Raw genomic sequence first — 57671 nt, 5'->3', positions numbered from 1 at the left:
CCTGCCCAAAGATGCACAGGCACTAATTGTCGCTTGTCTGAAACAGGACGAGAGCGACAGCCAAACCGACTATTTTGCATCCTCTACCGTCAGAACCGTGATATTAGGCTTTTCCAAGCATCAGAGGGACATCTTTTCGGAAATGCGCAAATATGCATCTAATTTTGAAGAAACAGCCTACCTGTTTGAATATAACGAAAATTACGAACACAGGGAAAAGTATTCAATGGGGAAGGGCTATTATTTAGGTGAAAGTTATTACCATGGTTGGATAATCAAGAAAGTACCTATCTATAACAGGGAAAGCACAATCAAAGAATTTGCCTATACGGCAGGTAATCCCGATAATATCCACATCAAAACAACAGGAAGAAAAAATACTACCGTATCAGGAGGACAGGCAGGAGAAATGCAAGCTGTACAAAGAGCCGATAACCTCCGATTCGAGATTGTAGACTATTCCGAGAAAGCTATCGCTTTGTTTGGAGACACCAAAGAAATCAAAGATTTACTTAAAGCAATGGGAGGAAAATTCAATCCTAGATTAACCCACAACAACGAAAAACAAGCAGGGTGGATATTTTCCCAAACTAAGAGAAAAGAATTAGAAAGAGTATTAAATCTAAACAAATAACTACCATGAAATCAACAGCTTATTTCACACGCACGATACTAACATATTTGGAGCAACAGGCGGAGAAAGATTCGTTGTTCGCCCAATCCTTTGCCAAAGAGAGTAAGAACATTGATGAATGTTGCCTGTATATATTAAACCAAGTTCAGAAAAGCGGTTGCAATGGTTTTCACGATGATGAGATATTTGAAATGGCAACCGATTATTATACAAAGGATAATATAGAAGCAAGTAAACCGATTAACGCCCGAATCACAGTGAACCATATCGTTAAACTGACAGCCGAAGAAATAGAAGAAGCACGAAAAGACGCCATTCAAAAGGCTCAGAACGATGCTTATAACAAAATGATGCAACCTAAAGCAAAACGGGTGAATATGAAACAATCAACAGAAAATCAGCAACTAACATTATTTTGAATCATGAAACCAAAAAATAAATTTCAGAAACAAGTAGTAGAGGCAAGTAAAACCCTGCCTAAACTCACTGAAAAACAGATTGAATGGGGATATAGAAACTGCATTGAGCATATAGGGCAACGCACAAGCAAGGGTATTGTTACTTGTACCGACTGCGGACACAAATGGCAGGGGGATGGCGAATTGATTAGTACCCTTTTGGGATGTGAATGTCCGAACTGCAAAGCCAAACTGATTGTAAAGACCACCCGAAAGAGGATATTTGAAGGATGCGAGTACCTTTGCACTATTACCACCCATGAGGGCTATCAGGTCTTACGCTATATTATGATAAAATCAGTAGCCAAAGTCGGTAAAACGGTAAAATACACTCACTCGGAAGTCATGCAACGATGGATTGCACCTAATGGCAAATACTGTACATTCGCCAAACTCCGCCAGACAATGGGGACGATGTACTATGATTCATGGATATTCGGTACTCCTTTGGAACTTCGCACGGAAATTGATGTTTACAACAGGATTCTGCCTTATTATTACTATCCCGAACAACAGCTAATCCCCGAACTGAAACGCACGGGCATAAAGAAATACATAATCAATCAAAGACCGTTCGATGTATTCCACGCTTTACTATCTGACAGCAGAATGGAAACATTGCTCAAAGTAGGGCAAACAGAATTGTTCAGCCTGTTCTTAAAAGACAGAAGCCGTAAGATTGATGATTATTGGGCATCTGTACGCATCTGTATCAGGAATGGGTACAAGGTCAAAGACGCTTCCCTGTGGTGTGACTATATCGGTTTTTTACGCTATTTGGGTAAAGACCTGCATAACGCTAAATATGTATGCCCATCCGACTTGCATAAAGAACATAACCGCTATATGTTGAAGAAAGCAAAAGCGGATGCACAAAAAGAAATGGAGAAACTCCGGGAGAAAGAAGCCGATTTTGCACAGGCAAAAGGCAGATTTTTCGGGCTGATGTTTTCGGATGGCGATATAACAATCCGTGTATTGGAGAGCATCGAGGCAATTGTATTAGAGGGGAAATTGATGCACCACTGCGTAGGCGGTTACTACTCAAAGGAAGATTCATTAATCCTTTCAGCTACCATTGAGGGCAAGAAAATAGAAACCATTGAAATATCCATTTCAAGATTAGAGGTTATCCAATCGAGAGGGGTATGTAATAAGAATACCGAGTATCACGACAGGATAGTACAGCTTGTTCAGAACAATATCCCATTGATAGAAGAACGGTTAGCAGCATAAAGAATTATAAACAAACTAAACATCAAAAATTATGAGCACAAACTCAATCAATGATAACAATGGCTCTTGCGTATGTGAACAGGGAAAAGAGAACTATATAACATTCCGTCCTGCCCACCGTCCAAGGCAAATCTTCTATCAGTACGATTTCAGGTATGCGGGTGATGGCGAATTATTTTCCTGCGTAGCACCCTCGTTGGAAGAATGCCGTAAACGCAGGGATGAATGGCTAAGGAAGAAAAGCGAGAGATACAAGCTGTTCATAGGGATAAAAAAGATAGGCGAGTTCGACACTATATCCCAAGCCAAGCAATACGCCCAAACCAGCGGATATACAGGAGTATTTAACCTTTTAGGAAAGGATTACAGGGATAGTTGGTATGTGTTCGCTAATGACAAGTAAACGAATAATAAATAATAGATGTACGGGCAGGTGAAAATTCTGCCCGCTTCTTTTTTCATGAGCCTAAGCGGAATAAAAGAAGCAAAAAACCGATGGTAAATTTTTCGATTTACCCTATTTTTGTATAAATGCAAGATAAATGAATAATAAGGTAAAATTAGAAAAGTGGAAAATCGCCCAGAAACGGCACAGGCTATCGGATGCACAGGTGCTGATGGCTCGTGAACTCGGTTTCAATCCCGATAAATTAGGAAAGCTGGATAACCACAAACAGGAGTCATGGAAGACACCATTACCACAATATATCGAAAATTTATACTATAAACGCTTTGGAAAGGAAACACCGGATGTTGTTAAATCTATCGACCAACTGCTCAAAGAGGAACAAATAAAAAAAGAGAAACACAATAAAGAAAAGCAGCAAAAACGAAAAGCTAAACCTCAGGAGGATGAGTTTCCTGCAAAGGATAAACATGATAATACAGAAAAACAGCCTCTTACTCTTTCTGCTAAACTTAAATTGTATAATGCTAAACCTAAAATCAGGATTAAATTAGAAGGTGGAGATACTCCTGAAACGATACTACAAAAAGAAGCACATATTTTTGATGAAGCCTTCGAATTATATGAAAAAGAAAATGCTACTTTTTCAGAATTAGGTTTTGCCCTGAAAAAAATACACCCCAGATACACCCCTCGTCGTTATGGATGTAAAACGTTAAGGGAAATCTATGAAAAATTAGATAAATACGAGATTATCCAGACAGAAGGAGAAAATATTTATGTTGTTGCCAAAAAATAAAATATTGCTTCCGTTAACACACAGAGGTCCGGGCTTTTACCCAGACCTCTACATACATAACGCTCTCTCACTCCACTTCCTCATCCCATAATTCAATATCGGATTTGGCACAGCGGATACTTACGATTATACAAATCCATGAAACAACCTGATAGGCCGTCATACAATAATAAACTATATTCATAGCTATTTTTCTTCCGATGAGTTCGCATTAAAGTTCAGCGTCAGGGGATATTCCCGGGCGAACGAATCGAAAAAGACAATCTCTATCACCGCCCTTTCCTGTGAATATGAGGTGTAATAGAGCCTGAATGTTTCTTTTTCCAATTCGTACGTGTCATTGGGCAGGAAAGGCGTACCCCTATCCATCCGCAGGGAGCCGCGCCCCTCAGTTTGGAAATAACGCAGGAAGTATTTCGTATTTTCATACTCTCCCGAACGTTCCAATTGACACCTGATCTCCGCTGTTTCACCGGTTTTCAGTTTTTTGGGTACAGGCAGGTGAGTCACTTTGAATTCATAGTCCTGCTTAATATCAATATCATCGCTACAGGCACAGGCTATTGCAGCAAGCAATAGCATATATATAATGTATGATGCACATTTTTTCATTGTAATTCTTATTTATATTTTTCTTTTATTGCCTAAAACCCTCCTTTGGAGGGTTTGGCAGGTCTTCGCTAATTGATTATAACCTTGACGCCGACAGCCACCTGCGTATGGAATTTACTAATTTCCGAGCCGAACAATACCCTTTCCCGTGCATTGACAAGCAAAGCCAGCCTATCGTTCAGGAATGTTTCTATTTCCACAGCTATCGCCCCGCCATACAGGAAATTGTCCTTATTGGTAACAGTTGCCCCGTCATCCAGTCGTTTCTTTCCCCAGTTTATTGTTTCATACCCTGCCGCCAGCGATGCTCCGACAGAAAAGAATACGGTTTTGGATGGATCGGACTGCATTTGTTTGTAGTAACCACCTTCGGCTATGAATTGCGCCAGGGGAATATCTTTGCTGTCATAGCCGTATTGTTTCTGCATATAGTCTGCCCCGATCACCCAGCGGTTGCCGCTGTGATTGTAAGAGGATAAGGCTAACCCGAAGCTGAAACTCTTATCCGGGTTGAAGCCGTCCACCGTGCCCGCTGTAAACTGAACTCCTTTCTGTTCCGGCAGGTAACGCTGCCCATGAGCCTGCCCTACAATCAGCAGGCTCAATGAAAAGGCCAATGTTATAATCAATACTATTCTATACATAATTTTTATTTATTAGTTCATTAAAGCAGTTAGCTTATTTATCGCTTTGCGGCATTGGCTAATTTGCTTATTTTATCTTTAGTTCATTAATCTGTTCGGCTCGAATCAGGTCTTCATTCTCAATAGTAAAGGACTGATTACGACCGCCGTTCTTTTCAAACAGTTCTATAACGAGCTTCTTATCATTGGGAATCGTTATTTTGTCGATGGTCAATACAGTGCGCTCCGTCCGCTTACCTGAGACAGTCGATATAAAATTATATGCCCGCAGCGGATAAATCACTGTTTCCTGAATCGCTGTTTGTTTGCCTACTTTCTTGTCGATGATTTTCATACGCACAAAATCCACATCGAAAGGTACATTGGAAGAATTTTTAATAGATGTATGCAGATACAGGAGGTTGTTATTCGAATAAATCCCCTTCAACAGGTATTGTATGCCGAAGCGTCTCGAGCCTATATGCTTTACAATTCGTTTGTCAGTTTTGTATATCGCCCTGTTTATCAGGTAAACGATGCGGGGCGATTCGCTACCCAGTTCCTTCAGGTAAATATCGAGTGAGTTATTCGGACGATTTGTTGCTTGACCGTCGTGTAAAAAATCTTTCATCTCGATATTGAGCTTTTCAGGCTCATCGGCATATTTTACATTATAGGTGTAGTAGCTGCCTTCTTCGGTAATGACAGCCAGATTGGTTTCTGTTTCAAAACTACGGACAGCCGCTTTTACCCGCAAGATATTTTCCGAAGCCCCTGCTTTTCCGGCTATGATGTTATTCGAACCCAGGTCCACATAACGAATGGCAGCGGGAAAGATAATATGCACGGTCTTATCGAAAGTCACCTCTAACCCGTATGGCGGAATCATGCGGTCAAAGGTTATTTTTCTTGTCAACCCTTCATAATAGTCACCGGAAGCAAGTTTTGGTGATTGCCCCCGCTCTTCAGGCATTTCCTTTGTTGCTGGTTGCCCCGTTACGACAATAGTATCCCCTATTTGGGCATTTATATTACCGATGGTTGTCACTGCCAGTATAAATACTACAATATATTTTTTCATCTTTCTTTTATTTATTTGATTCATAAATATTTTCGTCAACTGTATTTCATCTGCTAATATGCAAATCTTTACATTTTCTCATTAAATTGGCACATCATCCCATTAACTAATTAGTCTTCGGCATCAACATGACCCGGTATCCCGATTTGAGGGTTACCTTTACCTGTCGTATCTTTTTCTGCATATACGCCGATACCCCTTGTATGGCACTTTTGCTCAAATCGGAGGTCAGTTGCGCCCCTGTACTCTGTGTCATGGTAAAACTTGTCCCCACACTGTTTCCCATATTGGCTAGAATCTCTTTGGCTGCGTTCATTTCCAATGAACCGGGAATGTAAATACCTCGCTGCCCATCGGTGTCGAATGTCGCCATTTCCACCGGGATGATCGTACCCTGATATTCGATAGAAGCTATCTGGATTTCCAGCCGTTCACCCTGTATTTTGGCGACACCCGTCAGAACCGTATTTTCCGGAATAAGCGTCGTCCCCGCCAGTAATGGCTCGGTCAGGCGCATCCGCGTAGTCTGCCCGTCCACTACCGTCTGGTCGTCATGGATTACGGCGGAGATGGTATTTTTTTCCGATACACCGGTCTCTCCGCCCATCGTATTGAATCCCATATTGCGGGGCTGGTCGAACATCATGTACAGTTCATTATCGCCATACGACTGGCTCAATGCCGATACCGTCCGGTTGTCTATCCTGCGCACGGGGCTTACTTTGACCTTTCCATTACCGGAGGAATTGTTTTTGCCGTAATTGTCGATCTTACTTTTCAGTGAACCGTTGTTTTGCTGTTCCTGGCCGGCCGGCATATACTTAGCCGCCATTTCGTAGGACTTCTCCATCAAGGTAAGCTGTTCGTTCATAAGCGATTGCTTATCATCTTTTTCCTGCATCCTGGCTTCCAGTTCTTCCAGCTTCTTCTTCATCTCTTCCTTTTCGGGATCATCTTTGGGCTTTTCATAGAAATTACCTAATGTCTTATTGATGTCCCTGTATGCCGAAACCGAATTGTTTATCGGAGCTTCCTTTTTTTCTTCCGTTCCGGTTTCCGGAGCAGGATTACCCAACATAGACAGATTCGCCCTGTTTGTACCGGATTCATTCTCTAACTCAATAATATATCCCTGTAGGGATTGCATCCGCTCGTTTTCTTTCCCCCGCATCTGCTCTTTTTCGTAGGCATCTTTCTTGTCACCGATTATCTCGTCACTCCCCGGATCAGGTATGTCGGCGTTAAAGCCGTTGCCTTCCTGCTGCTTCGCCTTATTCGCGCCGGAAGGGGCAAATATCAGCCACATGGAACCGGCGCAGATAACCGCCATCAACAGGAACACGGCATATTTTTTAAGTTGCTGCCTGCGCTCTGCACTTATTTTTGATTGTTCGCTCATATTCGTTGAATTTTTTGTTGTTATTATTCATTATACTATCGGCAGAATCCTTCGGTATCTCTTGCCCGGGCAGGGAAAAGCCTCCCTTGTCGATAGGGGAATCCATAAAATCATAGTCCTTATTCTTATTGTATTCTAATCCCGGCTGTCTGATGTGTTCAAGCTTCAATTGTTTCTTCTTTTCACTTTCCCTTCCCCAGTTGTATATGGTGGAAAAAGTAAAGTAGAGATTGCCGATTGTCAGTATCAATAGCATAATCAGGATAACCATTATCCGCTTGTCAGGAGTAAGTTCCCCGCATAAGTCCTTCAACCAGTCTTCCAGCCGCCGGTAGGCGATGTCTTTTAATTTTTCTTTCATAAGCCTTCGTTTTTTTAGCGTGCAAGAACACGTATATCCTTGTTTTCCTTTACCTCGAATCCCTCAATAATAAACCCGTGTGGGTTATTGTCGGAGCGGACGGAGTTCTGCAATTTGCAGGATGAGATAAGGGACCGTTCGGTAATATTACTCTCGCGTATAATCATCTGGCGGGCATAGGTAACAACCTGATAGGGATAGGTATTCAGGTTGCAGACAACGCTGTCTATCTGAATGGTCTGGTTGATGTTCCCTGAGATGATACGGTTGTAAAACCCTTTCTCTGACAGGTCTTTATAATAATTAAATGCCGACCTGTCGGACAGGAGTAATGCCCGGTTGATATTGCTTTCAATGGCGTTCTTATCGGGAGACAGAGTAAAGAACAGCTCATGGAAACGCCTGACATGTTCACGGACTTCCACCGGACGGTTTTGCGATAAGTCCTGCGAGAGAGCCAGCATCAGGGATTTTCCGTTGTCCAGTACATATATCTTCTGGCGTTGGGCCTCCGCGAAATCGTATGCACTGTATACAGAGTAACCCGTCACCAGAGTACACATACACAGAAAGACAATGCCGAAGATGCGGAGCTGCTTAAAGCTGGTTTCTATATTTTTTAAACTTTTAAATTCCATTTTTTTAATGTGATAATTTAATAATATGCCGATATGCCAGTGGTAACCACTGAGCCTTGTAGTCATTTCTTCATTGGCAAATTAGCATATCAGACCATTGGCTCATTGAAATTATCTGTCTTGTAAGCTAATAATTGGGAGCGGTAGCTCACCGCCCTTTCAACCTTCCTGCAATATTCCCTGCGGCGGCACCCGCAGCACCTCCTGTGGCTGCTCCTGTCTTAGAGACCGTCTGGTTGACGTTCTTGCCGTAGTTACCCATACCTCCTGCCGATATTATCCATCCGGCAACGGTCGGGATGGTAAAGAAGCCTACAATACCGATAATAAGGAACAGGACGTATACGATATCCATGCTGTCTATCGAAAAGTTGGGATCGGTCTGCATACGTTCGATATCCGCCTGTAACATCAGGGATTGAAGCCGCGCCAGGATACTGCTGAATAAATCCGATACTGGTAGCCACAGATAGACCGATATATAACGCGTTATCCATTGTGTAAGCGTGGAGGCGAATCCGTCCCATACCGATATGGCGAAAGCTATCGGTCCGAGGATAGCCAGAACTATCAGGAAGAAGGTGCGTATCACGTCAATGACCAATGCAGCCGCTTTAAAGAGTATCTCCAACAATTCCCTGAATGCTTCGCGTATCCATTTTTTTGTTTCATACATTCCTTTTTCAATATATAGCCCTACTTTTGTCCCTACATCGGTAATGCCGAGTTCTTCTAACTTAGCGTCCCAGACTTCGTTATCCACCAGATAGGTTGTTTCGGGATTCTTACGCATAATCTCGTATTCCAACTGGTCTTTCTGCTGGGCGTACTTGTTCATATCGAAAGTTTCGGATTGCAGCATCCCGTGCGTTCCCTGTACTACCGGACTCATTATACTGTTGATGGTTCCCAACACAATTGTCGGGAAGAACATAATACACAGCCCGATGGCAAAGGGACGCAGCAGAGGGAACACATCTATCGGTTCCGCCCGCGAGAGCGATTGCCATACCCGATATGCCACATAAAAGAGTGCGCCTAATCCGGCTATTCCTTTGGCTACCCCGGTCATATCACTGCACAAAGGCATCATCTGGTCATAGAGTGTCCGCAGTGTTTCGTGAAATTGATCAAAATCCATATTCTTCTAATTTAAGAATTTGCTAATCGATTTACCAATAGCGTTCATCCGGATTGCCATATAAAGCCGTCACCCGCGCGGTTTCGCCCTTCTTCTTTGCCCGCAGGTAGGAAATGCCGATATTCTTATTGGTATAGTATCTGACTAAATTGCGGTAGTTCACCATTTCATTGTGACAGTGATTGACCACATCCATCCGGTCTTTATCCGACAGGGACAGGGTAGTGATATTGACTACGCCTTTAAGTTCATTCAGTACATCGTTGCTTTGTTCCAATAGCTTGGCGTAACCCGTAGCGATAGCATTGAGTTCATCGACTGAATAGTTGGGATCGGACATCATTTTCTGGAAGTTGACAACATATATATCCGATATATCACCTACCATCAGGATGGTTTGCTGCACTTTTTTTGCGTCACGCACCAGATTGTTGACAGATTTGAGCGCATCGTAGTAGGCCTTGCCCTGTTCGTAAATTTTAACGGTTTCCTTAAAATTCGAAACCATATTTTGGGCGGTGGTAGTGGTCTGCACTACATTGCGTGTTGTATTGACAATGCCCTGCGCCAGGTTGGAAGGGTCTATAACCGTCCATTGTGCCTGCACATTCGTTGTCAAGAGGATAAGAAGTCCCCACATCATAAAAATCTTTATTTTCATGTTGATAAATTTTTGTGTAAATAAATTGAGTTGGTTATCCGTTTGTTACCGGATTAAACTATTTGTTTAGAGGGTAAAACCGCGCTTCGAGTGTGCGGTCACCGTTCGCCATGAAGGAATAGTGCAGGTAACCGCTGACTTTTTTATCATCTTCATACCATCCCGAAAAGTTGTAACCCTTGTCCATTTCGGCTTTCACCGTTACATAATCCCCGCAATGGCGCGTCCCTCCTCCCGAGACCGTGCCGCCGGAAGTATGGCTTAAGGTTATCGTACAGGGAAGGCTGAACCGGAAATTATGTGTAACGCCCGATTTGAAACCGAAATAATCATCGGCATAATGCAGGTATTCTTTTCCTCCTGCGTAGATACGCAGCAACAGCGAATCCTGCTGCACCTCCTGCTCCGGTATCAGCGCCCGGTACCAGCTGGTTCCGTCATATCCGGAAATAAGGGACATCCTGACGTCATACTTGAGTGTATCGCTTATATAAGCTTTCGAATACATCATATCGACAGTGCAATTCAGGTATTTGCGTGAAAGGATGATACTGTCGGCAGTCCTGTCTATACCGTGGTTCAGTTCAACCTCGACCATGGCCATCATATGGCGGAAACGTAAGGGGATAATATCCCCGGTGATACCTTCTTCATTGACGGCGACGATCAGGTCGCTGCCCAGGTGATGCCAGGATTCACCGAGGCTCTCATGAGGGCTGTGTTCCCACCCGTCTTGAAACGGGCAGACCGAGAAATCGAGTCTCAGCCAGCTGTGGTCCATCGAAGGATTGTAAGGGTAATAGGCATAGAATGCCAGCTTTTGGTTCAGGACAAACAGCCTGTCTTCTTCCCTTTCGGGGTTAAAGTTCTGCCCGTCATACATGAAACACTTATTTACGGCATACAGATCCGTCGGCCGCTGGTTACCGTCTAGATTGCGCATATCTACCGCGAACACCCCGATCCGGTCGCCCGGCAGAAATGCCCAATCCCTTATATGTCCCATGCTTTTAAGCTGCGAGGTATCTTCCGGGCGGAAGCTGACTGCACGGCCTTGTGTTTTGCCAATATGGCTGTATTCTTCCGTTTCCTCGCTGCACGAAGTAAAGACCAGAAGGAAGAATACTAAGGGTGTAATTATTCTATATGTTTTCATCATTCCCACATATTATGGGGAAGGAACGCTTGCCATACCTCCCCGTTTATTTGTTTACAAAGGATATGTTTCGTTAATTCCCGGAAGCCATGGTTCGATCACTACATCCCTGACATGCAGTTCTTTTCCGGTTATCTGCATATGGTAGGTATTCCGGGTTCCGCTTTTCCAACTCGTGCCTTCGGGTACTATCCATGTATAGGGTTCGCCCTCAATTTTGAAGTGTACCGCTACACTTCCTGCCGTAGTGACAGCTGTCGGCATGACCATCATATTGATACCTTCCTGACTCCCTGCGTAATGCGTGCCGTCATTCTGCCAGCGTATACCTTCGCGTGAGGACTCATCGTAGCTGATCTCTCCCGTGGAGATATCCAGCGTCCCGCGGCTATGCAGTCCAATGACGCCGGGCATCGGATTGACGATTTCGATATAGTCAACATAATCCGCTCCCGGACCGCTTATATGGAACTGCACCAGTGAAAGGGCATGCTTCATGGCTAATTTCACTTCGGGATTATACTTATTGACCTCCGCCCATCCGGTAGCATGTGTCCCGTATAGGTAATCCGTTTGGCTGGTATGCTCAACGGGAATCTGACGGGGATAGTGATTTTCCTGATTAAATGGGTAATAAGCGAATACCCGCACCGGGATGTTATCAAGCATGACACCGGGCTGCTGGTACCAGTACCCGTACTTGTAGATGGAACATACATTGCGCCCCGTTCCGTAGCGTTCAAAAACATGGTCTATATTCCCGTCCTGTGAGATAAACAACCCCAACTGGGAATCATCGGTAAACGAGCTGATCGTTCCGCTTTTGGTATTGCGAAGGGCCGGGCTTATGTCTGTTTTTATAGTCAGGGCGGCTAATTCTCCATTAGTGGGACCGTTTACTGTATCTGCATCATCATTGCAGGAACAATACACAAGGCAGGATACCAGCAGAAGTGATAATTGACATAATCTGGATAATTTCATAATATGCGTTTTTAGTTTTTTTGTTTGATATTACGGGGAGGCTTTTTACACCTCTCCCGTTACTTTTTTTGAAAATGAAACAATTGCTTACCTGAGCAATAAAGAAACCTGCGGTTTTAGAATATTTCCACACCGCTTACCGGGCCGTCGATCCAGTCTGTGATAATCACATCTGCGATCTGTAGTTCGGTACCGTTGAGTGTCACCTCATAAATATACTTTGTGCTTTGCTTCCAGGTCGTATTGGCTGGGACATTATAGGTATATACCCTGCCATCGATGGTAAAATGGAATTGTACACTGCCGTTTGCAGAGGTATTGGCTACAGGCAGTATCATCACATTCAAATAATCATTATTACCGGGAGTCACATCCGGTATGGTATACAGCCCGTCGGTATCCTCAATGGCGGCGGGGCTTATCTCTGTAGCCAGGGTATATATATCCCCGTTGGTGATGCTCAGTGTGCCGGCGCTTCGCAGGTCGTTGCGTCCCGTTTCATTTCCTACCGCTAGGCGTGTTACTTTCCCTTGTCCGTCGTAGTTGTGTTTGCTAAGCCTGAATTGTAATAACGTAAGGGCATGGTTCATACGCAGGCGTACCCGTGGGTTGTTATGGTTAACGGCCTGTTGCTCTTCGGCATTGGTGCCGAACATATAGTCCGTTTGGGAGGTATGTTCGATTTGGGCTGTGTTCACACCGTTACCAAGGGAAGGCATATAGGGATACAGGGCATAGACGGAAGCATTCTCACTTGTCAACCTTACGGGGCGTTCCATGCTCCATAAAGCTGTATTCCCATCAAAAGAGGCTTTGATATTGTCGTAAGGGCCGCCGGGATAGGGTGTCCCCAGCGTACCGGCACATACGAATAAGCTGAGCGTCGATCCGTCGGCAAAGGCAGTCATCGGGCCGGAGCGCAGGGATTTTTGCTGCGTATTGATCTCTGTTGTAATACTCAACAGAGATGCATTTTCGTTTACTGTTGCTGATTCATCATGATCGTTACATGATGCAAATACAAGCATGGCGGTCATCGTCATAAATAATAACTTTTTCATTTTTTTTAAATTTTAAATAAATACTTGGCTCTGGTTAAGCCGTTTATTAATACTGTTTTTTTTACTTATTTTCAAATTGGCATATTGACTCATTGGTATATTGATTAATTAAATATCTATATGCCCTCCCTCACCTGTACACCAGTCGGCAATCGAAAGGGAAATACCCACGTTACTGAGGTAAACCTCAATAGTCAGGTAAATAGCCGGAGCGGTGAAGTTTTCAAATACGCCCGTCAGGTCGAGGTTTTGGTAGTAATCCCTATCCCCTGCGAGCGACAGATGTATATCTATATTTTTGGATACTTCCGGACACATGCCCAACACACACATAGCGGTAGAGTATTTGTCGGCTGTCACCTCTTTGCTCTTAAATGGCAGGGATGCCTGGCTTTGCATCGCCTGCATATCCCCGAAAGAGTATCTTGTCGCTACTCCGCTTAACTCTCCGGTCAGGTTCTCGATGGCTGTGTCCACATTCCGGCGAATAATCACAAAGTCGATAAACACCTGTTGAAAACAGGGTCTCGGGACAAGTACACATTCTGTCCTTTCAAAAGCCGGAATAGCAATTTCCTTTTTAGCGGCATACAGGGCGGGGACATTGGTAGTATATACCTTGCTATCATGTGTATAGGTAACCAGCGTAGCATAGGCGGAGCAGGGACAATCCATTTCATAAAAAGTAATACCTTGCGGATGGTTATATGTCAACACCGCATGATTTGCAGCCGCCAGTCCGGTCAGCAGGGTATCGCCAGAAAGTGGGTAGGAAGCTAACACACTGTTATCGGGATAAAACACCGTTTGCATGATGTCCGGTTTTTCCGCCCTGGTATTAAGGTGCTGCCAGTCGAAAATCACTTTCACATCGCCCGTATAGAAACAGCCCTCCTCAAAGTCGATCAGGTGGCAGGAGCTTATCAAACACAGGCATAAAGCCGTGGTGAATATTGCTTTTACTATTTGTTTCATCGTAGTTGAGTTTTTATTCATCATCATTATTCAATCCGTAGGCTTTAATCAGCTTATTTATCTCCGGGTCGAGCGTACCGCGCCAGCGTTTGGCAGGGTCAAGTTCCACCGAGCGCAGGTAACGCCTGACGGCTTCCTCTTCCTCTTCCAGGCGTGAGGCCAGTACCGCCAGAAGGTATTCCCTATCCCCCGATTCGGCTTCTCCTTTGAGGATAGTGTATGCCGGACGGTCATAGCCTAAGCTCATCAGGCAGATGGCGGTATTCCAATCATTGTATTCGTTCAGTATTTGCAGGGCATCGTTGTACTTGCGTTGTACCAACAGTTTTATCCCACGCTCATAAAGGGTATCGGGTTCCATCGTGTGGATGGTGTCTTTTATCATGCCCTTGCGGTGTACATGGAAGGTAAAATCTACTGCACGCAGATAGGGATATAGCTTATCCTTTATCAACCTGTAATCCTCCGGATACCTTTGCCGCATATCGCTCTCCTTACGGTCGGGATCGGATATTTCGGCGATGATAGCCAGTATCATTTGTTTATTTACACTTTCCAGCGAATCGGATACCAGCCTCGACAATCCATCCCAGTCCTCGCCTTTGGGACGCGCCAGCAGCATCTTTTCTAATCCCTCTATGCCCGAAAGATTGGCTTGCAGGTATTTACGGATGGATTCGGCGCGGTTCTTCGATAATTGCATATTGGAACGGAAGGAGCCTTCCGGCGAACAGCCCGCCACAAGGGAGATACTGTCCATGACGAACTCGCCTGTTTCGGCCAGGGCGTCGGTCATTCCCTGTACACGGTCTATTTCTGATTGGTTGTTGCCCAGTTCGATATCCAGATCGGATTTACCTACCTTGAAGGTAATATACGCCCGCATCGAAGAAGTGGCTCTGCGTTCGACAATCTTGCGCATATAGCGGGGACGGGTGTCTAAGAATTGCACCATCGAGGAAACGATATATTCCAGCGTGTCTGATACAGGAAGTACAAAATCGTTACCGTCGAGAGCTAAGGCGTAGCCGTCCAAAAAGAGTTCCATGCGGCGGCTGTCCTCATCGACGGCTACCTCCTGATGATAGTAGTATTCAAAATGGCCTTTGTTGTACAATACCGTATCGAGGTGTGCAGACGGGTTCTTCGGAAATTGCACCAGTTTGTTGAACATTAAATCCTTCTCGTCGATCAGCTTTTGGTTCTTAGCTATCAACTTGTCCTTTAAGAAATTCCGTTTTATGCTGGCCGAATCTTCTGCCGAAAGCGGACGGTAGCTGTTCTCAAATTCATAGCGGTACTTATCCTTGCGGTATTTGCGGATAATGGTCTTTTCGGTAGCTTCGCGATATAAATGCAGTTGTGGGATTAGTCCGGTCAGGAATCCGTAAGAGGCTGCATGGGAAGGTTTATGTTCTATATCCGAAGGGTGCAATGCCGCCAGATGGCCATCCTTTTCCTGCGTACGTTGCAAGCCCAGGCGTTCGCGCAACCATGAACGGCTGTTATACATCTTGGTATTGAAGATAGTGTAACGTTTGTTCAGTCGGCTGATATACCGGCGGTACTTTACATAGTCCATAGAATCCTTATAGACGCGCATCCGTTCGTCCCTGTCATAATCGGACAGGGACTTATTAAAAGCTCCTGTGCGGACAAACCGTTCATCGAACAGGCTGTCAGGCACAATACCGGAAAGGTAATTCTGATACCTGCGGTAGCCGTCCTGCTGCACACGGTCGAAATCATCGCCGTTGAGTACCAGATCGCCAAAATCGGTGATATTTCCTTTTTTTAGCAGGTGCGGTGTCAGGTTTAACTGGCGCCCGGGTTCTATTAGCCCTTCGGGAACGGTAACGATAAAGTCCACATCCACTTTTCCGAAACGTTCGGGAACGTTCTTGAGCTTTGCCGTAACCGTTATTTCATCCAGTTCAACGGATAACTGACGCTCTCCTTTTTCGTTCAGGTCTGTCTGCACATAGGTGGTCTTATTACCTTTATGGTCTTTCATCTCCACTACCGAAGGCAGTCCTTTCTTTTTCTTCTCTTTCTGCGTTTCGGCCGGGACTACAGGCAGATGGATATTCGCCCGCAGGATTCCTTCCGGCTTCTTGCTGCGGCAACCCATCAAAAGGATGGTGGCAACCACAAGCAGGGAAATACTGTAAATCGTTATTGTTTTCATATCATTTTTAATTAATCCGGCGAGCTTAGAATAAATAGACTACTGATACTCCGACCTTATTCGGTACAGCATGCCAGCCACTCTCGTCCTCTATCTTACGGGTACATTTCTCACATGGGTATTTCTCGTAATCCGTCCATACCAGCCCGATCCCCAGTTCTGCTTCGAGGTTCCAGCGCGGAGAGAGCATCAGCGCATAACCTGCACTGATACCTACGCCGTAAGCCTGTCCTTTGTAACGGTTGTCCTTCCATGTGAAATGATACTTAGTGCCGATAAGGTTAGCTCCGGCAAAGCCTCCGATATACGATTCCAATGCCCAGCGACGTACTCCCGGCAACAGGGTGAAATTCTGTATCTTCTTGTTGCCGCCGAATACGAAAGGGTTGTAATACACCGGAAGATGGATCGAATGCCAACGGTCGAGCGTCATGCTCAGCTCTGCATTCAGGGTAGCGGTTCCCAATACGGGGATATTCGTACCGGCAGAATAGAACTGTGCCTGCATCTTCCCGGAACAACACAGGCAAAAGGCGGTCATTAGAGCATAGGCAAATATGTTCTTTTTCATCGTGATAAATTGTTGATTATTTTATAGGATTGTTTCGGGTATCTGTCAGTTGTTTGATAGCCTGTTCCAGATCGCCTCCAAGTTTTTCCGCCAGGCAGAAGACCTCCATCTTTTCGGTTTCCTCGGTCGTATATGTCAGGTATTCCGGTTTCGATACTTCCGTAGCATATACCGCCGACTGCGCCCCTCCCAGCCCGATCCATACTTCTTTATAAATACGGCTTGGATTATTAGCCATATTGATGGAGAGTATCTGCGCCTTTTCCTTATCGGTGAGTCCCAGCAAATTCTGTATCGAATCAAATTTGTTCATGTATTTTCGCTGGTCGAGCAGGATTTTACAATCGGAGTTATTGATAATGGCATCTTTAACCACAGGAGACGAGATAATATCGTCTACTTCCTGCGTGACGACAATGGCTTCCCCGAAATATTTCCTAACGGTTTTATAGAGGTATTTCAGGTAATCCGCCATGTTCGGAGAAGAAAGAGCCTTCCATGCCTCTTCGCAGATAAATTGTTTTCGGACACCCTTTAACCGTCTCATTTTGTTAATAAAAGCCTCCATGATTATGATGGTAACGATAGGGAATAACTCGCGATTCTCCTTTATCTGGTCGATTTCGAAGACTACAAAGCGTTTGTTCAACAGGTCCAGTTCCCGCTCCGAGTTCAACAGGAAGTCGAAGCGTCCGCCCCGGTAGTATTGGCGCAGGGTAGTCAACAGGTTGTCGATATTAAAATCTTCCTTATTGACTTTTATCTCCCGGCTTTCAAGTTCCGGTTTGTACTCATTCCGCATATACTCATAGAAAGTGTTAAAGCCGGGGCGTATACGCTTATCGCTTTGAATCCGCTTGATATATTCATCGACAGCACTGCCCAGCTCTCCCGATTCGGTCTTCGTGATTTTATCGTCTTCGCTTTTCCAGAGGGTAAGGAGCAGTGTTTTGAGGCTGTCCTTTTTCTCCACATCGAAAATCCCGTCTTCAGTATAAAACGGATTAAATGAAATCGGCTTTTCCTCAGTGTATGTAAAATAAATTCCATCTTCCCCTTTCGTCTTGTTGCGTATCATCTCGCATAAACCCTGGTAAGAATTTCCCGTATCAACAAGGACAATGTGCGTCCCCTGCTCCCAGTATTGGCGCACGAGGTGGTTCATAAAGAAAGACTTACCACTGCCCGATGGTCCTAACACGAACTTATTGCGATTAGTAATAATTCCTTTCTTCATCGGTAAGTCCGATATATCCACATGAAGGGGCTTTCCCGTTACCCGGTCCACCATCTTGATACCGAACGGTGAAGGAGAACTTTTGTAGTTGGTTTCCCCGACAAAGAAACACAATGCCTGTTCAATAAAAGTGTAGAATGATTCTTCCGCCGGAAAATCTCCCTGATTACCAGGAATACCCGCCCAGTATAAGGTTGGGGCATCGACCGTATTATGTCGGGGCTTACATCCCATCAGTGCCAATTGACTACCGACATCGTTCTTTACCCGCGCCAATTCCTCTCTATCCTCACTCCATGCCATAACGTTGACATGGCAGCGGACGGAGGTCAGGGAGAAGCTGTGGGCATCATTCAGGTAATCTTCGATCCAGGCTTTATTAATCTGGTTGCTTCTGCTGTACCTCGACAGCGAGTGCATATTCTTCGCCTGTTTCTCAAAAGTCCTAAGATTCTCTGCATGGTCATCAATAAAAATATACTGATTGACGATGTGGTTACAGGATAGCAGTACGCCTATCGGGGAGGCAAAAGACAAACGGCAGTCGCTCCGGTCCGTTGATAAGCGTTCATAACGGATGTCGGTCTGTACTTTGCCCGGCAGGTCTTCAGTATCGGACAGGATATGCAGACACAGGTATTTATCGCCGATTTTCATTTCGCCGGCACTGAGTGCCATATCCTGCAAACAAGTGGTATCCTCCTGCGACAAGGCAAAATATTTTTCTAATATTCCTGCCTGCTCTTTTGTCCCGACAATCTCATCGGTCGTTAACCGCGTCAGTTTGATGAAGCCCGAATCATTGATGATACGCTCGAACTGTCCGGCGGACTCCAGAAATTTCAATGCCGTTTCTTTATCCTGCATCTCTTTGGGAATGATAAAGCCGCGGGTCAGGGCATTGAAGTTGCTTTGCTGCTTGGCCCGCTCTTTCGTGGTCTTGGTCAGGAACAGGTAGCAGCTATGGTTCAGGAACGGGCGTTCGTTAAAATGCCGTTCAAAACTCCGGCTCAGAAAGCTGATATCTTCTTTTTCTACCTGCGGTTGGTAATTTTCTTCCACAAACCAGTCCTGCTTACAGACGATGGAGTAGTTCGGCAATACTTTGATGGCTTTGCCCCATACAGAGTGCATCGCTTCGTACTCGGCCGAGGTGACGGTAAAGAGTTCGGGAAGCTCCACTTTATAGGCAATGGTAATATCCGCATCTTTGCTCAGGATACAATCGTATTCGATCGCCAACAGGGGAAACTTACTTTCGAGCGTGGCTGCTTTTAGTGTATTTCTCATGCCCGGCCCCCTTTCCGTTTTATCCGGGCAATCAGTTGGATGATGCGCCTGCGGTTGATAATAAAATCGGGATGGTTTTTGGAAGCCTGTAACTTCATCAGTCCATGTTCTCCGTACTTCTCATTCAGGTGAAAGGTTGCCCGGACCAATGTCACGGCACTGACAACACCAAATCCGATACAGGCCATCTGGTCGATACCTATCATGTACATAATGACGAAGATGATAAATACCGAAAGTAGTCCTCCTGCAAAAATGAACAGGTATTGAGACTTGAGTCCCTTGAATTCCGCCGGGCGGCCAATGCCTTTGTTGATTGAATATTCCATTTTACTCGTTATTAAATGATTAATAAGAGGGTCTGCGACCCTTACAGGAAGAAGGAGCGTAAAATTGTCGCCGCTACAATCAAAAAGATACAGGCTCCGAACCAACTGGCGGCCGTTTTGCTTGTATCGGGATCCCCACTCGAAAACTTCGAATATACTTTTACGCCCCCGATCAGCCCGACAACGGCTCCGATGGCGTAAATAAGTTTGGTGGCGGGATCGAAATAACTTGTCACCATATTCGTTGCTTCGGTTATGCCTTGAAGCCCGTTTCCTTGAGCAAAGAGGTTTGTGGCGGCAGCCATAAGTGCCAATGTGAAAAAAAGAAGTTTCTTTTTCATTCGCTTTTGTGTTGTGCCGTGAGGACTGGATGGTCCCTCACGGCGGGTTAGACATAGATAATTTTATTTTAATGGATAATTAGCTGTTGCAGACCTTCTGTATACGGAAGTCTACAATAATTTGTTTTTCGAAAACAATAACTCGTTTATTTCTAATCTTTACATAGATATATTATTTTAAAACATTAATCACCTTTATCAAAAAATACTGTCGATATCGAAATTCTTAAACCCTTCCGTATCGAGTTCCTTCCGCTGCTTTTTACTTAACCGGGCTTCCCTTTCCCCTGCCAATGCTTTATCCTGCATATCTATCAGGTAGGAAATGCGGGCGGAAAGCGCGGTACCCGATTCCATTATCTGCCCGAAAAAGGCGGTGCCGAGGTTTTGTGAAAGGATTCTGCCCGCCTGTCGTTCTTCATGCTCCGTGGAATCCGTTTTTCCAATTGTAACCTTTACCTGGAGCAACTCATCGAAAACGACTCCGCTGGCAAGGGTAGCACCCGGTCCTGCCATCTCCTCCATCGCTTCCTCTTCTTCTTCTTCTTCGGGATCAAGCTCATCATTGCGGTCCCCTGTTTTTTCCAGCGGGACATCAATGTCCATTTCGGCATCTTCTTCGCCTGATTCGGAAGCAAATATATGTTCTTTTTCATTCGCTTTTTCTGTTTCAGGATTCGTGGCAGTGTTTGGCGTTGATTGGCGCAGGTTAAATTTACTTTCGCCTATAACCGAAGGCTTTTCGTCTGTTTTTTGAGGCGGTTTTTCTTCTGTTCCGGTTTCATCGCTTTGGAGCCCTTTGTATAATTTGGTAACGGTACGGCTATATATTTTTCTTAATGCCGGATATAGCATAAGACCGAGTAATATCGAGGCCGTTACAACGATGATCTGTATCATAGGGACAGCGGTTTATGGACACTATTATTGTAAAACTCTTCAATCTCATCTTTATATACTTCGAAATGATGTTGCAGTATGGCATTGACATAACCGCCAATCGTTATTTTAGGACTGGGATTTACCGTAGCCAACCGGCCAATCAACTCGACGTAATCTTCTTGTGTATAGACACATTTACGGCGTAGCATTTGTATGGAAGCCGGGATAATAAAATGATTGCGGAAATCTGCCTTGTTGTTTTTGGGCTCATCACTAGTATTTTCCATATATCCGTTATTTGATAAGATCGTCCCTTTTGCGACGATACAGGTTATTAATTTCTTCTTTATTTTCTTCCAGATGCTTTCTTAATACAGTGTCGATAAATGCCCCCACAGTCATACTTTTAACGGCTATCCTGCTGACTATCGCCAAAATCGTTTCATGTATTTCCTGGCTGATATATACACACTGTCTGTTCTTCAGCTCCCTGGGTTGCAGGTATAGGGATCTGTAACCGTCCGGTTTTCTTCCTTTCCTGTTGTTTTGGGCGTTTGCAGACACCTCTTCCGGCTCATCATCATCGGCTTTATGTCGTTCTTCTATATCCTCTGCTTCCTGTCGGGCGGAAACAATTTTAGACTCAACCGCCCGGTTTTTAGGCGTTTCTTTCACCTCTTTGGACGACATGTCGGCCAGGGACTCCAACAGCTCTTTTTCGTCTATGCCCTCCACCCGGCGGATGATATTATTGTTCTTCCCTGCCATAAGGTTTGAGTTTGGTTATCTGTTCTATTTCGTCGGCAATCAAATCGAGGTTACTGCCCCGCATCAGTCGCTTATCGGCGGGGAAGATCGTGGAGCGGAATACAGGCTTTACCTCTTCGGTCAGTTCGTGGCGGTAACGCTTGGTCTCGGGCAATACGTTCTTCATGACCTGCAATCCCAGTTCGGCGATGATAGTATCGTAGGCATGGTAGAGGTTGGTGCGCTCCCGGGCATCCACCATGTTCCAAAGCAGGTAAAGGCCTTCTATGTTGCCCTTTCCGGTAGTGATGATCTTTTCGTTTATCAAAGCGGCATATTCCAGCGTGCTTTGAAGTACCATCCTGTCGGCACTGACCGGAGCGATGATATAGTCCAGGGTGGAGATAGTATGCAGGATACCTTCGCTGTTAAGCGTACCGGGCAGATCCAGAAAGATTATATCCAAGTTTTCGGGTGAATCCTTTATCAGTTGTTCGGCCGTGTCGATTGCTTGGGAAGCCGTGGATTTAACAATGGGGTAAATCTTTTTCCCGGTTCTCTTCAATTGGTTATAGGCCATCAGCTTGTAATGGTCGATAGTGGTTACGATCTGCCTGTCCCGTTCGCGCATATTGTATATGCTGAACTGGGCATAGTCGCAATCGACGACACCAACATGGTAGCCTTTGGCATAATGGAAATAACTTGCCATAAGCACCGTCAGAGTGCTTTTTCCGATTCCGCCCTTCTGGGTGGAAAAGGCGACTAATAATGTTTTCTTTTCTTTCATTTGAATAAAATATTAAATTATAAATAACAGTAAGTGTCTGGGGAAGCATTTTCACAAGTATCTATGGATATAGCGCCCCGTTTCTTTTAATCCCTGATTTTTCAATATATTATCGGATTATGGCTATACCGGTCCGGATAGTTTTTCCTACAATCCTTCATATATTCTTCTACCCGGTTCATTAAGCCGGTAATGTGTAGCGGTTTTATTTCTTTACCGTTCGATACCTGCAACTCTCCGCTGATATATGTATTTGAAGATAAATGGATATAAGCCATCGTTCTGTTAATCTGTCGGTTAATCGGATCAATACATTATCAACATTTTATAAATACAACATAGTGTATTGTGATGTCATGACTTCACTAAGTCTTTACTGCATCGACATATGGTTTATCCTGCTTGTCGCATCTCCGTATGGCCGTATTTCTTCTTACCGGAATCACCGGATATATAGTATTGCAGGCTTGCACTTGAATACTGTTACGGCAAATTAAAACAGAATATTTCATAAACAGCTTATAATCAAAACCTCTGGCAGTGTTTGGCGTCGATTGGCGCAGGTTATTTTTGTAAGAGTATATAAAATCGGAAATATTCCTTTGGTAACATATCTTTCCAATAACGCTAAAAACAGATATGCGGAAATGGATTTTACCACTATATAAATCGTTACCGATATGAACGATTCCCAAATAAGTGAAAGGAAAATAGCTACAATTTTATTTAAAATCATAGCGACAAATCGTTGTTATACCCGAAGTAATAACAAAAAACATCTCTGTGTACCAATCTGAATTGACCCTTTGGATATTTTCAGCTGATTTTTAGAAGAGACACTAAGATTTCAAAACGCTCTCCCTCCAGTATTTTCGTTTTCAGGCTGTTTGGCAGTATTTGGCGTTCATTGTCCACCCCCTGATCTTTCGCACATATACATATAGGCTCTACCTTTGTCTCCGGTATATAATCCGTATTTCTTGTGCCGGGCAATGTATCGTTTTCGAAAGATAAAGGGATAGCCCCGCCGGCTGTCTTTTTTACATGGAACGATACCCTTGACGGCAATCCGCTTTAAGCGGATTTTTATTAGCGTCAGCTAATGGCAAGGTGTGTTTTGAGTACACTCAAAACGTTTTAAGTGCCTTAAAACCACCTTGCCCCACTCACCTGAATTCGGGGGGGCATCTTAGGCTCCGAAGTCGCTAAGATGTGGGTTTTTTCAGGTAATGTTGGAATGATGCTACATGCGTGTAGCCTGTAAATAAAATTGAATAACAATGTATATATGACCGGAAATAACAACAATAACAAAAGGAGCAGGGGCGGGCGTACCCCCCTTGCCGATCCTGCAAAGAACAGGCATGTATTTTACCTGAACGATGCCGATGAGATACGCTTATCCGCTCTTTACCACCAATCGGGCGCAAAGAATATGGCGCAGTTCATTACCTCCTGCATATTTTCCAACCCGGTAAAAGTGGTGAAGATCGACAAAGGAGCGCACGATTATTACATGCGCCTGACCACTTTTTTTGACCAGTTTCGCGCCATCGGCCACAATTACAACCAACTTATTAAGATGTTACACTCCTATTTTTCGGAGAAAAAAGCCCTGGCTTTCCTCTATAAACTGGAACAGGCGACCATAGAGCTGGCCCAATTAAACAAGAAAATTATTGAACTGACGCACGATTTTGAGAGTAAATATTTACAGAATGGTAGCTAAGATCAGCGCGGGAAAATCCCTTTTCGGTGCCATATCCTATAATCAGCAGAAGGTAGACGAGGGCACGGCAAGCGTCCTTTTAAGTCAGAATATTATACGTCCGGTAGATGGTTCGTACAATATTCCCTTGTGTATGCGTTCGTTTGAACCATACCTTGCAGCCAATAATAAAACGTTGAATCCGGTTATTCATATCTCCCTGAACCCGCATCCTGATGACAAACTTTCAGATGAACAACTAAAGGATATTGCACGGGAGTATATGGAAAAGTTGGGTTACGGTAAACAGCCCTACCTTATATATAAGCATGAGGACATTGACAGGATGCATCTGCACATCGTTTCAGTGCGGGTAGATGAGAACGGCAAAAAAATCGACGATTCCTATGAAAAGAGGCGTTCAAAAAATATTACCCGGGCCTTGGAAAAGAAATACAACCTGATGCCAGCCGAGAAACAAAAACAATCGGAAAGCCTGCCCGTAAAACCTGTGGATATAAATGCAGGCAATGTAAAAAAGCAGATAGCCAATACTGTCAAAGCATTGGTAAAAGATTACCGTTTTCAAAGCGTGAATGAATTCCGTGCATTGCTGTCCCTGTATAATATTACCGTCGAAGAGGTAAAAGGCGAAGTAAGGGGCAAGCCTTATAACGGGTTGGTATATTCGGCATTGGATAAAGAAGGCGAAAAGGTGGGCAATCCGTTTAAGGCTTCGCTTATAGGTAAAACTGTGGGTTACAATGCGCTGTATAAGCGAATCTCCACAGCCAAAGAAACGACGAAGGAAAGGGGCGTATATAACCGGAGCCGGGATATTATAGTTTCTGCTTTGAAAAATAATCCGGACAGGATGAAGTTTGAAAAGGAATTGTTGAAAAACGGAATGTCGGTATTGTTCCGCGTGAACAATGAAGGGCGCATCTATGGCGTGACCTTTATCGACCACAAGGAGAAGGCGGTATTTAACGGTTCACGGCTGGGGAAGGAATTTTCTGCCAATATTTTTCATGAACTCTTTAATGGGAATAATAGGAAACAAGAGGAAAGCAATGGCTTTGATATTAATAAGGGTAACGCGGACGTATCCGGTTATACTTCTCAGCAGCAAGAACAAGGTTCAACGGCGGAATCTATCGCCGGGATATTCTCTATGGAACAGCACGGCGATAATTACGAAGAGATCGCTTTTGTGAACCGTATGAAACGAAAGAAGAAAAAGCGCAAAGGACGCAATTTATAAAAATTATAAATCAAAGAATACCAACCAAGGGGTTTTTAGAATCAGTATTTTTGAAGCTGCCGAGGGTGAGATTCCGGGAGTTTACTGATAGTAAATGACCGGAACCGAATCCCGAAGGCAATGATAAAAATACGGTTATAAAAAGTTCGTAAAAAAAGAAATTATGCAACAGGAAGACGACTTAAGGGGACTGGCCAAGATCATGGAATTCATGCGGGCCGTAAGTATATTATTTGTAGTCATACATATTTATTGGTTCTGTTACCAGTATATACGTGAAGCAGGCATTAATATCGATGTAATAGATAAGATATTGCTTAATTTCCAGAAGACGGCAGGATTATTCTCCAATATGCTCTGGACAAAACTGTTTGCTGTAGTATTCCTTGCTCTGTCCTGTCTGGGGACAAAAGGGGTAAAAGAAGAAAAGATCACATGGAGTAAAATATATATGTTCTTGGTTATAGGATTTATCTTTTTCTTCCTGAACTGGTGGATACTGGCTCTGCCTTTACCCTTGGCAGCTAATACAGCGATTTATATCTTTACCATGACCATCGGTTACATTCTTTTACTGATGGCGGGGCTATGGATGAGCCGCTTGTTGAAGAGCAACCTGATGGACGATGTCTTCAATAATGAGAACGAGTCATTTATGCAGGAAACACGCCTGATGGAGAATGAATATTCCGTCAACCTGCCCAGCCTGTTCTACTATAAGAAGAAATGGAACAAGGGCTGGATAAATGTTGTAAACCCCTTCAGGGCAACTATCGTATTGGGAACGCCCGGCAGTGGGAAGTCGTATGCAGTGGTCAACTCATTTATCAAACAGCAGATAGCCAAGGGATTCGCCTTATACCTGTATGATTATAAATTCGACGACCTCTCGGTCATTGCCTATAATACCTTACTTAAAAACCTGAATAAATACAAAATGCCCCCTAAATTTTATGTGATTAATTTCGACAATCCGGCTAAAAGCCATAGGTGCAACCCGATAGCCCCCGGATTTATGAGCGACATCTCGGACGCATATGAAGCCTCGTATACGATAATGCTGAATTTGAATCGCACCTGGATTCAAAAACAGGGAGACTTCTTTGTAGAATCGCCCATTATCCTGCTGGCTGCTATTATCTGGTATTTGAAAATATACGACCAAGGCAGATATTGCACCTTCCCCCATGCCATCGAGTTCCTGAATAAGCCCTATAAGGATATTTTCCCGATACTGACCTCTTATCCCCAATTGGAAAACTATCTGTCCCCCTTTATGGATGCCTGGCGTTCAGGAGCCCAAGACCAGCTCCAGGGACAGATTGCAAGCGCTAAAATACCGCTGTCGAGAATGATTTCCCCGCAATTATATTGGGTCATGACGGGCGATGATTTTACACTCGATATAAACAATCCTGATGAACCCAAGATATTATGTGTAGGCAATAACCCTGACCGCCAGAACATCTATTCGGCGGCGCTGGGATTATACAACTCCCGTATCGTGAAGCTGATAAATAAAAAGGGAATGCTCAAATCCTCGGTTGTTATAGACGAGCTTCCTACTATCTATTTCCGGGGATTAGACAACCTGATAGCCACCGCCCGAAGCAATAAAGTAGCCGTTTGTCTGGGATTTCAGGACTTCTCGCAATTGAACCGGGACTACGGGGATAAGGAGAGCCGGGTGGTACAAAATACGGTCGGCAATATATTTTCGGGGCAGGTAGTAGGCGAATCGGCAAAGACCCTCTCCGAGCGTTTCGGCAAGGTACTGCAGAAACGCCGGTCGATGACTATCAACCGCAACGATAAATCGACCTCGATTTCTACCCAGCTTGACAGCCTGATCCCGGCAAGCAAGATTTCCAACCTGACGCAAGGCATGTTCGTGGGGGCTGTTTCCGATAATTTCGATGAGCGCATCGAACAAAAGATATTTCACGGACAGATCGTTATCGATAATGAAAAGGTAGCCGCCGAAACCAAAGCTTACCAACCCATTCCCATACTGACGAATTTTACAGATGAAAATGGCAAAGACATGATGAATGAACAGATAGAAAACAATTACCGGCAGATAAAACTCGATATGCAGGCGATAGTAGATAAGGAAATAAAAAGGATAAAAGACGATGACAAATTAAAACATTTAATTAAGGAATAAGCGAATCGTTTAAACAAAAACTTAGGAGAAGATATTTTTTTCTTCTCTCTCAGAAATTTTATTTGTACACCTTAATCCTTTTTATCTATCCGATAAATCTTCTTATTGATAATTTAAGCAAAAATAATAATATTGATTTTCAGAAAGTTAAATTTAACCTAAACCAGATAATTCTATAATTATTGTCTTTATAAATGTATAATACATAATATTGGTCAATAATCAGATAATAAATCTGTTTTACAATCAATATACGATGCTTTATGTCTATATTTAAACTATAAACAAATGAGTTCATTTTGTTCTTTATCTGCATCGTATCTTCTTAATATTCGTATTAAGTCTTTTCTCTTGTCGAAATCGACCTCTCTACTTTCTTGTTTATTAGTATTTACAATTAATGCGAATCAGTATTTAAAAAATTAGATAAATAAAAGCGATGGCAATTTTACCCATCGTATGTATAAGTAGTCCAGCAGTGGATCTTACTTTCTGCGCTCTTTGAATTTTTGTATGTTCATTCAACCAATTGAAGAATGATTCTATGGGTTGTCTAACTTTAGAAACAGCAGTAGAGAATAAATCATTATAAGCTTTATTTCTTTGCTTTTCCCAGTCAGACTGTCCTTTGATAGCTTTAACAGGAGTCAACATTTCAATATTTTGACTTTGTGCTTTTTCTTTATTAAAGTATTCAAAATCAGAATATATCTTATCGCCAAAGACCCTTCTGTTGGAGATATTATCCCCCCAAGCCTGTTTAAAAACAGTTAGGTCGTTATCTTCGGCAGAGGTATAGGTTAAAGATTCGGGGAATGGGATTCTACCTTTTCTTCTGAATGCTAAGGCATGAAGTTTCAAACCATAGTAGTATTGGTTCTTGGTAGAACAAAATCCTTTGGCAGTTATTTCTTTAGCGACCTTACCCTCTCTATTTCTGCCGGCACAAGTAATGACAGGCATAGAATCGACTAATGACATGTCTAAGTCGCAATCTTTGGGTATGAATGAACGAATCAATCTCTGATTCAATCTCTTGAATGCCTCACTAAGACGATTTAGTCTAAGATTAAATGTCTGATAAGAAGGTAATTCAGGAAACCAAGAGGTGAGATATTCTGATGCAAAAGTATGTATATCTTTGATTTGGAAATATTTTTGACAATGTCCTGCAAACAAGTAGATTGTCATAATTTCCTGATCGGTAAATACAGGATTGGAATTATTGCTATATCTTTGGCAATAATACCTCAGTTCTGAATCGTATAAATCACAGATATACATATAAATTTTTATCAGTTTAAGCTCTTTCTTCTTGGGAATCATAACTAAAAAAATAATGGGGATTATTCTTTTAAGTTAATGACTTTCAAGAGATTGAGCAAATATTCAATATGATTATTTTATTGAAAATCAATAATTTAACTAAATAAATCAGCGAACAGTTTCAACTACTGATTCGCATAATTAATTATATTTTTATGAACATTTATGTTGGAAACCTCCATTATGAGGTAAAAGAAAGTGATTTGAAGCAACTTATGGAAGAGTTTGGTACAGTATCTTCAGTTAAGCTGATTTCAGATAAAGACTCAGGTAGATCCAAAGGCTTCGGTTTTGTTGAAATGGAAAACAGTGAGGAAGCAAACAAGGCTATATCAGAACTGAATGGCAAAACGATTCAAGGACGTCCACTTTCAATAAAAGAAGCTACACCTCGATCTTATTGATCAACTTATCAGCCATAATAAACTTATTTAATTGCGGGTAACTTCAATTTTGTAGTTATCTGCATTTTTGATATATGAAATCATTCAAAATAGGAAACATAGAAATAAAGCTTCCCATTATCCAGGGTGGTATGGGAGTAGGAGTATCACTTTCGGGGCTTGCTTCGGCAGTAGCTAATGAAGGTGGAATTGGAGTCATTTCATGCGCGGGTGTGGGGCTTATATATAAGGGCCATGGTAATTTTATTCAAAACAGTATCTGGGGACTAAAAGAAGAAATACGTTTAGCCAGAGAAAAGACCAAAGGTATAATTGGTGTAAATATCATGGTCGCCCTTTCTAATTTTGCAGATATGGCGCATACGGCAATAGCAGAAAAAGTAGATGTAATCTTCGCAGGTGCAGGCTTACCTTTAGATCTGCCTTCCTATCAAACTACGGATAGTACCACCAAATTAGTACCAATCGTTTCATCAGCCCGTGCTGCAAAAATTATATGTAAAAAATGGTATAACAACTACAATTATCTGCCGGATGCAATAGTGGTGGAAGGCCCGAAAGCCGGAGGACATTTAGGTTTTAAAAAAGAACAAATTAGTGATGAATCATGTTCTTTAGAACAAATAATACCGGAGGTTTTGGAAACTGTTGCTCCATACAGAGAAATAAAGATAATACCAGTTATAGCTGCAGGAGGAATATCCAGTGGAAGCGATATCTATCGTTTTATAGAAATGGGGGCATCTGCCGTACAGATGGGAACAATATTTGTTACAACGGATGAATGCGATGCATCGCAAGCATTCAAACAGGTTTACCTCACTGCACAAGAAGATGATATCCAGATAATCAATAGCCCGGTAGGCATGCCGGGGCGTGCTATCAAAGGAGAATTCCTGAGCAGAGTTGCGGCCGGATTGGAAATCCCTAAAAATTGCCCTGTGCATTGTATAAAAACCTGCGACTATTCCAAGAGTCCCTACTGTATAATGAAAGCATTATTTAGCGCCTCTAAAGGAAATATGAAAAAAGGCTATGCTTTTGCAGGGATCAATGCGCATTTGGCTCAGAAAATAAGTAGTGTAAAGGAAATAATCGCGATCCTGAAACTGGAATTTGACATAGCTGAAAGAGAAGCGTTATAGAAATATTTAAAAGATAGATGAATGATAGTTTAGTAGAAGAAACTGTAAAAAGATATATCAGGGAATATGACCGTTACAAAAAACTAGCAGATATTGTTTATAATATATGTCAGAATATCGTACAAAAGAATCTGACTATCAGGGCGACAGTTCAGCACCGAGCAAAAAGCCCGACAAGCCTGGCCGAGAAATTGAGAAAAACAAATAAATATAAATCAGTCGATAGTGTCTTTGAAGGAATAAGTGATTTGGCTGGTGTACGTATTATTACTTATCAGGAAACCGATCGTCCCAAAGTCGTAAATGAAATTAAGCAAATATTCGTTGGTAAGTTTGAGGAACAAATTAGAATTGAAGTAAAAGATAAAGATGGGAATAATGGTAAATATTATAAGGCAACGCACTGTCAGGTCGCTTTACCCTCAGAATATCTGGTCGACAATCTCAATCTAAAAAATACGACCTGTGAAATTCAGGTATGCAGTTTGTTATCTCATGTGTATAATGAAATCGAACACGATTTACAATATAAACCACGGGTAGGAAATCTATCGGATGAAGAAAAACTTTTGATAGACCAGCTAGGTTTGATTACCAAGTCCGGAGACATAACTATTCGAAGATTATTAGAAGCTACAGGGGAAAGACTGAAAAAACATAAGGGGGAATTTCTTGATGTCCATGATTTTGCAATCAGAATGGGCGAATTGCTGAAAATTGGAGAGGCTTTCTCTAATAACGCTGGGTTATTATATGATGAATTTGTAAACTTAAAATTAAATTCCCCGGAAATAATCATTTCCGAGCTTCTTGATAATGATGAAAATTTTATTCAGGTGGCCGATATTGAATTCAAATTATTAACAAAATATATAGCGGATAAGAATTTAAATATAAAAATGGATCGAAATTCTTCCGACCTTTTATTAATGGTTTTATTAAGAAAGAGAAACTTTTTATTGGTAAATGACCATTTGGCTATTGTGGAAAATGACCGCTTATCCCGTTTATTCAAGATAGCCCAAGTATACAAAAATATGATTTCGGGAAAATAAAAACTTACTATAAATGAAAACAATATGGTAGCAAAACAAAACTCTCCTAATAACAAGAAAAATGGGGGAATCACCCGTTCGGAGAGATCCACTGTAACCCAACAGGCAGAACTAGCACTGAAAGAAATAAAAAAGAAAGCAGGAGATGTTGTTCTTATAATGATTAACGACAGGACGACAATTGAACTTCCGGCACATCTTACCCAAGCGGAAAGGGATGCCCGTGTGGCGAAATATAAAAAGTTACACAAATCACTTTAAAAGGCCTATTGTTATCTTTATTATAAAGGTCAGTAACTATGATAATTAGGATTATTTTAACAATTAAAAAAAGAAGTTATGTCACAAGAAAGAAAAGGCAACAACAAGTCCGAGAAAAAAGCTCCGCTCAAAAACCTAAAAGAAAAAAGAGCCGATAAAGCAAATAAACGTGCTGAGAAGAACAAGAAAGGAGATACCTTAAAATAGCTATCTTTTACCGCTCTAACAATTTCAACAGGAACAAAAGCGTTTCCTGTTGGGTTGGCAGGTTATATAATGCTGCATTAGAACTTTGTCCTACTTTGATTGTGATTGCTTCGGGTGGTAATGCCATAAACATTTCTTCATCGGTAGTATCATCGCCTATAGCCATCACAAAGTCATAATTCCCTTTATTTATTAATCTGTTGGCTTCCGAGCCTTTGCTTATATCGTTATATTTTACTTCCACTATTTTATTGCCTTTCATTATTTGTAGGTTATGGCGGGCACATGGATTTAATAATGCATTGATAAGCTGTGTTACACGCAAATCAGCTAACCATACATCAACATTTCTGTAATGCCATACCAAAGCAGTATCTTTTACTTCCATTTTTGAGCGTGGAGTTCGTTTTACTGTTTGTCTTATTATTTCAGGTATTTCATCATCCCATTCTATATTTTGAGCTGTCTGGTGCCAAATACCTTCTTCTTTATAAAAAGCCCCATGTTCAGCAGCTAATCCAGTAGGTAAATGCCCCAACCATTTATCCAATGTTTCCTTGTTACGCCCACTACTTATAACGATATGATTCTTAGTATCCGCACTCAGGTCTTCTAATATATTGAGTAAATCAGGAGTAGGAAATGCCAGCATCGGTTCTTTATGAAAAGGAGCTAATGTTCCGTCATAATCAAGTATAATAAGTCTATTTTTTGCGTTATCGTACCTCTGTTTTATAATATCGAAATTCTTTTTTTCAACTATCTTTTGTTGCAATGCATCATTTTTCGACTTTATAGCGGTTAACTCCTCAATAAAATCTTTAGCCCATTGTTTAACGGTCTGGGTTGATATAATTTCCTGCATAGCTGTAATAGTCTCTAATTGTTCCTCAGCAGGCATCTCCAATGCATGAACTATTGCACTTTCTATCTCTTTTATATCTGTAGGGTTTACAATAATAGCATCGGACAATTCAATGGAAGCACCTGCCATTTCGCTAAGGATGAGTATACCCGGTTCGTCTCTTTTTGTTGCCACATATTCTTTGGCAACCAGATTCATGCCATCACGCAGAGGTGTGACTAAAGCAATATCAGCTATATGGTAAAGTGCAGCCAGTTCTTCGAATCCGAAAGCACGATAAAAATAATATACCGGCGTCCAGTTGATACTTGAATATTTTCCATTGATAGCTCCCACTTTCATATCTATCTCATTTTTTAGTTCTGCATAAATATCCACATTGTCGCGCGAAGGAGCTACAATCATCACTAGTGAAACTTTTCCTATATATTCAGGATGATTTTCCAGAAATTCTTCAAAACTTTTCAGGCGAATCATAATGCCTTTGCTATAATCCAACCTGTCTACTGATAATATTAGTTTTCCTGTACCGAAGTTTATCCTAAGTTCATTTGCATTTTTTTTAATTTCCTGATTTAACAAAGCATCATGAAACATATTATAGTTTATACCCATCGGAAAAGCATCTACATCAACCACACGCCTGTCCATTTGTATTTCATCTAATTGACAATCTAGTTTCAGAACCCTGTATACAGCACTTATAAAATGTCGCATATAACTATGAGTATGGAATGCTACTAAATCGGCGCCCAATAATCCGTTCAATATTTCAGCTCTTTCCGGCAAACCTCTGAATAATTCATAAGAGGGGAAAGGTATATGATGAAAATAGCCAATACTGATATCGGAAACCCTATCGCGGATCATTTTAGGCAACAACATCAACTGGTAATCCTGTACCCAAACAATATCTCCGGGTTCAATAATCTCCAGAGCTGCTTCGCAGAATAAATTATTAACTTCTTTGTAATCTTCCCAATATTTGTTCTCATATCGCATATAATTTGAAAAATAGTGGCAAAGTGGCCAGAGTACACTATTGCTGTACCCCTCATAATAATTTTCTATTTGATCGGGAGATAAATAAACCGGATGAAAGTCCTGCTCTTCCAATTGCTCATCTATCACTTCTTTTTCCTTGCAGTCATCAATATACATTCCGGGCCAACCAATCCAATGCTTATCCATCTTTGTTTCCAGAGAATCCAGTCCTGTCGATAACCCTCCGGTACTGGGAATAACCTTGTACTCTTCTTTCTCCTGAACAATTGTCAGGGGTAACCTGTTTGCTATTATTATAAGTTTCATCTTTTTTAATTTAATAATAAGAAATTTCCAGAACATTCCTGAAATGTTCTCACAATGTATTTCTTTCAGTAAACTGGGGAAGAAACGCTCACGAAGTGTGAATTAATACTAAATAGAACAGAGGAAATGCGAGTTTGGTTCAAACAAAGACTACATTGTATCCTAAAGAACGGTATAAACATCGGATAAAACAAATATAAACATGAATAATCTAAATTACGGAATTATAGGAAATTGTAAATCTGCAGCATTAATTTCGGAAAAAGGAAGCATCGATTGGTTGTGTATGCCAAATTTTGATTCACCGTCAGTATTTTCCAAAATACTGGATGAAAAATCCGGTGGGAGTTTTGCTTTTATAGTATCCGGTGATTATACATGTACGCAAAAATATATGAAGGGAACCAATATCCTGTGTACACAATTCATCTCTGATGAGGGAAGTTTCGAAGTGCTCGATTTTATGCCCAGATATAGGACTTTACAGATGGATCATTTTTTTCCGGCGGAAGTTTATCGTTATATCCGTTTATTGACAGGTAAGCCGCGTTTTCGAATTCAGTATGAGCCTGTGATGAATTATGCCAAAGAAACAGCAACTCATCGAAAATTTCCGGATTATATAAAGACCTCCTCCTGTGAAAACATCAAGGATAATATGTATCTATATTCGAGCCTCGATTTCGATACAATACTGAGCTGTGGGGAAATAATCCTTGAAAAAGAGGAATTCATGTTATTATCTTATGGACAAAAGCTTGTATCAATAGATATTGACCGTGTTTATTTGGAATATCAACGCACTAAGGTTTATTGGTTGAACTGGAATAACCGTTCTCGTAAGTTTATTCAATATAATGACGTTATTTCCCGCAGCCTGTTGATACTAAAGTTAATGTCGTATCAGGATTCAGGAGCAGTCATTGCCGCCCTGACTACCAGCATTCCTGAGACAATTGGCGAAGTACGTAACTGGGACTATCGTTTTTGCTGGATCAGGGATGCCTCCATGTCGATAGAAGTTTTATTGAAAATGGGACATCAGTCTGCTGCAAAACGGTTTATGGGATTCATTAAAAGGATATTGAAATCGAAATCAGACTCTTTTCAGATCATGTACGCCATTGATGGCAGCAGAACTCTAAGAGAGGAGATACTTGACCATTTGACGGGATATGAGAATTCAAAACCTGTGAGAATTGGAAATGCAGCATACAATCAACGACAAAATGATTCGTTAGGTTATCTTATGGATGTCATATACAATTATTATATCCATTTTCCCGGAACGTTGGATGAAATAGAAGAAATGTGGGAGATAGTAAAAAACATTGTTAAAACGGTGTCTATAGAATGGAGAAATCCTGATCAAAGTATATGGGAATTCCGTAATACAGAGAAACATTTTGTATTTTCAAAGGTAATGTGTTGGGTAGCTTTGGACAGGGCTGTAAGTGTTGCCACTTTTTTGGGTAAGTCAGAATATGAAACTGAATGGAAAGAACAGGCAGAAGAAATTAAAAATGATGTTTTGACACACGGTTGGAATGAAGAAATACAGAGTTTCACACAAGCATATGATAATTATGATATGGATTCATCCTTGTTATTGATGGAACAATATGGATTTGTCGACCCGGATGATGAAAAATTCATTAAGACAGTAGAACGAATCAAACAGGAATTATTCCACGAAGGATTGATGTACAGATATAAGACCGATGATGATTTTGGTTTGCCATCATCTTCATTTACAATATGTACATTTTGGTTGATCCGGGCATTATTTGTTACAGGACAGAAAGATGAAGCTTTAAAAGTGTTCAACGAGTTGCTTACTTACTCCAATCATTTGGGATTATTCAGCGAAGATCTCGATTTCGATACTAAACGGCAATTAGGTAATTTCCCTCAGGCTTATTCGCATCTGGCACTTATAAATACAGCTTTATTATTTTCGGAGGAGAAAGCCTTTTCAAAATTTGTGAGGGCATAATTATAGACTTCAAAATTGGTATAATATAATTAATCGTTTTGTGGTGTTTCCATACCCTCAATATTAAAAAACGGCTAAAATAATACCATTTCTATGGCATATTTTACAAAAACTATGTCAAGTTATAAAACCAAAAGAAATACTTCCAAAATGAATAAGACTTCAATTCAGCCGATACCGACAGTATTGCCGAGTTCTATGATGAGACGGCTGTAAACCATCAGGTAGTCAATGAACCGATTGTTGGCAAAGAGTCTATTCTGGAAATATTTCGATCGAAATTTACTGTCGCTGAAATGGTCTATATCCCGGAGAATATATTCGAGGATGGCGAATGGTGCAATCCTTTCGGCTTACACCGATGCAATTTATTCCACATACTTAACGGAAAGATTAAATTTCAGCACAGTAATAGGGATAAGCTAAGTTTCCTGTGCCAACGGTGCCTTCTTTATTTGTCAGAAATCTAACTTTTATGAATCAAGACAAAAAAGGAGAGATAAAAGAAAAACAGGATATGCCGGTTATAATTTTGTATAACCTCGTCATTACTACTGTAGAGTATTTAGATATCATCATCTCCTTTTCCTATACCTTTCCCCTTGATATTCAATATACTCGCCACCATAATCGGAGCCATCCACTTTATCATACATCGCACCGTTATTTTCGTCTTTAATTTCATTTGAACTATACCGCTGGTAAGGTTCAGGCTCAGGTAATGCTTGCCTGATTGTTTGAGTTCTAGTCCATTCTTCTATAATAGTTCCCGGTCCTTTTTCTGTATCGTAGCTGTCATACTTATAGGTGTAAGTGCAAAATTTACAATGATCTGTTGCTAAGTATTTTTTTCTGGTTACTTCCCGTTCCGTTATCCAATAATCAATATCCCGGTAATATATTTTATATCCATTTTTTATACCTCCATAGCGTTTATCTCTTTTTTTGTAATCTTGTATTCTTTCCGGGTATTTTTCTGTTGATACATATACCCTTTCGTGCAACAATGCTTTTTCTTTATTGCATTTTGGACAACGATCATGAGTAACAGCTGCCATAAAGGAAATTATAGTCATCACAGCTGCGGCGATACCTATAGGAAAAGTGAGTAACCAAAGCGAACGGGAACAGTCGGTAAGAGCCACTATAATTATATATGAAATAACGGCACCGACAATTACAACTAACGTATTTATTATTTTATTGGATATTAACTCTTTGCCTGACATAAACCTAAACACGGGAAGGACAATGAATAAAGGCACTATCACCACTGCTATAACAAATATGAAATACAGGATAAGCACCAGTACAAGCTTTATCAGATTCCACACTGTCTCCAGCAAAATCATAAATATATTTGAACTGCCCGGATCTTCTTTGGACTGTAAAATACCTCCACTGAAAGAAGGGAATAAATTGAGAGAGACAATGTCGGCATAGAAAGGCAATGAGCCAAACCAGTTGGAACTTTCATCTCCGTAACGTATACCGCTCACTTTGTTATCTGCCCCAACATATACAGTCAGGCCCTGATAGCGTTTGCTGCCTGAAACCAGATAAATTTGAGGAAAGGAATATTCCCCCGAAGCAGTATTTGCATAGATATAGTCACCATGTTTTTCTACGATTTCATTAATTGTCATATCTTGAAAAAGGGTTTCCGGCGAATCCATTTTAATGAAGCGTTCAAAATGATAATTGAACGCTTTGAGTTTGTCAATATTATCATTGCAGTTGAGTTGTCCTTTTTCTATAGAATAACGATTGCCTGCAGCATCATCTACCAATATAGTTGAACGCATCCAGCAAATTGCCTGCAAGTTGTTTTCAGGGACATCCTGCATACTGCAATTGATTGTCTGGTTGCGTACAATATTTTTGCTGTCAATATTATAGCCATAATAGATTACACAGATGACAATGCCAATGAGCGGAGCCAACAGATTTGATTTGAATATCTTTGAAAATGAGTTCTTTTTTGAAGACATATCTTTGGTTTTAAGGTTAATGTAGGGAATGCCGGACAAAGATAAGAAGATATTTATATGCGAAAAATTCAAATACGATAATATTTTATAGAGCCTGTCTGAATTTTCTCCATTGTTGTATTCGCAAATGAAGCATAGGCCGGAAAAGGATTGTCTGCTAATATAATAATTGTTACCGTCATATTGTATTTTTGTCTTTAACAATCATTAAAACAAATACGTATGACATCCATAAACGTTATCTACCGCCCGTCGAGCAAATCGGGGCGGTGCCAAGGCAGCCTGTGCCTGAGGTTAATCCACCGGCGCCGGGTAAAGAGCATCACCTTAGGCGGATGCAGGTTGTATAAAGAAGAGTGGGACAAAGAAAAACAAGCGGTGGTCTATGGGCTGGGTGATCCCTTGCGTATGGCTTATCTGGAAGAAGTGGAACAAACCATTATGCGTGAGAAGGGATTATTGGGAGAGTACCTTTCGGTGCTGGAGAAACAAGGCAGGTATACCACCGACGACCTTGCCAGCCGTTACCGGCTTTCCCGTGATGAAAGCAAACTCTCGGGCTATGCTGCAAACCTCGCACGACAGATGCAGCAAGGCGGACAGGTACGCACTGCCCGTGCTTATCGTACTGTTGTGCGGGGAATAGTAAACTTCAATAAAGGCAAGGATATTCCTCTTAACCATCTCAATGCACGCCTGATTAAAGATTTCGAGACCTATCTCAAGGATAAAGGCAGGCTGCCCAATACCATATCCTATTATATGCGTAACCTCAGGGCTATCTATAACAAGGCAGTCGCGGACAAGCGTATCACGGAGCATAACGGGAATCCCTTCTCGGGAGTCTATACGGGAATCACCAAGACTATGAAACGTGCCTTGTCACAACATGAATTAAAAAAAATACACGACCTGGACTTCGCTGCATTATTGGAAAAAGAAAGACACGGGACAAAGGAATATGCCCGTGTTAAAGACCTTGACTCCTGCCGCCGCTTGTTCTGCTTCAGCTTTTATGCACGCGGGATGTGTTTTATCGATGTAGCCTATCTGCGTAAGGATAATATCCGGGGCGGTTTTATCCGCTATGTACGTAAGAAGACAGGGCGACAGATAGAAGTGCGCGTTACCCCCCAGATGCAAGGTATCATCGATAGTTTTGCAGAAGAAGTAAAGGCGTCGCCTTACCTGTTCCCTCTTATAACAGATACGGGTAAGAATACCCGCCTGCAATATGAAACAGCCCTGCGCAGGCAGAACAGCCGCCTGAAAGAAGTCGCCCGCCGGGCAAAGGTTGCAAAGCCCGTCAGCACGCATTGGGCAAGGCATAGCTGGGCGACTATCGGCAAGCAGGAGAATGTGCCCTTGCGTGTTATCAGTGAATGCCTGGGGCACAGCAATGAAAATACGACACTCATCTACTTAGGGTTACTGGATAATTCAGTTTTGGATGCGGCGGGTGATGCGGTGGCTTCGGCTATTATGCGTCCGTATCCACAGGCAGGTATAAACAGTATATCCATGCAATAAGTGCTGTTCTGCCAAACAAAACTCCTTAACAAAGCTTTACTCTATTTTTAGTGATCATATATTATCTGCCCTATTTTTAATCAGTAGTATGGCGGACGGAAATCCTGTTCCCTTTCTGTAACGGCAGAATACAAGTTATGAGCGTAAGTGGTTAAGAGCGATCGTTTTTATTATTTATATATGTTAAAAAAAGAGAAGGAAGATGCTTTTTTAGTAGCTTTGCCGTATCAAAAAGATTGGGTCATAAGCATTCCGGCACTTGTCAAGTGCCGGATAAGTTCCATATATTCAGAATGGGAACAAATTTAGATTCTTTTGTATATCTTTCCAAATAATTCACCAATTATTTTCTATCTATACTCATATCCAACAGAACAAAAGTCTTTCATACAGCCATTTATCAAAAAGAGGCATAGCGAATTAAAAATACGGTCTAAAAAATGAAAAACTGTTCTAACAGATAAAACACAACTTTTTTACGGGAAACCGCCCTTTGATCTCTCCTGTTCGGCAAGAATATATACTATTGAAAAACAATATACTACTGCTGTTTAACAAATGTTTCACATTTTAGGTACTACTAAAACAAGGAGATGTTGTTTGTAAAATAGTGTTTTCCACAGCCATAAGCCATGAGGATAATACCCTTTTGATGGAACTATGTTTAACAAATGTTGTACAAGCATATTTTAAGGAAATCAACACACTTGTTAATACGCTGTAAATAAACATGTTTACTTGTCGTCATCGAAACTTCCGGCACTTGACAAGTGTCAGAAGTTATGTGTTTTCGGAATATAATATAAAAGTAAGGAGTATAATCGGTCAAAATACACAAAATGTACAAAATAACGTACCCGTGGCATGTTTTTCATTGGCAGTAAACAACTAAAGGTACAGGCTTTACAAAGATTCATATTATACAAATCACAGATAATACAGCAAAACATAGCATTATGCAAACACAAAAGTTGTCCATAGAGATTATCCGCATCTTGCCCAAAGCGGCTCTTGCCCAAAAATACAACTGCAGCGTGCAATATGTACGCAAGATACTACAAGGCAGTAGCAGTTGCAATAGTCCGCGTGCCCGCGCCATCCGTGAAGATGCCTTAGATATACTGGCAGTACTGATGCGGGAAACCATATATGGTAAGGCATCCTGCCAGCAATGGTATTCATCACGCACGGATTTGCATATAATATAATGGGGTATCCCGATAACACAAAACAATATAACAAAATAGAGGGAGTCACAATAATAAACGAAAGAGAGATATGAAGAAAAAGACATTACTACTAGTATTAATTACCGGAAGCATCGGCTTATTCTACCCGTTGGGTTATGCCGCTACCATCTGGCGCCACCAGGGGACGGTTTCCGTTCATGGACAGGCTAATAGCCGTACATGGCTCTATATAAATGGAGACATGCAGTTTGTTAATGGACAAACACCCTCTGTTGCCCCTGCCATGATGATAGAGAATAGCCGTGTGCGGCTTACCGGGGATTTTATCAACGATGTAACGCGGGGACCGCAGGGGGGCAACCTCTTCTTTGCACCTTCGAGCAATGATTACGGTGTACTGGAGTTTTGCGGCAGCTCGCCACAGGCTATAACCACATCGGGAACCACCAACACCAACATACCCTCCAAGCTGGATAACTATATCAATTTTCCCGATATAGAAGTCAATAACAGCAAGCACCTGACCCTCGATTCGCGTTTAGCAGCCAAAGTACAGGATATCTCCCTGAACAAAGGCTGGCTGATCCTCGACTCGAAGTTGGCAGAAGCAAATGTAGACGCAGGCGTGGAAGTACTCCCTGCACAGGAAAGTGTGTTGGCTCACTTGTTGGTTGCCGGAGACATCGACTACAAGGAAAGTACATGGGCAAGCAAAACCGATGCCAACGAGCGGGGTTTTATACAGGTAAACTTAAAGATACCCGGTGAATCAAGCCGGAACGCCAAAAGCATCGTAGGCATGGGTATCCCCTTCAATGAGATGCGTAACGACTATTTTATGTTCAACACCTTGCTGGAGCCTCAGGCAGGCTATACCAACGGGAACGGATTCCTGGCTATTCCTCCCTTGATTAATCCCGAAACAGTGATGACGGCAGGCAAGGGTTATGTCGTGGGTATCGACCTGAGGGGAACCGACCCAAAAGAATACGGAGCCTTGGAAGAGTATGAAGGCATTATCAATTTCGACCAGCGTGCGACGGACGGTTACCGCTTCAACCGCCATGCCTTTGCCGGTTATGCTCCCGATAACCAACTTTTTGGAACAACCCCTACCACAGATGCCTATGTAAAAGAAAAACTCAATACCGAAGACATTACCGTTTCTCTGGCAGGTAAACCCGGCTATACCTACCTTGCCAACCCTTATACCTGCCCTATGAATATTGACAAATTATTAGGTGAAGACCAGGCGCAAAGTACATGGAAGATACAATCCGACAAATTGGCCAACAGGCCCCAGATGCGCAACCAGGTATGGGTGCTGGCACCCAACAGCGTAGCCGAGCCTACCGGGGATTCACGTTACAGCAAATACACCTACAACTACCAGGTGGCCATGAAAACGGGTGGGACGTACACCGATTACGACAATGTAGCCGGAGTAACAGCCATTGCCCCTTTGCAGATGTTCCTTATACGCAACTACTCAACGGCGACAAGCATCACCATTCCCAAAAGCGAGCGGGTAATGGGAACTACACGCTTCTTAAGAAGTGCGCCGCAGGATGACAGGCGCCGTGACGATTTTATCATCGAGTTCAGGGACATGGCGACCAACACCACCGACCGGGCGAGCATTGTGCTAAGGACGGAAGAAGAGCTTAAAAACAATAAAAACTACGTCAATGTAGAGCGATTGGAAAGTACTTCTACCGAAAGTAGCAATGGCCTGCGTTCGGCAACGGTTATACAAGGCGACTTCGCCCAGAGCCTTGCCAGCCAGATATACACCAAAGACGAAACTGGAAAGGCCTTAACCGTGCAGTTTATACCAACACAAACAACAAAGATCACGCTTTACCATATTCCCTCGTCAGAGGCCCAGGCATTAAATATTCTGGGGTTACGCCTGAATACTAAAGACAGGATTACCCGCATCTGGCTCGAAGACAGTAAGTACAATACCGAAGTGGAAATTACCCCCGAAACGGTGTACGGGACTTACAGCGAACCCACTGACCGCCACGACCGCTTTAGGCTTCGCTTCTCAACAGAGACAACAGGTATAAACGATAATCTGCAGGAACAAAACATGATCTATGCCTATGCAGCCCACCGCAATATTTATGTGCAGGGATTCGGTAATGCAGAATTTGGAAGCAATGTAGAGCTATACGATGTGAACGGCAGGTTGATTACCCGTAAAACAGCCAAGGAAGAAAAACTGTTGTTGCATGAAAACTGCCTTGCCGGAGTATATATCGTTAAATCGGGTAACAAAACTTTCAAGCTAATTGCAAAATGAGTAAACAAGATACAAGTAAACAAAATACGGGATGCGGATTTTTATCGCAGCAATGCGCCGGCTTGTCAACTTGTATCCCTAATATAATAAAACATGAGAGTAAAAATAAAATATAAAATCGCCGCCCTCCTTGTATTTTCCATTACAGGAACAGGAGCCTATAACAGTCCGGCGGACAGCTATTACAACAGTCAAATAGCGCAGGGAGTGCCATCGGGGGAACTACCCTCTCAAAGCTATTATAACAACCATCTGCGTGCAGGAGGAGGCGACGAGTGGGAGGAGGATGACGGACCCGGTGGCACAGGTACAGGCGGCAACACAGGTGTAGGTGTGCCCCTGGGTGAAGCCTGCCTGCCTGCACTGGCTTCCAGTATGCTGATATACGGCATTTATGCCCGCAACAAAAGGCGCAGGGAGGGTGATAACAGTCCGGTAAACGAACACACAAACGACTAATATATATAAACAATTAAACTAAAAAAGATTATGAAAATAGTAAATCACACAATCAAGAGCCTGTTGCTGGCAGCGATGTTGTTTCCGGCAACCTTTACGGCATTGCACGCTCAGGTAACCATTGGTTCGGGCATAGAGCCTACAAAGGCTGCCTTGTTGGAACTGAAAACACAGCAGACAGCCGGAGCTGTCCCTTCCGTTATCGATGATGCCAATATAACTTCCACGACAGGCGGCTTGTTGCTTCCCCGCGTCAAACTGGTAAATGTCAATACGATGCAGCCGTTTATTGCAGACGATAATGCCGATTGGGTTGCTAACACAAACTCTATTAAAGAGAAACTTGCAGGGCTGATGGTTTATAACCTGACCAATGATGGGACTTTCTACCCCGGGGTCTATACCTGGGACGGTGCTACCTGGATGACCTCTGAGGCTAATCCTGCCGTCTCTTCCATTACCGGACAACCCAAAGCCTTCACCTTCTACGAATCCGGGGAAGGAACAGCCGATGCCCTTGAATTCATTGTCAACGGCCCGGGTACATGGACTTATAAATGGTACCAGGTAACGGGTAATAACATACATGTGCGTATCGGCAAGCCTGTGGGTGAAGCCGGAACGATATATACAACTGCAGCATCGGCTAATGCAGCCGGAGCCAACACTTCGAAATTCAAGCCTCAGGCTATACTCAAAGGCACTACCCGCAATGCGAATAATACCGGCTTTTACAAATTCTATTGTATCGCCGAGAGTGACCAGGGCGCGAAACTGACCTCTGAAACGGCCGAAGTGGCTGTGGGGTGCGGGGCTAAGGATAATCTGGGCGAATGGGTCTCTTTTATGTGCTTTAACCTGGGCGCTACCGAACAGACCATTGCCGGCCAGATAGGACACCCGATGACTTTCTCTCACGCTAACGATACGGATGGTAAGCATTATTACATTGCAAATGAAGAACAGGTTTACGGCGATTTATACCAGTGGGGACGTATTGGTGACGGGCATGAGAAGCGCGGACAGGCACAGGGCTTCAAACCCGGAGCGAACACTGCAGGTACTAATCAGGTAGCATACGGCACAGGGCCAACTTTCGAGGATGGCGAGATACTTGGTACTTCCCAGCGTTATCCTTGGCGACAGGTAGCACGTTCTACCACCCATTATGGTAATTTTATCCTTACCGGTTCTGCTCAAAATTACAATTGGGCATTTAGCCTGCCGGCTAACCAGATAGACCAGATCTGGCGTACAAGCCGTTTTGCACCTAACGACCCTTGCGCTAAAATAAATGTTGACGGAACAACCTACACTACCTATTATCCTGCGGCGAGTTCAAGCACTGCCGGCGGGGCTGCCACTACCAATTGGCGTATGCCTTCGCAGGACGAATGGGGCAGTATTTTCAAGGGCGGGGGTATAACAGGCGCCAGGACAACCGCCACAGCTAACACTTGGGAGTGGAACTCTAGCAATGGGCGTGGTATGGAGATTAAGCCGGACGGAGAAACCACTACCCTGTTTTTGCCCGCTAGTGGCTACCGGTACGGCGGTAATGGTTTGCTCTACCACCAGGGTTCGAGCGGCCGCTACTGGAGCAGTAATATCCTTAGTACTAATGCCTACTACCTGAACTTCTACAGTGGTACGGTGAATCCTGCTTACAGTAACGCCCGCGGCCTCGGCTTCGCGTTGCGTTGCATCAAAAACTAATTCGATTTATTTGACTATTTGGTTAATTTGACTATTAATCGTACCGCATTAAAAGCGGTACGATTTAAAAAAAAAATACCGCGAAGCGGTCGAACGAAATTTTTTTTTGAAAAATGGGATTATCTCGTTTTTCCGGCACTTAAGGATGATTTTTACACATTTTATTTAAAATAATCATGGTAATATCCGAAAAAATACTTCATAATTCATTACATGAAGTCTGCCTTTATAAAGAAGGCATATTCTGGATTGCTTATGAGCAAAGCGCTTATATGATTTCCCTTGTAAAAGAACTGAAAGCGACCAAAAAGCTTGTAAAGAAACTTAACAAGGAAGTTATAAGTGTTGGTTTTCCCGATTCGAGTCTGGACAAAACAATATCCATGTTCAGATTGAAAGAACGTCGGGATACATTGGTTATAATGGAGGCTGATAGCCCGTGTGATGTCGATGCTTTTCTTAAATGGAAGGATTGTACGGAAATATCAGTTCCTCATTCGGGCGCACCGGTTATACAACAACTTACGCCTTTACAAAATGATAACGAAACAGGTGTTACAGAACGCCTACTGGCATTCGATATCGGAAATTCAACCCCAGTGGAATGTTTCTTGTTCTTGAATGAACTCCAACAGAGTATTATAAAGAAGTAATGGCGCTTTACGAGAATCTGCCGGTTTATAAAGTAGCATACGACCTGTTGTTGCAGGTTTACAGATTATGCACTAATATGGAACGTTCCTACCGTTACTCATTGGGCGAACGTATCCAGAAAGAAATGACAGAACTGATACTCAACATTTACCGTGCCAACAGTAGCCGTGAGAAAAAGACATACATACAGGCAGCAAAAGAAAACATAACTGTGGTAAGGCTTTTGTTCCGGGTGGCTCATGATTCCAAACAGCTCCAGGTGAAACATTTTGTCAGTGTTAACGAGCAAATAGAAAGTATCAGCAAACAATTGACAGCATGGGGAAAAAGTGCTATATAAAAATATTCGTCCGGAATGGACAAGCACTGATAAGTGAGAGTTACGGCCGGTCGTCAGACTACCGTAAGAGGCTTGTAAATTCAGCAAACCACTTGGATGGTTTTTTCCACTGTTCAAACGAAAATAACAACAGGATGAAAGTGGATTCCTCCCGAGTTAAGATTTTTTTTAGTGTTTGCTTTTTTTTGCCCGCTAGTGGCAACCGGAACAACGGTAATGGTTTGCTCTACAACCAGGGTTCGAACGGCAACTACTGGAGCAGTAATATCCTTAGTACTAATGCCTACAACCTGAACTTCAACAGTGGTACGGTAAATCCTGCTAACAGTAACAACCGCGGCAACGGCTTCGCGTTGCGTTGCATCAAGAATTTGCACAGTGCTCTGTGCCGGTTCCGGACGATTTTTAATAAAGTATACAGACATGGACAACATTTTAGATACAGTTGATATGTTGAAGGTAGACCTATTCAAGGCATATTACGATGCTCGCAGGCATAAACGTAATACGGTAAACCAACTGAAGTTCGAAGTGAACTTCGAGAGGGAGCTGCTTTTATTATATAACGAAATTATAAACCGTAATTATAAACCACGCCCTTCGATCTGTTTCATAGTCGATGTTCCCGTAAAGCGGGAAGTATTCGCCGCCGATTTCCGAGATCGCGTAATCCACCATTTATTATGCGGATACATCAATCCCATTTTCGAAGATTTATTCATAGAAGATAGCTACAGTTGTCGCAAAGGTAAAGGTACGCTCTATGGCATACAACGCGTAGACGGGTTTATCAGGGAATGCAGCGAAAATTATACCTGCGACTGCCATATACTGAAACTGGATATACGAGGCTATTTTATGAATATCGACAAAAATATTCTGGCCTCTCAATTAGAGAAGTTGCTGACAGAGGACAGGATTAACAAAGCCTATGGCGATAACCCGCAACCCGACTGGGAAATTGTGCGTTATCTGATTAAAGAGATTATATATCAGGATGTAAAGCAAGATTGTATCATAAAAGGGATAAATGCCGACTGGAACGGCCTGCCCCGCTCAAAGAGCCTTTTCCATACACCTGTCGATAAGGGATTGCCCATCGGGAACCTTACCTCGCAACTTTTCAGCAATGTATATATGCATATTTTCGATAGCTTTATAAGTTCGTATCCCAGTATCGAATACTATGGCAGGTATGTGGACGACTTTGTTATTATTCATAGGGATAAGAATTTTTTGAAAAAGCTAATCCCTCAAATCAGAGACTTCCTCACGGCAAATCTGCGTCTGGAAGTTCACCCTAATAAAATATATTTACAACACTATACAAAAGGAGTCACGTTTTTGGGTGCGGTAATTAAACCCAATCGCATATATGTTGCAAACCGTACTGTGTTTCATTTTAAGAAAGCACTCCATACCTATAACCTCCGCCTACGAAACCAAGAGCCACCCTCTAAAGACGAACTGCTGAAAATGAGGGCTACCGTAAATTCTTATCTGGGAGTTATGCGACATTTTAAAACATACAACATGAAAAAGAAAATACTATTGGGTAAGCCGAACGAACTGTTCAGATACGGATATTTTACGGCTCACCTGAACAATTATAAATTGCATGGGAAAACCAAAAAGGAAATCACAAAAACGGATATTCCTTTCCCTATCCCGGTTCCCCAATATAATGAGCAGGAATCAATGAATAATGATGCCTCAAATAAAATAGAAAACGTTGAATATATATAATGCGCAAAATAATTATGCTTTTTAAAATACTGCTGTTGTTATTACTGTTACCTTGCTTTGTGAAAGCCCAGACCCTCGAAGTTGAATTGCCATACTGCTCAGGCAGGGAGTATTCACTCTGCCTGCTGCAAGGTACAGGGCAGGATACTATTGCTATGGGAGTGTTGGATGACAAAGGCAAAGCTATAATCAGTTTTCCTCTAAACTACCGGGGCGTAGGCCGTCTGACGATACAGCAGTGCGGGCATATGCGCAATATAATACTCAATGGAGAAAAGCGCATTACATTAAGCCAGGCGGACAGTCTCGAAGCCAAAACCATATTTACACATTCGCCCGAAAACAGTTTTCTGATTGAAGCCATGGCAAAGCAGAGCAGGATACTTAATGACTATTACCACCTCGCCAATGGCCAAACGGAGCAGTTTATGGTATTCGCTTCTCCCGAACAACGTATGAAGGCGGTAGAAAATGAATACAAGGCTTTTCGGGGTGAGATTAGCGGTAGTCCGCTCTATGCCGCCCGTGTACTTGAAATACTCAATCTGTTGACGGGTGTCGGCAGTTCGTTCATTATTTCAGAGCAGCAGATGTTGGAAGAACAGCGCGGGTTTATTGTCAATAAGGTGAATTTCAACGACCTGTACACCAGTGGATTTTGGAGCCAAACGCTGGAAGCATGGGTACAAATGACCTCGCAAAACGATACTTTACTCTTAGCCAATGCCCGGCACATGCTCGACCGCTGCGGAGGTGATATTCCCATCCGCCGTGAGCTTACACAAGCCATTATCCGTCTGTTCTCGAAATATGCGAAAGACAGTTTATTGGCAGAACTTGGTACCGAATACCTGACCATGCCCCTGAACGGGCAACTTGCTCCGGAAATAGTTGCCCCTGATGGCACATCCTTTATCCCCAAAAGCAGCCTGATCGTCTTTTACGAAACAGGTTGCGGCAACTGCCACTACGAGCTCGAAAACCTCAAAGCAAAATATTCTCTTTTGTCCAACGAACATAACGGCCTCAGAGTAATCTCCATTGCCGCCGATACCGGCAAAGAAGTGCATGAGGAAACATCGGCAAAGTTGCCATGGGCGGATAAATTTTGCGACTTCAAAGGATTTGACGGGGACAACTTCAGGAATTACGGCATTGTAGGTACACCCACTTATATACTGACTGATAAAGAGGGCATTGTCAGGGGAAGGTATGCACAGCTAAAGGAATTAATAAAAGATTAAGTAATTGTTTAAGTTGTTACAAAGAATACAGAATAATGATACTTTCAACAGTTCCCCACATTTAGCCTGATTAAGTTGTTTAACCACTCTTAATGGGGATATCTGTTGTTCTCTCAAGGGAGGTATTATCTGAGAAGATCGCGCCTCCCGTTATTAAAAAAACGAAGAAATAACGTATAAAGTGTATATAATAATAGAATAACAAGAGAAATACTATGTTCGATGCGTTAAAACAACTGATAGGGATAAAGAAGAAACAGATACTTCTGTCTGTTCCGGCTTACTTCCCACTCTGGCACAGCCGTTTCGGGGAAGAGACGCAGTTCAGGCAGCGCATCACCGCCGGAAAGAATCCCAAGATACACGCCTTTAAGCAAAATACCCGCTTCTGGGACGAAATGCTTGCCAAATACCGGACGGGCGGTTACAGGCTTATCATTTGCCATATGGGCGACGCCCCCGACCACAGGGAGTATTATCCCATCCTGCACGCACATCGGATGGATATACAACGGGCCTGCTTTACCGGGCGGAACGACATATTGCTGATCGATGGCAAAGACATACCGGCAAGGATGGTAGCCCTGAACGAAGGATTGGAAGTATCCGATATGCTGGAATGGAAAAAGAAAGTAGGAACAAGGAAGTTTTGTATCGTTCATTTTACCGGATTCAGGTATTGATGAACGGAGGAAAGACATAAGTTTCAATTTGATGTGTGAGGCAGCTACCCACTGTGAAGTCAAGGCTGCCTTTTTTATAAATATGTCAACCTGTTTTAGGACGATTCAGATGATAATTAAAAATATAATAAGAAAGATATATATGTTTTTTAAGCGAAAGGGTAAATACCACGATTATTCAACAGAGCATAGTAGTCTCAGGCAAGGCCTGTCGATAATAGGCGATATCGAATCTCCCGAAAATATACTTATCGACTGTCGGATAGAGGGTAATATCACTTGTGGCGGGCGCATTATTGTAGGTAAGGATGGCAATATACAGGGCAATATCCGGGCTGCTATCGCTGATATACACGGCAAAGTTACAGGAGATACGGATACAGCAGAATTGCTGGTCTTACGCTCCACCTCACAGATTGAAGGACGTATCACAAGTGCAGGGCTTGAAGTAGAACAGGGAGCATCCATCAAAGGCAGTTGTTGCGTCGTTGCAAAAAACCGAAACGAGAGAGTAACCGAAAAAGAGATATACGATATAAAATGAGATAGTTCGAATGGATAATACACCGGCTGATGAATAATTAACGGTTGAGACAAAAGCTTTGTTCACTTCCAAAATGGACAATAAGACTCAATCAACCAAAAAATTAACTCAATTATTTATCATTAAAACCGATGTGTTATGAACAAATTTGTTTTACCACTGAAAGAAGAGGTCTATGCTTTGCTGGACGAGTTGGAAAAAAGAGAAGATGACATTCTCAAAAAAGCGCAGGAAGGTGCGCAGTTGATGGAAACAGCCATCGAAAAGATGAAAGAGTTCATCACGGGATACAAGTTTATTGACGAACAGGAAGAAATCAGTTTTTTCAAGGAGGTCAAACCCCGGCTGTCGTGCCTGCTCATCTTTTACCGGAGCGTTTATCTGATCGAGATAAACCGCCCGCAGGGAGGCCGGCAGGCGCAGATAGCTTACCTGAAGGGAGAACTGGATAAATTGTCCGGTTATTTTGAAGAGAACAAGTATTACTACCACTATTACCGTTCGGGTGACTGTAGCCTGGATAGGTTGTATTTCCTGCGGGGAAAACCTACGCCGGGTGCGCACACCGATATTTTTTATTTCGAGCGTGATCCTTCGTTTGCGACCAACTGTGACTTCAAGATGTCGGAGATATTAGCAAACGATATGTTGGAGTCGCATCTGGTAGTGGAGATAGATAAGTTGGAAGGCAAGGATTACGGCGATGTATATCCTGCAAGCGGATTACTCTGGACTTTATCCAAATCCGATCTGTGCGAGATAGCTATCTCCCTGTACCTGCTCGAATCGTTTAACGGGGGACATATTACCCAAAAGGAATATATGAAGCGCATCGGGCAGGCATTCAATATCGAACTGGATAATTTCTCGCGGGTACTCTATGACCTGAACATACGCAATAACCCGACCCGCTTTCTGGACAAACTCAAAGAGGCATTGACTGATTATCTGAAAAACAGCAATAATAAGTTTAACAATAAAACAATCAAGGACATAAGATAACCTGTAAAGAATAAAAAAATGAATTGAATTTATTAGTAGTATTTGACCGGGCATAGCCCGGAATACATCAACGGAATCCACTCTCAAATCTTTTTACGGAAAAACTGGTAATTTTTTAAGATAAGAAAGAATGAAGAGTTGAAATTCGCGTACCATAATTATATGGCGTGGATTGCAGCTTTTTTCTTATCTGGGTATACCAGTGCCCCCTATGTTGTAATCCAAATAAATCACAGATTATTTTTTCAATTTAACATATTCAGCTATCTTTATCTCAGGAAGTTGAAGAGGAATCGGGCTCTGCTGAGGAGCAACCTGCCAGCAATAAACTTCCTGTGTTACACTGTAACAATATACGGGAGGATGGTCGAATCGGCTATCCTCTTTTTGTATAGTTACAGGCATCACCCTATGGCTAAGAAAACCTAAAAAAGAATCCTATAAAAACAACCTCCTATCAGTAGATCGTGATTTTATTCACTACTACATTTCCTTTTTCAGTTCTTACAAGACAAATTGCCGCATTCTCGTAGTAGCAGACTCCAATAGCTGCATGGCACTGGTTGCGGTCATTTAGTATATCGATTGTTTCTATGGAAATTATTTAACTGTACAAGGGACATATGCCTTCTGATTTTTCAAAACAAAATAAATCCGGTTTAATAATTTTCTTGCGATGCGGACAATAGCTTTGTTGGCTTCCATCTTTTTTACATATGTGTTATAACTTAAATTCAGAGCCGGATCTTTCCTTGACGCAATCCAGGCACTTTCAATAAGTGTCGATTTCAAGATCTTCTTCCCACGAAAACTAAGTTCCCCTTTATTTTCCTTTTCCCCTGAGGAATGACTCATGGGAATAAGCCCTACATATCCGGCTAAATGGTCTGTGTTGCTAAAGCGATTAATATTTTCAAGCTCTGTTAATAAAGTAATGGCTGATATAAATCCGATACCCGGTATACTTAAAAGTAAATCCATTTGATTTTTATATTTTTCTGACTGGAATAATTTCCGGATACTTCTTGTGATATCCAATAGCTTCCTGCGCTTTTCTTCTGCTTCCAGAATAAGTGAGTTCAGGCTCATCTTCCCTGATTCATATTCTAATACAACATCATTTTTCAGCCAATTCATAAATCCGCTTGACCAATGTTTTGCCGGATGAGAGAATTGTTCCGGATAATGTATCCCATAGAAGTATAGGAATGATTTAAGTCGTAACTTTATCCGAACCATATCCCGAACTAACATATGTCTTGTTCTGACCAAAGAACGGTCTTGCAAAGTTTCCATAGTTGGTATATGTATGCATTCTAACATTCCGGACTGTAACGAACGGGCAATCTTTCGGCTGTCAACAGGGTCATCTTTATAAATTTGCTCTTTTTGAGAAGTAGGGACATCAGCAGGATTTACGACAATGTTATTTACTCCCATTGCCGTTAAACTGTAGTGAACCCAAAAGCCGCAGAATCCGGCTTCATAGGCAGAATAATAATTTGCTCCGGGAAAGTTCCTTTCCAAATAATTGACCAATGTCTCAGGACAGGGTGGTTGTGTAAATCTTTTGTGTTGTATGGTTTCTGTGAAAATTGATACCGTCCAACTCTTTAAATGAACATCAATACCTACATAGATATTTTGTCCTTCAAAATTTAGTTCTTTTCTTTGTGTGAGCATAAGTCCTTGAATTTTTATGGTTTGTAATTGCTAATCCAAATATAAGAATCTTGTGATTTATGCTTTTTTTATAATCCAGTACAAACATAAGGACTCGTAATAAAAAGTATGGCGGTCCACGCTTCTTTTTCAAACATATTTCTTTACCATGTCTGCACCGGCATCCCCAAATTCCAAGTTTTTTCAGATGAAACCGGTAAAAACGGCTGAAACTAAATGAGGATATCATTCTTATTATAAGCCTTATAGAAGAAAAAATAAAAATACATATTCCAACTTTGGAATACGAATGCCCTTCCTTTCCGAACTTTGCCTATCAGAAATAACGATAAAACATCCGGTTATGGAAGAAGATACCGACAACAGTATGGAGCACCTGCACCGCAAGCTGGACGAGATACTGCGCCTGATTAAAGCCAAGAACAGGCTTAACGGCGAACACCTGTACGACAATCAGGACCTGTGTATAATGCTCAAGCTAAGCAAACGCAGCCTGCAACGCCTGCGAAGCTTCGGGATACTCCCATACCTTCAAATCGGGCAAAAGACCTTCTACCTCGAATCAGACGTGATGAAATATATACAGGACCAGATCGACAATAAGAAAACCCTGGGAGACGATGATAAGGAGCAATTATAATATGAAATAAAAGCAGCGTAAAATACAATAAACAAGTCTGTGACTTTTCTCCGTTTTCTATCTGACGATCCCGGCGCTGACATAGCCCGGGATTTTTTTTTGCAAAAACTGCACTTTCGCCTTTCATACTACCAAACGGACGCCAAACACTGCCAGGGACCTGTAAAGACGGTTATTCATGATTTTTTAACCATAAATTAGCCTCCGGAATAAATAACGTACCCGTTATCCCCGGGCAAATTATTCCACGAAAGAGTTAATTATCCGATTTATTCATCTATTGCCGGTGGTACAACCCTCTGCCGGCAGTTTGTAACCTGTAACTAAAAAATGAAAGAAAATTTGAAAGACCGGGATGTCCTGTTGGTAAAAGAAAAAGACAGTGACAAACTCAATGTCGTCACCGGAATGAACGATGATGGTACACTTAAGACCGCCAAACCCGAACAAAAGAACGAACCGGAGTTCCTTAAAATCGACAAGCAGGGAAATGTATTGGAGAACTTTATGTCCAATTTCCTGCGCCAGAGCAAAGAGCCGACCCATTTCCATTTCTTTAGGGCACCCCTGAATGCATTGGAGAATGTAGCCAATGTACTTGGATCCATGCTCAAAGACCCGGAAAACCCGTCCAACAAGAAGTTTCTGGACGAACACCGTGTACTGCCCGAAGCATTTTCAAAAAAGGAGTACCGCCCCATCGAGGAATCGCGTATCGACTGGTCGCAGTTCGAACAGTTGGGAATAAAAAAAGAGATGATTGATAAAAACAGCCTCGACAAGCTGCTCAACTGGCAGAAGACTCCCGTATTGCTACCAGTCAAAGCCGAAATCGGCGATACGGTTATCCGCACCGATGCCCGCCTGTCACTGCGAGAGAATGCCGAAGGCAAACTGAACTTAGTTATTCACGCCATACGCAAAGAGCCGCAATTAGACGGGTTCGTATATGGAACAAGGCTGAGTCAGGAAGATAAGAAAAACCTGCGGCAGACAGGCCATGCCGGGCGGCTGGTAGAGATAGAACCGGCCAAAGGCGAGAAAATGCAGGCTTTCCTGTCCATCGACAAACTGACCAACGAACTGGTGGCTATTCGCGCCGACCGCATCAAAATACCAAATGAAATCAAAGGCATTGTCTTGGATGAACAGCAGAAGAAGGACTTGTCCGAAGGCAAGGCCATCTATCTCGAAGGGATGATGTCGCGCAAAGGGGAAGGCTTTAACGCCGCCGTACAGATCAATGCCGACCGGAGAAGTTTGGAATTCAAATTCGACAATACACCCGGATTGTCGCAGGATCAAAGACAAAGCCGCGGGCAGGACGGGCTGCCGAAATTCCATATACCAACAAAATTATTGGGAGCGGAACTTAGCAAAGAACAGCAGGATAACTTGCGCGAGAACAAAACCATCTATGTCACCGGCATGACCGACAGGGCCGGGGAATCCTTCAATGCCTACATCAAAGTCAATACCGAAAAAGAAAAACTCGATTTCTTTAAGTGGAACCCTGATAAAGCACAAAAAGTTACTCCCGACAATAACAGTAAGACCCAGGTTGCTGTCAATTCCGAAGGCAAGATCAACGAAGCGACCAAAAACCTCAAAGAACCGTTGAAGCCGGGGCAGAAGAAACCGACAGAGCAACAATATAAGCAGGAGGAAAAGCGGGAACAGCAAAACGAGCAAAAACCTGTAAAATCCAGAGGCATGAAAATGTAGAAAATCCAAAAGGGCCTGTACCAAAACAAACAGCGCTTGGGTATCCCTCCCAAGCGCCAAGCTAATTATCCAAGTATCCGGTCTAACCCGATCAGCCTCACGGCTGCCTACTTAAAAAAAGTAGAATAACTTGAAGTGAGGCAAAGGTAGGGCTTATTCCGGTTTTATACCCACGAATTAAAGTAAAATTATGAAAAAGAAGAATAACCGTCCTATGGAGTTATCTTATTATAGATTAACTCTGTTATCCTACCTCAAAGAAAGCCATCCGCAATTAGCATCGGACATCGGATTTATCAAAACCAGGGCCGATGAAGCAAGCCAAGCATATAGCGATGCCGTCAAAGAAGGCTTATCCCAGGACGAAGCCTCGGAACTGGCCAACCTGACCTTATTGCGTAACCTTCTGTTTTCACAGTACGATACAATTATCAATGTGTTGTGGAACGAGTTTCCGGATATTGTCCCGCAGAGTAAAGCCAAGGAATATGCAACGAAAATCCTTTCCCAATGTGAACAGGTATTCCTGCAATATCCCCTATCGGATGAGTTTGCTTACAGCGAAGAATACAATACCCTCTATACGGAACTGACAGGTTTTATTTCCTTCTGGCTGGAAGAAAACGAGTTGTAAGATGAGCTATAACAAAAAGGCTCATCTGAGAGCCAATATAGACGCTATCCGTACCGCCCTGATACTCGACAAGGAGAAAAGAGCGGCAACGGATCAGGAAAAGGAACTGATGCAGGCTTATTCCGGATTCGGGGGATTGAAATGTGTCCTGAATCCGGCAAGCTCTCTATCGGATATCAGTCGGTGGGCAAAATCCGAACTCGATTTATTCCCGTTGGTGGCGGAACTGCATACTGTCCTGCGTGAGCATACATCATCGAAAAAAAACTATAAGAGCTATTTCGACAGCATACGCAATTCGGTACTGACCGCCTTTTATACACCTCCCGAGGTGGCACAGGCTATCGGCGATGCTATTAAGGACAGCGGCATTGAAGTAAACCGCTTCCTCGACCCTTCTGCCGGGATGGGTGAGTTCTCCCGAGGTTTTGCATTCGGGAACAATATCGAGCAAATCAGTTTTGAAAAAGATTTGTTGACCGGAAAAATATTATCCAATATATACTCCGGCGATAAAAATAACAGGATAAACATCGAAGGTTTTGAAACCATTGAGAACCGGTATAACAACTATTTCGATGTGGTATCCTCCAATATACCATTCGGGGAGATAAATGTATTCGACCCTGTTCTCAGCAAAAACAAGGATGATACCATGCGGCAATCGACCAAAGCCATCCACAATTATTTTTTTGTAAAAGGCGTCGAATCATTACGCGAAGGTGGTATTATGGCTTTTATCACTTCGCAGGGAGTGATGAACTCACCCAATAATGAACCGGTACGTAGGTGGCTGATGGAGAATACCAGTCTGGTATCGGCCATCCGCCTGCCCAATAACCTGTTTACCGATTATGCGGGAACTGAAGTCGGCAGCGACCTGATTGTTTTACAGAAGAATACTGGAAAAAACAAACCCTTGAATTTTTGGGAAGAGCTTTTTGTCACCAGTAGCCGTTCACAAGAAACTGAAATCTATAACAATGATTATTTCTACAATCTGGGGCGTGTGGTGCAAACCCGATCACAGATAGATACTGACCCTTACGGTAAGCCGGCACAAGTGTTTTACCACGACGGAGGTATGGACGAAATAGCCCGGATAGCAGGTAAAATGCTGGCTGCCGATTTAAAGGATAACCTGGACATTGAATTATACAATGCACATACACTTTCCATCAAGCAACAGCTCAACGAAGAGGATTTAAGGCAATTCGGGGTTTATGCAGCCGAAAAGGAGCGGGAATTATGGGAACAACGGCCGCCGACGCCC

At 42.5% G+C, this 57671-nt stretch carries 58 protein-coding genes and 1 pseudogene (1 of these 59 only partly in view); 31 read left to right on the top strand and 28 right to left on the bottom strand.

Annotation, left to right across the window (positions count from 1 at the left end; translation table 11 throughout):
* The 6 genes and pseudogenes from D0T53_RS07595 to D0T53_RS13570 form a co-directional block, all read left to right on the top strand.
* Positions 1 to 634, top strand: the 3' portion of a protein-coding gene (locus tag D0T53_RS07595) for a fusion protein (RefSeq protein ID WP_163266482.1). Its footprint begins 395 nt before the window's first position; only the last 634 of its 1029 coding nucleotides appear in the window; the start codon falls outside the window, past its left edge; it ends in the stop codon at positions 632 to 634.
* Positions 635 to 639: 5 nt separating this feature from the next.
* A complete protein-coding gene (locus D0T53_RS07590) occupies positions 640 to 1053 on the top strand; it encodes a PcfK-like family protein (RefSeq protein ID WP_163266480.1) in 414 nt (137 codons plus the stop codon).
* A 3-nt stretch (positions 1054 to 1056) separates the two neighbouring features.
* The gene (locus D0T53_RS07585) at positions 1057 to 2328 is read left to right on the top strand and encodes a PcfJ domain-containing protein (RefSeq protein ID WP_163266478.1); all 1272 of its coding nucleotides are present in this window, start codon (positions 1057 to 1059) and stop codon (positions 2326 to 2328) included.
* Positions 2329 to 2359: 31 nt separating this feature from the next.
* On the top strand, positions 2360 to 2731 hold the full coding sequence (locus D0T53_RS13740; protein WP_163266476.1) for a DUF3873 family protein: 372 nt from the start codon (positions 2360 to 2362) through the stop codon (positions 2729 to 2731).
* Positions 2732 to 2870: 139 nt separating this feature from the next.
* Positions 2871 to 3179 (top strand): annotated as a pseudogene (locus tag D0T53_RS13575) (hypothetical protein); the annotation flags it as partial.
* A 72-nt stretch (positions 3180 to 3251) separates the two neighbouring features.
* Positions 3252 to 3533 (top strand): OST-HTH/LOTUS domain-containing protein, encoded by a 282-nt coding sequence (locus D0T53_RS13570; protein ID WP_255489418.1) that lies wholly within the window; start codon positions 3252 to 3254, stop codon positions 3531 to 3533.
* Between the two features lie 186 nt (positions 3534 to 3719).
* Here the strand turns inward: D0T53_RS13570 and D0T53_RS07570 are convergent, their stop codons facing one another.
* The 21 genes from D0T53_RS07570 to D0T53_RS07470 form a co-directional block, all read right to left on the bottom strand.
* Complete coding sequence (locus tag D0T53_RS07570) at positions 3720 to 4145, bottom strand: DUF3872 domain-containing protein (protein ID WP_163266472.1); 426 nt, start codon at positions 4143 to 4145, stop codon at positions 3720 to 3722.
* A gap of 68 nt (positions 4146 to 4213) precedes the next feature.
* On the bottom strand, positions 4214 to 4789 hold the full coding sequence (locus D0T53_RS07565; protein WP_163266470.1) for a conjugal transfer protein TraO: 576 nt from the start codon (positions 4787 to 4789) through the stop codon (positions 4214 to 4216).
* A gap of 67 nt (positions 4790 to 4856) precedes the next feature.
* Positions 4857 to 5849, bottom strand: a complete 993-nt coding sequence (gene traN / locus D0T53_RS07560) for a conjugative transposon protein TraN (protein ID WP_163266594.1) — start codon at positions 5847 to 5849, stop codon at positions 4857 to 4859.
* A gap of 106 nt (positions 5850 to 5955) precedes the next feature.
* A complete protein-coding gene (traM, locus tag D0T53_RS07555; protein WP_163266468.1) occupies positions 5956 to 7248 on the bottom strand; it encodes a conjugative transposon protein TraM in 1293 nt (430 codons plus the stop codon).
* Complete coding sequence (locus D0T53_RS07550) at positions 7202 to 7609, bottom strand: TraL conjugative transposon family protein (protein ID WP_163266466.1); 408 nt, start codon at positions 7607 to 7609, stop codon at positions 7202 to 7204. Before D0T53_RS07550 ends, traM begins: the two co-directional genes overlap by 47 nt.
* A gap of 14 nt (positions 7610 to 7623) precedes the next feature.
* Complete coding sequence (traK, locus tag D0T53_RS07545) at positions 7624 to 8247, bottom strand: conjugative transposon protein TraK (protein ID WP_163266464.1); 624 nt, start codon at positions 8245 to 8247, stop codon at positions 7624 to 7626.
* A gap of 148 nt (positions 8248 to 8395) precedes the next feature.
* On the bottom strand, positions 8396 to 9388 hold the full coding sequence (traJ, locus tag D0T53_RS07540) for a conjugative transposon protein TraJ (protein ID WP_163266462.1): 993 nt from the start codon (positions 9386 to 9388) through the stop codon (positions 8396 to 8398).
* Positions 9389 to 9419: 31 nt separating this feature from the next.
* Positions 9420 to 10049 (bottom strand): DUF4141 domain-containing protein, encoded by a 630-nt coding sequence (locus D0T53_RS07535; protein ID WP_163266460.1) that lies wholly within the window; start codon positions 10047 to 10049, stop codon positions 9420 to 9422.
* Positions 10050 to 10107: 58 nt separating this feature from the next.
* Entirely contained in the window at positions 10108 to 11208 is a 1101-nt protein-coding gene (locus D0T53_RS07530) for a fimbrillin family protein (protein ID WP_163266458.1), read from the bottom strand.
* 51 nt (positions 11209 to 11259) lie between these two features.
* Entirely contained in the window at positions 11260 to 12189 is a 930-nt protein-coding gene (locus tag D0T53_RS07525) for a fimbrillin family protein (RefSeq protein WP_163266456.1), read from the bottom strand.
* A gap of 116 nt (positions 12190 to 12305) precedes the next feature.
* Positions 12306 to 13250: a fimbrillin family protein gene (locus D0T53_RS07520; protein ID WP_163266454.1), complete on the bottom strand. Its 945-nt coding sequence runs from the start codon at positions 13248 to 13250 to the stop codon at positions 12306 to 12308.
* Positions 13251 to 13358: 108 nt separating this feature from the next.
* A complete protein-coding gene (locus tag D0T53_RS07515) occupies positions 13359 to 14225 on the bottom strand; it encodes a hypothetical protein (RefSeq protein WP_163266452.1) in 867 nt (288 codons plus the stop codon).
* A gap of 13 nt (positions 14226 to 14238) precedes the next feature.
* Complete coding sequence (locus D0T53_RS07510) at positions 14239 to 16413, bottom strand: hypothetical protein (RefSeq protein WP_163266450.1); 2175 nt, start codon at positions 16411 to 16413, stop codon at positions 14239 to 14241.
* Between the two features lie 25 nt (positions 16414 to 16438).
* Positions 16439 to 16921: a DUF3575 domain-containing protein gene (locus D0T53_RS07505; RefSeq protein WP_255489417.1), complete on the bottom strand. Its 483-nt coding sequence runs from the start codon at positions 16919 to 16921 to the stop codon at positions 16439 to 16441.
* A 79-nt stretch (positions 16922 to 17000) separates the two neighbouring features.
* Positions 17001 to 19511, bottom strand: coding sequence for a TraG family conjugative transposon ATPase (locus D0T53_RS07500; protein ID WP_163266448.1), 2511 nt, complete (start codon positions 19509 to 19511; stop codon positions 17001 to 17003).
* A complete protein-coding gene (locus tag D0T53_RS07495) occupies positions 19508 to 19840 on the bottom strand; it encodes a DUF4133 domain-containing protein (protein ID WP_163266446.1) in 333 nt (110 codons plus the stop codon). Before D0T53_RS07495 ends, D0T53_RS07500 begins: the two co-directional genes overlap by 4 nt.
* A 41-nt stretch (positions 19841 to 19881) precedes the next feature.
* Positions 19882 to 20181, bottom strand: a complete 300-nt coding sequence (locus D0T53_RS07490) for a DUF4134 domain-containing protein (RefSeq protein WP_163266444.1) — start codon at positions 20179 to 20181, stop codon at positions 19882 to 19884.
* A gap of 198 nt (positions 20182 to 20379) precedes the next feature.
* A complete protein-coding gene (locus D0T53_RS07485; RefSeq protein WP_163266442.1) occupies positions 20380 to 21081 on the bottom strand; it encodes a hypothetical protein in 702 nt (233 codons plus the stop codon).
* Positions 21078 to 21350: a DUF3408 domain-containing protein gene (locus D0T53_RS07480; protein WP_163266440.1), complete on the bottom strand. Its 273-nt coding sequence runs from the start codon at positions 21348 to 21350 to the stop codon at positions 21078 to 21080. Before D0T53_RS07480 ends, D0T53_RS07485 begins: the two co-directional genes overlap by 4 nt.
* A gap of 7 nt (positions 21351 to 21357) precedes the next feature.
* Positions 21358 to 21831 carry a DUF3408 domain-containing protein gene (locus tag D0T53_RS07475; RefSeq protein WP_163266438.1) on the bottom strand — a complete coding sequence of 158 codons (474 nt, stop codon included), beginning with the start codon at positions 21829 to 21831 and terminating at the stop codon, positions 21358 to 21360.
* A complete protein-coding gene (locus D0T53_RS07470; protein WP_163266436.1) occupies positions 21812 to 22600 on the bottom strand; it encodes a ParA family protein in 789 nt (262 codons plus the stop codon). The genes D0T53_RS07475 and D0T53_RS07470 overlap by 20 nt, the downstream gene beginning before the upstream one ends.
* Before the next feature lie 1288 nt (positions 22601 to 23888).
* Between D0T53_RS07470 and mobA the strand changes: the two genes are divergently transcribed.
* From mobA to mobC, 3 genes are all read left to right on the top strand, one after another.
* Complete coding sequence (gene mobA / locus D0T53_RS07460; RefSeq protein WP_163266432.1) at positions 23889 to 24329, top strand: conjugal transfer protein MobA; 441 nt, start codon at positions 23889 to 23891, stop codon at positions 24327 to 24329.
* Complete coding sequence (mobB, locus tag D0T53_RS07455) at positions 24319 to 25572, top strand: conjugal transfer protein MobB (RefSeq protein WP_163266430.1); 1254 nt, start codon at positions 24319 to 24321, stop codon at positions 25570 to 25572. Before mobA ends, mobB begins: the two co-directional genes overlap by 11 nt.
* Before the next feature lie 163 nt (positions 25573 to 25735).
* On the top strand, positions 25736 to 27739 hold the full coding sequence (gene mobC, locus D0T53_RS07450) for a conjugal transfer protein MobC (RefSeq protein ID WP_163266428.1): 2004 nt from the start codon (positions 25736 to 25738) through the stop codon (positions 27737 to 27739).
* Between the two features lie 414 nt (positions 27740 to 28153).
* Here the strand turns inward: mobC and D0T53_RS07445 are convergent, their stop codons facing one another.
* Positions 28154 to 29065 carry a transposase gene (locus tag D0T53_RS07445; RefSeq protein ID WP_255489411.1) on the bottom strand — a complete coding sequence of 304 codons (912 nt, stop codon included), beginning with the start codon at positions 29063 to 29065 and terminating at the stop codon, positions 28154 to 28156.
* Positions 29066 to 29220: 155 nt separating this feature from the next.
* Between D0T53_RS07445 and D0T53_RS07440 the strand changes: the two genes are divergently transcribed.
* The 5 genes from D0T53_RS07440 (at position 29221) to D0T53_RS13565 (ending at position 32137) form a co-directional block, all read left to right on the top strand.
* Complete coding sequence (locus tag D0T53_RS07440) at positions 29221 to 29469, top strand: RNA-binding protein (protein ID WP_163266426.1); 249 nt, start codon at positions 29221 to 29223, stop codon at positions 29467 to 29469.
* Positions 29470 to 29543: 74 nt separating this feature from the next.
* The gene (locus D0T53_RS07435; RefSeq protein ID WP_163266424.1) at positions 29544 to 30614 is read left to right on the top strand and encodes a nitronate monooxygenase family protein; all 1071 of its coding nucleotides are present in this window, start codon (positions 29544 to 29546) and stop codon (positions 30612 to 30614) included.
* Positions 30615 to 30631: 17 nt separating this feature from the next.
* A complete protein-coding gene (locus D0T53_RS07430; protein WP_163266422.1) occupies positions 30632 to 31669 on the top strand; it encodes a GTP pyrophosphokinase family protein in 1038 nt (345 codons plus the stop codon).
* A gap of 24 nt (positions 31670 to 31693) precedes the next feature.
* Positions 31694 to 31930, top strand: coding sequence for a hypothetical protein (locus D0T53_RS07425; protein ID WP_221411511.1), 237 nt, complete (start codon positions 31694 to 31696; stop codon positions 31928 to 31930).
* A 78-nt stretch (positions 31931 to 32008) separates the two neighbouring features.
* A complete protein-coding gene (locus D0T53_RS13565) occupies positions 32009 to 32137 on the top strand; it encodes a hypothetical protein (protein WP_255489410.1) in 129 nt (42 codons plus the stop codon).
* 7 nt (positions 32138 to 32144) lie between these two features.
* Here the strand turns inward: D0T53_RS13565 and D0T53_RS07420 are convergent, their stop codons facing one another.
* A complete protein-coding gene (locus D0T53_RS07420; RefSeq protein ID WP_163266420.1) occupies positions 32145 to 34313 on the bottom strand; it encodes a bifunctional alpha,alpha-trehalose-phosphate synthase (UDP-forming)/trehalose-phosphatase in 2169 nt (722 codons plus the stop codon).
* A gap of 202 nt (positions 34314 to 34515) precedes the next feature.
* On the opposite strand from D0T53_RS07420, the gene D0T53_RS07415 reads away from it, so the two are divergent.
* Positions 34516 to 36309 (top strand): glycoside hydrolase family 15 protein, encoded by a 1794-nt coding sequence (locus tag D0T53_RS07415; protein ID WP_163266418.1) that lies wholly within the window; start codon positions 34516 to 34518, stop codon positions 36307 to 36309.
* A 575-nt stretch (positions 36310 to 36884) separates the two neighbouring features.
* Here the strand turns inward: D0T53_RS07415 and D0T53_RS07410 are convergent.
* Positions 36885 to 38300, bottom strand: coding sequence for a hypothetical protein (locus tag D0T53_RS07410; RefSeq protein WP_163266416.1), 1416 nt, complete (start codon positions 38298 to 38300; stop codon positions 36885 to 36887).
* 342 nt (positions 38301 to 38642) lie between these two features.
* Between D0T53_RS07410 and D0T53_RS07405 the strand changes: the two genes are divergently transcribed.
* From D0T53_RS07405 to D0T53_RS07375, 7 genes are all read left to right on the top strand, one after another.
* On the top strand, positions 38643 to 39830 hold the full coding sequence (locus D0T53_RS07405; protein ID WP_163266414.1) for a site-specific integrase: 1188 nt from the start codon (positions 38643 to 38645) through the stop codon (positions 39828 to 39830).
* Positions 39831 to 40864: 1034 nt separating this feature from the next.
* Complete coding sequence (locus D0T53_RS07400; protein ID WP_163266412.1) at positions 40865 to 41038, top strand: hypothetical protein; 174 nt, start codon at positions 40865 to 40867, stop codon at positions 41036 to 41038.
* A gap of 70 nt (positions 41039 to 41108) precedes the next feature.
* A complete protein-coding gene (locus D0T53_RS07395) occupies positions 41109 to 43328 on the top strand; it encodes a T9SS type A sorting domain-containing protein (protein WP_163266410.1) in 2220 nt (739 codons plus the stop codon).
* A 93-nt stretch (positions 43329 to 43421) separates the two neighbouring features.
* Entirely contained in the window at positions 43422 to 43787 is a 366-nt protein-coding gene (locus D0T53_RS07390) for a hypothetical protein (protein WP_163266408.1), read from the top strand.
* A gap of 30 nt (positions 43788 to 43817) precedes the next feature.
* A complete protein-coding gene (locus D0T53_RS07385) occupies positions 43818 to 45503 on the top strand; it encodes a hypothetical protein (RefSeq protein ID WP_163266406.1) in 1686 nt (561 codons plus the stop codon).
* Positions 45504 to 45679: 176 nt separating this feature from the next.
* The gene (locus D0T53_RS07380; RefSeq protein ID WP_163266404.1) at positions 45680 to 46156 is read left to right on the top strand and encodes a hypothetical protein; all 477 of its coding nucleotides are present in this window, start codon (positions 45680 to 45682) and stop codon (positions 46154 to 46156) included.
* Positions 46156 to 46497, top strand: coding sequence for a four helix bundle protein (locus D0T53_RS07375; protein ID WP_163266402.1), 342 nt, complete (start codon positions 46156 to 46158; stop codon positions 46495 to 46497). Before D0T53_RS07380 ends, D0T53_RS07375 begins: the two co-directional genes overlap by 1 nt.
* A 113-nt stretch (positions 46498 to 46610) precedes the next feature.
* Here D0T53_RS07375 and D0T53_RS07370 read toward each other — a convergent pair whose 3' ends face one another.
* Entirely contained in the window at positions 46611 to 46922 is a 312-nt protein-coding gene (locus D0T53_RS07370) for a hypothetical protein (protein ID WP_163266400.1), read from the bottom strand.
* Here D0T53_RS07370 and D0T53_RS07365 point away from each other — a divergent pair.
* Together D0T53_RS07365 and D0T53_RS07360 are read left to right on the top strand one after the other, a co-directional pair.
* A complete protein-coding gene (locus tag D0T53_RS07365; RefSeq protein ID WP_163266399.1) occupies positions 46921 to 48243 on the top strand; it encodes a reverse transcriptase domain-containing protein in 1323 nt (440 codons plus the stop codon). The genes D0T53_RS07370 and D0T53_RS07365 overlap by 2 nt on opposite strands.
* Positions 48243 to 49487, top strand: a complete 1245-nt coding sequence (locus D0T53_RS07360; protein WP_163266397.1) for a hypothetical protein — start codon at positions 48243 to 48245, stop codon at positions 49485 to 49487. The genes D0T53_RS07365 and D0T53_RS07360 overlap by 1 nt, the downstream gene beginning before the upstream one ends.
* A 227-nt stretch (positions 49488 to 49714) precedes the next feature.
* On the opposite strand, the gene D0T53_RS13465 is transcribed toward D0T53_RS07360, so the two are convergent.
* Positions 49715 to 49933: a hypothetical protein gene (locus D0T53_RS13465; protein WP_221411510.1), complete on the bottom strand. Its 219-nt coding sequence runs from the start codon at positions 49931 to 49933 to the stop codon at positions 49715 to 49717.
* On the opposite strand from D0T53_RS13465, the gene D0T53_RS07355 reads away from it, so the two are divergent.
* The 3 genes from D0T53_RS07355 (at position 49934) to D0T53_RS07345 (ending at position 51716) form a co-directional block, all read left to right on the top strand.
* Positions 49934 to 50170, top strand: a complete 237-nt coding sequence (locus D0T53_RS07355; protein WP_221411509.1) for a hypothetical protein — start codon at positions 49934 to 49936, stop codon at positions 50168 to 50170.
* 142 nt (positions 50171 to 50312) lie between these two features.
* Entirely contained in the window at positions 50313 to 50714 is a 402-nt protein-coding gene (locus D0T53_RS07350) for a polymer-forming cytoskeletal protein (RefSeq protein ID WP_163266393.1), read from the top strand.
* Positions 50715 to 50852: 138 nt separating this feature from the next.
* A complete protein-coding gene (locus tag D0T53_RS07345) occupies positions 50853 to 51716 on the top strand; it encodes an RteC domain-containing protein (RefSeq protein ID WP_163266391.1) in 864 nt (287 codons plus the stop codon).
* Between the two features lie 237 nt (positions 51717 to 51953).
* Here D0T53_RS07345 and D0T53_RS07340 read toward each other — a convergent pair whose 3' ends face one another.
* Both D0T53_RS07340 and D0T53_RS07335 read right to left on the bottom strand, forming a co-directional pair.
* Positions 51954 to 52121, bottom strand: a complete 168-nt coding sequence (locus tag D0T53_RS07340; protein ID WP_163266389.1) for a hypothetical protein — start codon at positions 52119 to 52121, stop codon at positions 51954 to 51956.
* 195 nt (positions 52122 to 52316) lie between these two features.
* Positions 52317 to 53399, bottom strand: a complete 1083-nt coding sequence (locus D0T53_RS07335) for an IS110 family transposase (protein WP_163209360.1) — start codon at positions 53397 to 53399, stop codon at positions 52317 to 52319.
* 289 nt (positions 53400 to 53688) lie between these two features.
* Here D0T53_RS07335 and D0T53_RS07330 point away from each other — a divergent pair, with 289 nt between their 5' ends.
* The 4 genes from D0T53_RS07330 to D0T53_RS07315 form a co-directional block, all read left to right on the top strand.
* Positions 53689 to 54039, top strand: coding sequence for a helix-turn-helix domain-containing protein (locus tag D0T53_RS07330; RefSeq protein ID WP_163266387.1), 351 nt, complete (start codon positions 53689 to 53691; stop codon positions 54037 to 54039).
* Positions 54040 to 54369: 330 nt separating this feature from the next.
* A complete protein-coding gene (locus tag D0T53_RS07325; protein WP_163266385.1) occupies positions 54370 to 55764 on the top strand; it encodes a DUF3945 domain-containing protein in 1395 nt (464 codons plus the stop codon).
* A 190-nt stretch (positions 55765 to 55954) separates the two neighbouring features.
* Positions 55955 to 56398: a DUF1896 family protein gene (locus D0T53_RS07320; RefSeq protein ID WP_255489409.1), complete on the top strand. Its 444-nt coding sequence runs from the start codon at positions 55955 to 55957 to the stop codon at positions 56396 to 56398.
* Between the two features lies 1 nt (position 56399).
* The coding region (locus D0T53_RS07315; RefSeq protein ID WP_163266383.1) for an N-6 DNA methylase at positions 56400 to 57671 on the top strand (1272 nt) is incomplete at its 3' end.

It is taken from the genome of Dysgonomonas sp. 216 (genome assembly GCF_010501065.1).
Taxonomy (GTDB): Bacteria; Bacteroidota; Bacteroidia; order Bacteroidales; family Dysgonomonadaceae; genus QVMM01.
This window is presented reverse-complemented; position numbering and strand designations above follow the sequence as displayed.

What these genes read in the sequence shown, in the direction of transcription:
- D0T53_RS07590 (WP_163266480.1), top strand. Translation starts at nt 640, where the DNA reads ATGAAATCAACAGCTTATTTCACACGCACGATACTAACATATTTGGAG.
- D0T53_RS07585 (WP_163266478.1), top strand. Translation starts at nt 1,057, where the DNA reads ATGAAACCAAAAAATAAATTTCAGAAACAAGTAGTAGAGGCAAGTAAA.
- D0T53_RS13740 (WP_163266476.1), top strand. Translation starts at nt 2,360, where the DNA reads ATGAGCACAAACTCAATCAATGATAACAATGGCTCTTGCGTATGTGAA.
- D0T53_RS07570 (WP_163266472.1), bottom strand. Translation starts at nt 4,145, where the DNA reads ATGAAAAAATGTGCATCATACATTATATATATGCTATTGCTTGCTGCA.
- D0T53_RS07565 (WP_163266470.1), bottom strand. Translation starts at nt 4,789, where the DNA reads ATGTATAGAATAGTATTGATTATAACATTGGCCTTTTCATTGAGCCTG.
- traN (WP_163266594.1), bottom strand. Translation starts at nt 5,849, where the DNA reads ATGAAAAAATATATTGTAGTATTTATACTGGCAGTGACAACCATCGGT.
- traM (WP_163266468.1), bottom strand. Translation starts at nt 7,248, where the DNA reads ATGAGCGAACAATCAAAAATAAGTGCAGAGCGCAGGCAGCAACTTAAA.
- D0T53_RS07550 (WP_163266466.1), bottom strand. Translation starts at nt 7,609, where the DNA reads ATGAAAGAAAAATTAAAAGACATCGCCTACCGGCGGCTGGAAGACTGG.
- traK (WP_163266464.1), bottom strand. Translation starts at nt 8,247, where the DNA reads ATGGAATTTAAAAGTTTAAAAAATATAGAAACCAGCTTTAAGCAGCTC.
- traJ (WP_163266462.1), bottom strand. Translation starts at nt 9,388, where the DNA reads ATGGATTTTGATCAATTTCACGAAACACTGCGGACACTCTATGACCAG.
- D0T53_RS07535 (WP_163266460.1), bottom strand. Translation starts at nt 10,049, where the DNA reads ATGAAAATAAAGATTTTTATGATGTGGGGACTTCTTATCCTCTTGACA.
- D0T53_RS07530 (WP_163266458.1), bottom strand. Translation starts at nt 11,208, where the DNA reads ATGATGAAAACATATAGAATAATTACACCCTTAGTATTCTTCCTTCTG.
- D0T53_RS07525 (WP_163266456.1), bottom strand. Translation starts at nt 12,189, where the DNA reads ATGAAATTATCCAGATTATGTCAATTATCACTTCTGCTGGTATCCTGC.
- D0T53_RS07520 (WP_163266454.1), bottom strand. Translation starts at nt 13,250, where the DNA reads ATGAAAAAGTTATTATTTATGACGATGACCGCCATGCTTGTATTTGCA.
- D0T53_RS07515 (WP_163266452.1), bottom strand. Translation starts at nt 14,225, where the DNA reads ATGAAACAAATAGTAAAAGCAATATTCACCACGGCTTTATGCCTGTGT.
- D0T53_RS07510 (WP_163266450.1), bottom strand. Translation starts at nt 16,413, where the DNA reads ATGAAAACAATAACGATTTACAGTATTTCCCTGCTTGTGGTTGCCACC.
- D0T53_RS07505 (WP_255489417.1), bottom strand. Translation starts at nt 16,921, where the DNA reads ATGCAGGCACAGTTCTATTCTGCCGGTACGAATATCCCCGTATTGGGA.
- D0T53_RS07500 (WP_163266448.1), bottom strand. Translation starts at nt 19,511, where the DNA reads ATGAGAAATACACTAAAAGCAGCCACGCTCGAAAGTAAGTTTCCCCTG.
- D0T53_RS07495 (WP_163266446.1), bottom strand. Translation starts at nt 19,840, where the DNA reads ATGGAATATTCAATCAACAAAGGCATTGGCCGCCCGGCGGAATTCAAG.
- D0T53_RS07490 (WP_163266444.1), bottom strand. Translation starts at nt 20,181, where the DNA reads ATGAAAAAGAAACTTCTTTTTTTCACATTGGCACTTATGGCTGCCGCC.
- D0T53_RS07485 (WP_163266442.1), bottom strand. Translation starts at nt 21,081, where the DNA reads ATGATACAGATCATCGTTGTAACGGCCTCGATATTACTCGGTCTTATG.
- D0T53_RS07480 (WP_163266440.1), bottom strand. Translation starts at nt 21,350, where the DNA reads ATGGAAAATACTAGTGATGAGCCCAAAAACAACAAGGCAGATTTCCGC.
- D0T53_RS07475 (WP_163266438.1), bottom strand. Translation starts at nt 21,831, where the DNA reads ATGGCAGGGAAGAACAATAATATCATCCGCCGGGTGGAGGGCATAGAC.
- D0T53_RS07470 (WP_163266436.1), bottom strand. Translation starts at nt 22,600, where the DNA reads ATGAAAGAAAAGAAAACATTATTAGTCGCCTTTTCCACCCAGAAGGGC.
- mobA (WP_163266432.1), top strand. Translation starts at nt 23,889, where the DNA reads ATGACCGGAAATAACAACAATAACAAAAGGAGCAGGGGCGGGCGTACC.
- mobB (WP_163266430.1), top strand. Translation starts at nt 24,319, where the DNA reads ATGGTAGCTAAGATCAGCGCGGGAAAATCCCTTTTCGGTGCCATATCC.
- mobC (WP_163266428.1), top strand. Translation starts at nt 25,736, where the DNA reads ATGCAACAGGAAGACGACTTAAGGGGACTGGCCAAGATCATGGAATTC.
- D0T53_RS07445 (WP_255489411.1), bottom strand. Translation starts at nt 29,065, where the DNA reads ATGATTCCCAAGAAGAAAGAGCTTAAACTGATAAAAATTTATATGTAT.
- D0T53_RS07440 (WP_163266426.1), top strand. Translation starts at nt 29,221, where the DNA reads ATGAACATTTATGTTGGAAACCTCCATTATGAGGTAAAAGAAAGTGAT.
- D0T53_RS07435 (WP_163266424.1), top strand. Translation starts at nt 29,544, where the DNA reads ATGAAATCATTCAAAATAGGAAACATAGAAATAAAGCTTCCCATTATC.
- D0T53_RS07430 (WP_163266422.1), top strand. Translation starts at nt 30,632, where the DNA reads ATGAATGATAGTTTAGTAGAAGAAACTGTAAAAAGATATATCAGGGAA.
- D0T53_RS07425 (WP_221411511.1), top strand. Translation starts at nt 31,694, where the DNA reads ATGGTAGCAAAACAAAACTCTCCTAATAACAAGAAAAATGGGGGAATC.
- D0T53_RS13565 (WP_255489410.1), top strand. Translation starts at nt 32,009, where the DNA reads ATGTCACAAGAAAGAAAAGGCAACAACAAGTCCGAGAAAAAAGCTCCG.
- D0T53_RS07420 (WP_163266420.1), bottom strand. Translation starts at nt 34,313, where the DNA reads ATGAAACTTATAATAATAGCAAACAGGTTACCCCTGACAATTGTTCAG.
- D0T53_RS07415 (WP_163266418.1), top strand. Translation starts at nt 34,516, where the DNA reads ATGAATAATCTAAATTACGGAATTATAGGAAATTGTAAATCTGCAGCA.
- D0T53_RS07410 (WP_163266416.1), bottom strand. Translation starts at nt 38,300, where the DNA reads ATGTCTTCAAAAAAGAACTCATTTTCAAAGATATTCAAATCAAATCTG.
- D0T53_RS07395 (WP_163266410.1), top strand. Translation starts at nt 41,109, where the DNA reads ATGAAGAAAAAGACATTACTACTAGTATTAATTACCGGAAGCATCGGC.
- D0T53_RS07390 (WP_163266408.1), top strand. Translation starts at nt 43,422, where the DNA reads ATGAGAGTAAAAATAAAATATAAAATCGCCGCCCTCCTTGTATTTTCC.
- D0T53_RS07385 (WP_163266406.1), top strand. Translation starts at nt 43,818, where the DNA reads ATGAAAATAGTAAATCACACAATCAAGAGCCTGTTGCTGGCAGCGATG.
- D0T53_RS07380 (WP_163266404.1), top strand. Translation starts at nt 45,680, where the DNA reads ATGGTAATATCCGAAAAAATACTTCATAATTCATTACATGAAGTCTGC.
- D0T53_RS07375 (WP_163266402.1), top strand. Translation starts at nt 46,156, where the DNA reads ATGGCGCTTTACGAGAATCTGCCGGTTTATAAAGTAGCATACGACCTG.
- D0T53_RS07365 (WP_163266399.1), top strand. Translation starts at nt 46,921, where the DNA reads ATGGACAACATTTTAGATACAGTTGATATGTTGAAGGTAGACCTATTC.
- D0T53_RS07370 (WP_163266400.1), bottom strand. Translation starts at nt 46,922, where the DNA reads ATGTCTGTATACTTTATTAAAAATCGTCCGGAACCGGCACAGAGCACT.
- D0T53_RS07360 (WP_163266397.1), top strand. Translation starts at nt 48,243, where the DNA reads ATGCGCAAAATAATTATGCTTTTTAAAATACTGCTGTTGTTATTACTG.
- D0T53_RS13465 (WP_221411510.1), bottom strand. Translation starts at nt 49,933, where the DNA reads ATGGCAAATGATAAGCCTGTAACCGCCCGTCCGGTATTTGGCAAGCAT.
- D0T53_RS07355 (WP_221411509.1), top strand. Translation starts at nt 49,934, where the DNA reads ATGGGCGACGCCCCCGACCACAGGGAGTATTATCCCATCCTGCACGCA.
- D0T53_RS07350 (WP_163266393.1), top strand. Translation starts at nt 50,313, where the DNA reads ATGTTTTTTAAGCGAAAGGGTAAATACCACGATTATTCAACAGAGCAT.
- D0T53_RS07345 (WP_163266391.1), top strand. Translation starts at nt 50,853, where the DNA reads ATGAACAAATTTGTTTTACCACTGAAAGAAGAGGTCTATGCTTTGCTG.
- D0T53_RS07340 (WP_163266389.1), bottom strand. Translation starts at nt 52,121, where the DNA reads ATGCCTGTAACTATACAAAAAGAGGATAGCCGATTCGACCATCCTCCC.
- D0T53_RS07335 (WP_163209360.1), bottom strand. Translation starts at nt 53,399, where the DNA reads ATGCTCACACAAAGAAAAGAACTAAATTTTGAAGGACAAAATATCTAT.
- D0T53_RS07330 (WP_163266387.1), top strand. Translation starts at nt 53,689, where the DNA reads ATGCCCTTCCTTTCCGAACTTTGCCTATCAGAAATAACGATAAAACAT.
- D0T53_RS07325 (WP_163266385.1), top strand. Translation starts at nt 54,370, where the DNA reads ATGAAAGAAAATTTGAAAGACCGGGATGTCCTGTTGGTAAAAGAAAAA.
- D0T53_RS07320 (WP_255489409.1), top strand. Translation starts at nt 55,955, where the DNA reads ATGAAAAAGAAGAATAACCGTCCTATGGAGTTATCTTATTATAGATTA.